The 47,048-nt window shown below is 71.9% G+C and carries 46 protein-coding genes and 1 pseudogene; 28 read left to right on the plus strand and 19 right to left on the minus strand.

The features are described from left to right. Window positions 1–70: 70 nt before the first annotated feature. Together DEH69_RS32855 and DEH69_RS32860 are read left to right on the plus strand one after the other, a co-directional pair. Window positions 71–130 (plus strand): annotated as a pseudogene (locus DEH69_RS32855) (hypothetical protein); the annotation flags it as partial. A 26-nt stretch (window positions 131–156) separates the two neighbouring features. After that, complete coding sequence (locus DEH69_RS32860; protein ID WP_181727494.1) at window positions 157–747, plus strand: IS5 family transposase; 591 nt, start codon at window positions 157–159, stop codon at window positions 745–747. Between the two features lie 15 nt (window positions 748–762). On the opposite strand, the gene DEH69_RS18865 is transcribed toward DEH69_RS32860, so the two are convergent. The 10 genes from DEH69_RS18865 to DEH69_RS31615 all read right to left on the minus strand — a co-directional run bounded on the left by DEH69_RS18865 (window position 763) and on the right by DEH69_RS31615 (window position 10,414). After that, window positions 763–1,236, minus strand: a complete 474-nt coding sequence (locus DEH69_RS18865; RefSeq protein ID WP_113688165.1) for a transposase — start codon at window positions 1,234–1,236, stop codon at window positions 763–765. After that, complete coding sequence (locus DEH69_RS18870) at window positions 1,146–1,685, minus strand: winged helix-turn-helix domain-containing protein (RefSeq protein WP_113688166.1); 540 nt, start codon at window positions 1,683–1,685, stop codon at window positions 1,146–1,148. The genes DEH69_RS18865 and DEH69_RS18870 overlap by 91 nt, the downstream gene beginning before the upstream one ends. 52 nt (window positions 1,686–1,737) lie before the next feature. Further along, window positions 1,738–2,022: a hypothetical protein gene (locus tag DEH69_RS18875; protein WP_220131296.1), complete on the minus strand. Its 285-nt coding sequence runs from the start codon at window positions 2,020–2,022 to the stop codon at window positions 1,738–1,740. A 62-nt stretch (window positions 2,023–2,084) separates the two neighbouring features. Further along, complete coding sequence (locus tag DEH69_RS31080) at window positions 2,085–3,101, minus strand: hypothetical protein (protein ID WP_147255689.1); 1,017 nt, start codon at window positions 3,099–3,101, stop codon at window positions 2,085–2,087. A 405-nt stretch (window positions 3,102–3,506) separates the two neighbouring features. Beyond that, the gene (locus DEH69_RS18885) at window positions 3,507–5,369 is read right to left on the minus strand and encodes a serine/threonine-protein kinase (protein ID WP_113688168.1); all 1,863 of its coding nucleotides are present in this window, start codon (window positions 5,367–5,369) and stop codon (window positions 3,507–3,509) included. 955 nt (window positions 5,370–6,324) lie between these two features. Continuing rightward, window positions 6,325–6,978 carry an NADPH-dependent F420 reductase gene (locus DEH69_RS18890; protein WP_113688169.1) on the minus strand — a complete coding sequence of 218 codons (654 nt, stop codon included), beginning with the start codon at window positions 6,976–6,978 and terminating at the stop codon, window positions 6,325–6,327. Between the two features lie 55 nt (window positions 6,979–7,033). Then, on the minus strand, window positions 7,034–8,044 hold the full coding sequence (locus DEH69_RS18895) for a beta-ketoacyl-ACP synthase III (protein ID WP_113688170.1): 1,011 nt from the start codon (window positions 8,042–8,044) through the stop codon (window positions 7,034–7,036). Between the two features lie 436 nt (window positions 8,045–8,480). Continuing rightward, entirely contained in the window at window positions 8,481–9,299 is an 819-nt protein-coding gene (locus DEH69_RS18900) for a helix-turn-helix transcriptional regulator (RefSeq protein ID WP_113688171.1), read from the minus strand. A gap of 130 nt (window positions 9,300–9,429) precedes the next feature. Next, on the minus strand, window positions 9,430–10,203 hold the full coding sequence (locus DEH69_RS18905) for a thioesterase II family protein (RefSeq protein ID WP_258534765.1): 774 nt from the start codon (window positions 10,201–10,203) through the stop codon (window positions 9,430–9,432). Window positions 10,204–10,276: 73 nt separating this feature from the next. Beyond that, the gene (locus DEH69_RS31615) at window positions 10,277–10,414 is read right to left on the minus strand and encodes a hypothetical protein (protein WP_181727495.1); all 138 of its coding nucleotides are present in this window, start codon (window positions 10,412–10,414) and stop codon (window positions 10,277–10,279) included. 126 nt (window positions 10,415–10,540) lie between these two features. On the opposite strand from DEH69_RS31615, the gene DEH69_RS18910 reads away from it, so the two are divergent. The 18 genes from DEH69_RS18910 (at window position 10,541) to DEH69_RS19000 (ending at window position 27,446) form a co-directional block, all read left to right on the plus strand. After that, window positions 10,541–11,404 (plus strand): helix-turn-helix transcriptional regulator, encoded by an 864-nt coding sequence (locus tag DEH69_RS18910; RefSeq protein ID WP_113688173.1) that lies wholly within the window; start codon window positions 10,541–10,543, stop codon window positions 11,402–11,404. A gap of 270 nt (window positions 11,405–11,674) precedes the next feature. Next, window positions 11,675–11,917 carry an acyl carrier protein gene (locus tag DEH69_RS18915; RefSeq protein WP_113688174.1) on the plus strand — a complete coding sequence of 81 codons (243 nt, stop codon included), beginning with the start codon at window positions 11,675–11,677 and terminating at the stop codon, window positions 11,915–11,917. Window positions 11,918–12,030: 113 nt separating this feature from the next. Next, entirely contained in the window at window positions 12,031–12,651 is a 621-nt protein-coding gene (locus DEH69_RS18920) for a hypothetical protein (RefSeq protein WP_113688175.1), read from the plus strand. Next, window positions 12,644–13,546: a hypothetical protein gene (locus tag DEH69_RS18925; protein ID WP_113688176.1), complete on the plus strand. Its 903-nt coding sequence runs from the start codon at window positions 12,644–12,646 to the stop codon at window positions 13,544–13,546. Before DEH69_RS18920 ends, DEH69_RS18925 begins: the two co-directional genes overlap by 8 nt. A gap of 121 nt (window positions 13,547–13,667) precedes the next feature. After that, on the plus strand, window positions 13,668–13,886 hold the full coding sequence (locus DEH69_RS18930; protein ID WP_113688177.1) for a tautomerase family protein: 219 nt from the start codon (window positions 13,668–13,670) through the stop codon (window positions 13,884–13,886). A 39-nt stretch (window positions 13,887–13,925) separates the two neighbouring features. Then, complete coding sequence (locus DEH69_RS18935) at window positions 13,926–14,741, plus strand: AfsA-related hotdog domain-containing protein (RefSeq protein ID WP_113688178.1); 816 nt, start codon at window positions 13,926–13,928, stop codon at window positions 14,739–14,741. A gap of 78 nt (window positions 14,742–14,819) precedes the next feature. Further along, window positions 14,820–15,497 (plus strand): HAD family phosphatase, encoded by a 678-nt coding sequence (locus DEH69_RS18940; protein WP_113688179.1) that lies wholly within the window; start codon window positions 14,820–14,822, stop codon window positions 15,495–15,497. Then, window positions 15,494–16,123, plus strand: a complete 630-nt coding sequence (locus DEH69_RS18945; protein WP_113688180.1) for an AAA family ATPase — start codon at window positions 15,494–15,496, stop codon at window positions 16,121–16,123. Before DEH69_RS18940 ends, DEH69_RS18945 begins: the two co-directional genes overlap by 4 nt. A gap of 116 nt (window positions 16,124–16,239) precedes the next feature. After that, on the plus strand, window positions 16,240–17,865 hold the full coding sequence (locus DEH69_RS18950) for a GH3 auxin-responsive promoter family protein (RefSeq protein WP_113688200.1): 1,626 nt from the start codon (window positions 16,240–16,242) through the stop codon (window positions 17,863–17,865). 61 nt (window positions 17,866–17,926) lie between these two features. Next, window positions 17,927–18,781 (plus strand): SAM-dependent methyltransferase, encoded by an 855-nt coding sequence (locus DEH69_RS18955; RefSeq protein WP_113688181.1) that lies wholly within the window; start codon window positions 17,927–17,929, stop codon window positions 18,779–18,781. A gap of 2 nt (window positions 18,782–18,783) precedes the next feature. Continuing rightward, window positions 18,784–20,241 (plus strand): NAD(P)/FAD-dependent oxidoreductase, encoded by a 1,458-nt coding sequence (locus DEH69_RS18960; RefSeq protein WP_113688182.1) that lies wholly within the window; start codon window positions 18,784–18,786, stop codon window positions 20,239–20,241. A gap of 2 nt (window positions 20,242–20,243) precedes the next feature. Continuing rightward, window positions 20,244–21,404 carry a hypothetical protein gene (locus tag DEH69_RS18965; RefSeq protein ID WP_113688183.1) on the plus strand — a complete coding sequence of 387 codons (1,161 nt, stop codon included), beginning with the start codon at window positions 20,244–20,246 and terminating at the stop codon, window positions 21,402–21,404. Next, entirely contained in the window at window positions 21,401–22,168 is a 768-nt protein-coding gene (locus DEH69_RS18970) for a DUF6182 family protein (RefSeq protein ID WP_113688184.1), read from the plus strand. Before DEH69_RS18965 ends, DEH69_RS18970 begins: the two co-directional genes overlap by 4 nt. A gap of 3 nt (window positions 22,169–22,171) precedes the next feature. Further along, the gene (locus DEH69_RS18975) at window positions 22,172–22,834 is read left to right on the plus strand and encodes a LysR substrate-binding domain-containing protein (RefSeq protein WP_258534766.1); all 663 of its coding nucleotides are present in this window, start codon (window positions 22,172–22,174) and stop codon (window positions 22,832–22,834) included. Beyond that, the gene (locus tag DEH69_RS18980; RefSeq protein ID WP_113688185.1) at window positions 22,831–23,628 is read left to right on the plus strand and encodes an alpha/beta fold hydrolase; all 798 of its coding nucleotides are present in this window, start codon (window positions 22,831–22,833) and stop codon (window positions 23,626–23,628) included. The genes DEH69_RS18975 and DEH69_RS18980 overlap by 4 nt, the downstream gene beginning before the upstream one ends. Further along, entirely contained in the window at window positions 23,625–25,361 is a 1,737-nt protein-coding gene (locus DEH69_RS32865; RefSeq protein WP_258534767.1) for a carboxymuconolactone decarboxylase family protein, read from the plus strand. Before DEH69_RS18980 ends, DEH69_RS32865 begins: the two co-directional genes overlap by 4 nt. An 89-nt stretch (window positions 25,362–25,450) precedes the next feature. Next, complete coding sequence (locus tag DEH69_RS18995; protein WP_258534768.1) at window positions 25,451–26,650, plus strand: cytochrome P450; 1,200 nt, start codon at window positions 25,451–25,453, stop codon at window positions 26,648–26,650. A 190-nt stretch (window positions 26,651–26,840) separates the two neighbouring features. Continuing rightward, window positions 26,841–27,446 (plus strand): response regulator, encoded by a 606-nt coding sequence (locus DEH69_RS19000; RefSeq protein WP_113688187.1) that lies wholly within the window; start codon window positions 26,841–26,843, stop codon window positions 27,444–27,446. Here the strand turns inward: DEH69_RS19000 and DEH69_RS19005 are convergent. After that, the gene (locus tag DEH69_RS19005; RefSeq protein WP_147255691.1) at window positions 27,367–28,548 is read right to left on the minus strand and encodes a histidine kinase; all 1,182 of its coding nucleotides are present in this window, start codon (window positions 28,546–28,548) and stop codon (window positions 27,367–27,369) included. The two genes, DEH69_RS19000 and DEH69_RS19005, sit on opposite strands and share 80 nt — an antisense overlap. A gap of 452 nt (window positions 28,549–29,000) precedes the next feature. Here DEH69_RS19005 and DEH69_RS19010 point away from each other — a divergent pair, with 452 nt between their 5' ends. Beyond that, the gene (locus DEH69_RS19010; RefSeq protein ID WP_309302870.1) at window positions 29,001–29,807 is read left to right on the plus strand and encodes an AfsR/SARP family transcriptional regulator; all 807 of its coding nucleotides are present in this window, start codon (window positions 29,001–29,003) and stop codon (window positions 29,805–29,807) included. Between the two features lie 106 nt (window positions 29,808–29,913). On the opposite strand, the gene DEH69_RS19015 is transcribed toward DEH69_RS19010, so the two are convergent. From DEH69_RS19015 to DEH69_RS19030, 4 genes are all read right to left on the minus strand, one after another. Then, window positions 29,914–30,417 carry a flavin reductase family protein gene (locus DEH69_RS19015; protein ID WP_113688204.1) on the minus strand — a complete coding sequence of 168 codons (504 nt, stop codon included), beginning with the start codon at window positions 30,415–30,417 and terminating at the stop codon, window positions 29,914–29,916. A 181-nt stretch (window positions 30,418–30,598) separates the two neighbouring features. After that, window positions 30,599–31,756 (minus strand): acyl-CoA dehydrogenase family protein, encoded by a 1,158-nt coding sequence (locus tag DEH69_RS19020; RefSeq protein WP_113688189.1) that lies wholly within the window; start codon window positions 31,754–31,756, stop codon window positions 30,599–30,601. A gap of 188 nt (window positions 31,757–31,944) precedes the next feature. After that, window positions 31,945–32,931: an aldo/keto reductase gene (locus DEH69_RS19025; RefSeq protein WP_113688190.1), complete on the minus strand. Its 987-nt coding sequence runs from the start codon at window positions 32,929–32,931 to the stop codon at window positions 31,945–31,947. Window positions 32,932–33,175: 244 nt separating this feature from the next. Then, a complete protein-coding gene (locus DEH69_RS19030) occupies window positions 33,176–34,426 on the minus strand; it encodes an acyltransferase (RefSeq protein WP_258534769.1) in 1,251 nt (416 codons plus the stop codon). A 345-nt stretch (window positions 34,427–34,771) separates the two neighbouring features. Between DEH69_RS19030 and DEH69_RS31085 the strand changes: the two genes are divergently transcribed. The 5 genes from DEH69_RS31085 (at window position 34,772) to DEH69_RS19050 (ending at window position 39,787) form a co-directional block, all read left to right on the plus strand. After that, window positions 34,772–35,029 carry a hypothetical protein gene (locus DEH69_RS31085; RefSeq protein WP_147255692.1) on the plus strand — a complete coding sequence of 86 codons (258 nt, stop codon included), beginning with the start codon at window positions 34,772–34,774 and terminating at the stop codon, window positions 35,027–35,029. After that, a complete protein-coding gene (locus tag DEH69_RS19035; RefSeq protein WP_113688191.1) occupies window positions 35,029–36,108 on the plus strand; it encodes an NAD(P)-dependent alcohol dehydrogenase in 1,080 nt (359 codons plus the stop codon). The genes DEH69_RS31085 and DEH69_RS19035 overlap by 1 nt, the downstream gene beginning before the upstream one ends. A gap of 44 nt (window positions 36,109–36,152) precedes the next feature. Then, window positions 36,153–37,589 (plus strand): aldehyde dehydrogenase family protein, encoded by a 1,437-nt coding sequence (locus DEH69_RS19040; RefSeq protein ID WP_309302871.1) that lies wholly within the window; start codon window positions 36,153–36,155, stop codon window positions 37,587–37,589. Between the two features lie 200 nt (window positions 37,590–37,789). Further along, window positions 37,790–39,127, plus strand: a complete 1,338-nt coding sequence (locus tag DEH69_RS19045; RefSeq protein WP_113688192.1) for a M14 family metallopeptidase — start codon at window positions 37,790–37,792, stop codon at window positions 39,125–39,127. 108 nt (window positions 39,128–39,235) lie between these two features. Further along, window positions 39,236–39,787, plus strand: a complete 552-nt coding sequence (locus tag DEH69_RS19050) for a helix-turn-helix transcriptional regulator (RefSeq protein ID WP_113688193.1) — start codon at window positions 39,236–39,238, stop codon at window positions 39,785–39,787. Window positions 39,788–39,837: 50 nt separating this feature from the next. Here DEH69_RS19050 and fxlM read toward each other — a convergent pair whose 3' ends face one another. From fxlM to DEH69_RS19070, 4 genes are all read right to left on the minus strand, one after another. Further along, complete coding sequence (fxlM, locus tag DEH69_RS19055) at window positions 39,838–41,088, minus strand: methyltransferase, FxLD system (protein WP_113688194.1); 1,251 nt, start codon at window positions 41,086–41,088, stop codon at window positions 39,838–39,840. A gap of 93 nt (window positions 41,089–41,181) precedes the next feature. Further along, entirely contained in the window at window positions 41,182–42,378 is a 1,197-nt protein-coding gene (locus DEH69_RS19060) for a lanthionine synthetase C family protein (protein ID WP_113688195.1), read from the minus strand. Continuing rightward, a complete protein-coding gene (locus DEH69_RS19065; protein ID WP_113688196.1) occupies window positions 42,375–45,425 on the minus strand; it encodes a lantibiotic dehydratase in 3,051 nt (1,016 codons plus the stop codon). Before DEH69_RS19065 ends, DEH69_RS19060 begins: the two co-directional genes overlap by 4 nt. A gap of 79 nt (window positions 45,426–45,504) precedes the next feature. After that, on the minus strand, window positions 45,505–45,669 hold the full coding sequence (locus tag DEH69_RS19070; RefSeq protein WP_113688207.1) for an FxLD family lanthipeptide: 165 nt from the start codon (window positions 45,667–45,669) through the stop codon (window positions 45,505–45,507). 260 nt (window positions 45,670–45,929) lie between these two features. Between DEH69_RS19070 and DEH69_RS19075 the strand changes: the two genes are divergently transcribed. Together DEH69_RS19075 and DEH69_RS19080 are read left to right on the plus strand one after the other, a co-directional pair. Then, entirely contained in the window at window positions 45,930–46,790 is an 861-nt protein-coding gene (locus DEH69_RS19075; protein WP_113688197.1) for a helix-turn-helix transcriptional regulator, read from the plus strand. A 9-nt stretch (window positions 46,791–46,799) separates the two neighbouring features. After that, window positions 46,800–47,000, plus strand: coding sequence for a DUF397 domain-containing protein (locus DEH69_RS19080; RefSeq protein WP_113688198.1), 201 nt, complete (start codon window positions 46,800–46,802; stop codon window positions 46,998–47,000). Window positions 47,001–47,048: the final 48 nt, after the last annotated feature.

Genomic DNA, 47,048 nt, shown 5'->3' on the forward strand with positions numbered 1-47,048 from the left:
AGCGGGGTCACCTTTCACCCGCCGGAAGTGGGTCACGATTCACACGTCGCCGACACAAGGCATCCTGTTCGTGCTGTACACCGGGATCTCCTGGCAGCAACTGCCCCTGGAACTGGGCTTCGGCTCCGGTCAGACCTGCTGGCGCAGGTTGGGCCGGTGGCACGAGGCCGGCGTTTTCGACCAGCTGCACCGCATACTCCTGGCCGAGTTGAACGCGGCCGGGAAGATCGACTGGACGCGAGCCTGCGTGGATGCCTCCCACGTGAAGGCGAAAAAGGGGGCGAGGCGACCGGCCCGTCGCCAGTCGACCGGGGCAAAACCGGCAGCAAGCACCACCTCATCTGCGACGGGAACGGCACACCGCTGAAGGCGATCACCACCGCCGCCAACGTCAACGACGTCACGCAGACCCTCGCCCTGGTCGACGGCGTCCCGCCCGTCGCCGGTCGAGTCGGACACCCGCGCAAGCGCCCTGACGCCCTCTTGGGCGACAAGGGATACGACAGCGACCCCAACCGCCGTGAACTGCGGAAACGCCGCATCCTGCCCGTCATCTCCCGCAAGGGAAGCCCGAACATCAAGGGCCTGGGCAAGCTCCGCTACGTCGTCGAGCAAACCTTCGCCCTCCTCCACCAGTTCAAACGCCTCACCATCCGCTGGGAACGCCGACTCGACCTACACAACGCCCTCGTCTCACTCGCCAGCGGCCTCATCTGCTGGCGACGCCTGAAACACCACACACCATGATCGTGTTACGAGCTCTTAACCTGTGACCAGATGCCCTCTTGCGGTGAGGTCGGGAGCGTAGGAGGGCAAGTAGAAGACGGTCAGCCAGTCGGCGCTGGCCTCGAAGAACGCCTTGAGCTGCGGCATCTTATGGGCGGCGAGGTTGTCCCACACCAGCACGACCGGTCCGCCGAGCTGGATGCGGGCCCGGACGATCAGGTCGCGGTAGTCGCGCCAGGTGAAGCCCTTCGGCTCGCCCCTGCGGCCCCGGTGGAGGCGGGAGCGGTAGATCAGCCGGGACCGCTGGCCGGTTCTGTAGCAGGACATCCCGGCCATCGAGATCCGGCCGGACCCCCGGCCCCGAACCCTGACCACCGGAGTGTGGCCGCGCCGGCCCCAGGTTCTGGCACGCGGCGGCCTCAGCGACTGGCTGGCTTCGTCCTCGAAAACAACCCAGGCGCCGCGGACCGCCGCTGTCCCTTTACCTCTGGCCAGACCTCCTTGCGCCACACCTCAACAGCCGTCTCGTCCCGCTCGACTGCCCGGCGCGCGGGCTGCTGGCACGACCAGCCGTGCCGCTTCAGCAGCCGCCAGGCGCCCTCCACGGTGTAGCTGACGTGGAACAGCCGTCCGATCAACGTCTTGACCCGGGAGAGGGTCCAGCGCTGGTCCTCCCAGCCATGAGCCAGCGGCCCGCGTTCCAACTCCCGCTCCAGCCGTGCTATCTGCTCCTCACCGAGCCGGGGACGTCCCGGAGAGCCCCTGGAGAGCACCCCCGCGGACCCGTGCTCGCGCCATGCACGGCGCCAGCGCTCCACCGACCGCTCACTCACCCGCAGCGTGACAGCGATCGTGCTGGTCGTCTCCCCGGCCTCGAAACGGGCCACGGCCTCCAGCCGAACCCGTTCCCTCACAGCCCTCCCGGCGTCGGTCAGCCCGCCGCCCTGCGCATACCTCACACTCAAGGATCTACACAGGCCCGTCCCCGCACGTCAGGCGAACGCCCCGACATCACCCAATCAAGTTCAGTAACAGCGGCTCGGTGATGTTCAACGCCAGCGTCATCACGCTGGCCAGGATCAGCAGCCTGCGGGCGGGGCGGATCTCCTCGCGCGAGGCGCCGTTCAGCGCCAGGTACCGGACCCCCAGTAGCAGCCCGAGAACCGACAGGTCCACCGCCGGTGCGACCAGCGGGGCGACGTAGGCCGGCACCCCGAGCCGCAGACCCAGCGCCAACACGTTGCCGAACCCGAACAGGAACGTCAGGCCGATCACCGTCGCCATGATGAGGGTCACCGACCGCATCACCATCGCGTGGCCGGTCGATGAAGGCGGGCCGGTTGAGGTAGTCGTGGGCATCACCGCACCCCCTTCGGGGCAGAAGGTTCAAATCGCCCTTCGATCACGAGGCGGCCGGTGAAAAACTGCTGGTCAGACCTTCTACCTTCTGTTGGTAGTCCTGCCGGGGGCACCACACAGAGGGGAAGCGACACCGCACCGGGCCGCCCCACGCTCATGGCGTCTTGGGCGGTCTGGGCTGTCGCGGCGATGGTGTCGGCGCAGAGAATCACCCGGCAATGTGCTGTAGTGGTGACCTTGTCGTAGCGGATCTGAAGCCGGAATGCCTCGAACACGCGTCTGCGCATGGCGTCCGGGAGGGCCGCGACCTCGCACGCCCCGACGGGCAGGGCGTCGATGAGGGCGGGATCCTGGCGGGGCGGTGCGGCGCGGCGGAGATCGTCGATCTCGCCCTTCTTGCCCCTGATCCGCTGGTCGAGTTCGGCGACCCGCGCTTGGACGCCCTGCACGAAGCGCCGGTCTGGATCCTCGGCCAGCTCTAGGGCGTGGAACTGGCGATCGCGACGCCGAGCCAGCTCGGCGAGCGCCGCACACAGGGCTTTCTCGCGCTCCTCGTGGCGGCGCCTCTCCGCCGCGCCGGACTCGGGCAGTGCCGCAGCGAGGGCCTCGCGCCGGTCCGGCCCGAAGACGCGTTCTGCGAAGAACACGTGAACGGCGTCCAGGAGATGAGCTTCTTTGATCCACAGGCTTTTGGGATGGTTCTCCCCGATATAGCCGGGCTTGGGTGCGCAAGCATAGAAGCTGGTGTCTCGTCCGCTCTTACCGAACATGCGTCGGTTGCAGATAGCGCAGAACAGGAACGAGCGCAGGGGGTACGTGCGGGCTGTCTGCGGGTGCTCGATGTTCGGGCCAGGCTCGCTGCGTGAGCGTTCACGCCGCTCCGCGACGGACTGAACGCCGACAAAGGCGTCAAGGGAGACAAGCGGCGGATGGGTCGGCCGCGGCGACCACACCCATTCCCCGACCGGATTGTTCTTGCCACCCCGCGTCTTCCTGGCACGCCGGTTCCAGACCATATGCCCGGTCCTGCGAGACCTTCTCGACCACCACGACGAGGAGTTCTACGCGGCCCAGCTCAGCACCCGCACCGGCCTAGGCCAAAGCGGCCTCTCCCCACGGCTACGCCGATTCGAGCGAGCAGGCTGGCTCACCAGCCGCCTCGAAGACGACACCAGCGGGCTCAGCCGCGCACCCGAAGGACGAGGCCAAGGCCGACGCCGCCTCTACTACGCCCTGACACCCGACGGACGCCGAGCAGCCACCCACGAACTCCAACACCGCACCAACGGCCGAACAAACGACGAAACGACCCGCGACAAGCCACTGGGGAAACAACCACAGACCCGCAGCTCACAGCGCGACCGAAAATGACAACAACATCCGGCCCCCATGGCCGTCCTGCGAGTGACGACCCGTCGGGGTCAGGAACCGCTGATGAGTTGGGCCGTCGTGACGGCACCGTCCTCAAGCCCCCAGTCGGCCAGGATGTCGCCATACTCGCCACTGTCGATCAGCGCGCCGAGGGCTTCCAGAAGAGCGTCCCGCAAATCGGGGTTGGCGTCGCCCACGAACATGGCCATCGGGAGGTCCTCGGTCAGATCACCGTCGGACAGGTGGATCTCACCTTCGGAGTCCCGCGCACTATTGACGGCCCACGGAAGACCAGTGATCACCGCGTCCACGTCGCCAAGAGGGCCGGTTCGCACCTCAATCGGACGCGAACCGCACACCTCGTAGGACCGCTCCTCGACCGCGGCTGCGTACTCGTCGTCGACGTCGATCTCCATGCCGCAGAGGTCGGCCCACGACTGGATATCCTGGGACGCTTCTCGCCAGGTGTAAACCGCGTACCCGTAGTCGAAGTAGTGGATGAGATCGACATGTGCCCGGTCGCTCCTGTCGAAGTACGCAACGTCCTGCACCGGCATGGCCACGTCAAATCGTTGGGGCCTATCCCCGCGGGGCCGGGACAGGAGACCGGCGACCATCTCGCTTGGGGTGTCGGCGTCGACGATCTCCACCTGCAGGCCGAGTTGCTCGCCCAGCGCGTAGGCCAGATCCGGTTGGAGGCCACCGTCCTCCCCAGGGGTGAGCCCGGGGACGTCGCCGGCTGCGGCTGGGTCCGCGTACATAGCGACCGTGAGAGTCCCTGGCTGGTAGAGGCCGAGTTCGTTCTGGCTGCCTGTGCTGGTGTCCTCACCAGTGTCCCCGTCCGCCTCCGTTCCACCGCCGCGAGAGGTCAGTACATATGTCGTGGCCACGACCAGCACGGTGGCCGCCACCGTGGCTCCAGCGGTCAGCCAGGACCGCTTTCGTCGACGCGACGGCCGCACAGTGGACGGTGTATGAGGTTCCCGTTCCGGCACCCGAATCGTCGCCCTCATGGTCGGGGGGCGCCCGCCGGCCGCGGGAAACCGAGCGGTCGGGACCGTGCTGGCCTCCGCGTTGGCCAACATCACATCGAGCCGTTCGGCCGCGGGCCGCGCGGCCGGGTCAGGTACAAGAAGCGCCTTCAGCACTGGGGTCAAGGTCCCTGCCTGGACAGGCGGCGGCACCGTGCCGTCGATGACGGCCGCCACAGTGGCCAGTGCCGTCGGCCGGCGCATCGGGTTGTGACCCTCGACACAGACGTACAGCATCATGCCCAGCGACCACAGATCCGAGGCTGGACTGTCATCCACACCCCGGATACGTTCAGGCGCGAGATAATCGGGCGTGCCGATGAACTCACCAGTCGCCGTCAACGGCGCGGTTCTAGCAGCGGGATCCACCGCATCGGTGCGCTGGAGAGCGGCGATACCGAAGTCGGTGAGCACCGCCTCGCCGTTCGGCCGCAGCAGCACGTTGGCGGGCTTCACATCGCGGTGCAAGATGCCGGCGTCATGCGCGGCGCGCAACGCGGCCAGCACCTGGCGGCCGATCCGGGCGGCTTCCCGTGGTTCCAGCGAGCCCTCGTTGTCCAGCACTTTCGCCAGGCTCCCACCCGTCACCAGTTCCATGACGAGCCAGGGGTAGAACCCCTCGCCCACGTCAATGATGTGATGGATCGTCACCACGTGCGGGTGATTGAGCCGAGCCAGAGCCCGCGCCTCGCGCAGCACACGCTCGCGCAGTGTCGGGTCCGGAGCCAGTTCCGGAGCGAGTGGGTGGACCTGCTTGACCGCAACCTCCCGTTGCAACGCGAGGTCCCGTGCGCGCCACACCGTGCCCATCCCCCCGCTGCCCAGCCGTTCCACCAGCTCGAAACGCCCATCCAAGACCTGTCCGCTCTCACCATCGACCACGATCGAAGCGTACGCGCCTGTCCACGCCCCTGGCAGCCCGCTGACCTGATCCGTAGTCGGTGGTGGCAGTGAGTGTTTGCCTGGATCATCACTGGACAGACCCCAGCGGAAAGGTCCTGGACAAGGACGCCGACAACCTGGTCCTCCAGTACCGCTGGCACGGCGGCAGCCACGCCCATGCGTGGCTCGTCTCCCCCATCGTCGCAGCACAGCGGAAGAAGGACCGCCCCCCGCGGTCCAGACGCTCAGCGGCTTCGGCGACGACTACGAGGGACGCCCCGGTGACGTCCTGGGCCCCCGGAGGCGGCGGGCTGGCCGTCGAGGCCCGTCCGGGGGCGGCTCGTTCCCGGCGCCCCGGTCGTGTTCTCCGTCCGCCCCGACAACGACCTGTACTTCGCCACCGGAGAGGGCCGCCGCACCCACGGCGAGCTGAGGACGGACACCAGCGGAAAGGCGACCGCGCCCCCGCTCCACGCCGGCGACCCCGTCGGACACCACCAGGTGCGTATCACCGCCCCTCCACTCCCCGGGCGTCGTCGCCACCTACCGGGTGCTGGTCCGCCCTGTGGAAGACCCGCCCGCCAAGGAGCCATCGACGTAGCCTCGATGCTTCGTGAGGGTCTGCCGAGGGAGTCGCGGGCCCGGCCCAGGCGCGGCGGACCACCGAGCCGATCAGCCGGTCGCCCCGCTCCCCCCGGAACAGCGGGGCCGCGTCCCTGGGGCCTTGGCCGGCGAGGCGCTCGCGCGGAATCTTCACCGGCGCCGGGCAGCGGGGAACCACCCTGACCTCCCCCGCCGCGCCCCCCCGCACACCGCACACCGCTTGTCGTGGACGGTGCCGGAGTTCGTCCGGTACCTGCCCGCCTCCGGTGTGGCGGTGTGGACGGGCAGTTCACCCCATCGGGTGGTGTCGGCGGTCGCCGGCGGCGGGACGCCGACCGAGTCGCGGGGTGGGTCAGCGGTCCAGGCCGGCGGCGGTGCGCAGTCCTGCGGCGGTCGAGAAGTAGCCGAAGAGCGCGCCGCCCGGGTCGAGGGCGGCGGACGCGTCGAGGCCGCCGAGCCAGACGGGGGTGAACCCGGCGTCGTGGACCAGGGTTTCGGTGGTCCGGCGCGCGTCGGCGTCGTCGGCGGCCAGGCCCATGCCCCAGAAGTGCGGCTGCTTGGTGCCGCGTGACCACAGCAGTTCGTCGGGGAAGTGGGTGAAGGCGCGGGCGACGGCGCTGCTCGGCAGCCGCTTGGCGGTCCAGCTGCCCTGGGTGACGCCTGGGCCCTGCTGGGAGACGAAGTGGCCGTCGTCCGACAGGCCGATGGGGCTGGTGGCGTCGATCACGGTCTTCCCCGCCAGCCGGTCGGCCAGCCTGTCCAGCACCTCATCAAGGGCCGGGTGCGGGACGGACAGCAGGACGACATCGGCGGCGTCGACGGCCTCGGCGTGGCCGACGGTGGTGACCGGCGCACCGGCCGGGGTGGCGAGGCCGGTCGCCTCGCCCGGGGCGCGGGAGCCGATGGCCACCGTGTGCCCGGCCGCCAGCCAGTGCCGGGCGAGCGGCCGACCGATGTTGCCGGCGCCCAGGACGGCAATGGACAGGGGTGGCAGGGACGCGGTCATCTTGGGCTCCTCGGGTGCGGTGGGAAGGTGCGGTGGTGAACGAGGGGGCGCGGCCTCAGCCGACGGGGATGTCGGGCCAGACCAGCGCGGTCGACCCCCAGGTCACGCCGCCGCCGAAGGCGCTCAGCAGGACCTTCTCGCCCGGGGCGAGAAGTCCCTCGGTTGCGGCGTGGGCGAGCGCCAACGGGATGGAGGCGGCGGAGGTGTTGCCGACCCGGTCGAGGTTGACAACGACCCGGTCCCTGGCCATGCCGAGTTGGTCGGCGACGGCGTGCAGAATGCGGACGTTGGCCTGGTGGCCCACGAACCGGGCGACCGAGTCCGCCGACCAGCCCGCGCGGTCAAGCACCGCCTGCGAGGAGGCGGCCATCCGCGTGACGGCGTGCCGGAACACCGGTCGGCCCTGCATCTGGAAGTAGGAGTCGGCGGGGCGAGGGCCCGGCTTCTCCGCGGCGGTGGGCGGCAGCCGCGAGCCGCCGCCCGGGACGGTGATGAGGTCCTTCAACGAGCCGTCGCTGCCCAGGTCGTGGGCGAGCAGCGCCCCGGGCTCTTCGGGTTCGCCGGCGCGCAGCACGACGGCGCCGGCGCCGTCGCCGAAGATGACGGAGGTGGTACGGTCCTCCGGGTCGAGGATGGTGGAGTAGGTCTCCGCGCCGATGACCAGGACGCGGGTGGCGGTGCGGGCGGCGATGGCGCCTGCCGCGGTGGCCAGCGCGTAGACGAAGCCGCTGCACACGGCGGCCAGGTCGAACGCCGCGACATGGGGCAGGCCGAGCCGCGCGGCGACCTCGGGTGCCGTGGCCGGGCAGGGGTGGTCCGGGGTGGTGGTGGCGAGCACCACCAGGTCGACGGCGTCACTGCCGGCGGCGGTCAGGGCGCGTCGGCCCGCCTCGACGGCGAGGTCGCCGGTCGCGGTCCCGGGGTCAACCCAGTGCCGTTGGGTGATGCCGGTCCTGGTGCGGATCCACTCGTCGGAGGTGTCGAGGGTGAGCGACAGCTGGTCATTGGTCACGACGCGGGGCGGGACGAAGGTGCCGAGCCCGGCGAGGACGGCGGCGCCGCTCATCGGACGGTCCGCCGTGCCGCGGCGGGTGGGGTGGTGACCTTGGACAACGGAAGCCTCCCTGGTTGCCGGTACGTGGCCGGTACGGGGTGCCGCCACAGGGCACGGTGGAGCGGCCATCCCCGTGGGGGGTGGCGGTGGGGCGTGGTCCGGGTGGACGCCGACGGGCGTGGCCGACGGGGGGCACCGGCGCTGCCCATCGCGGACGGCGCGGAGCCGACGACCGTGCCGTCGCCGCGCCGTGGAACGATTATCCGACGGTGACGGGGCGGCAACCAGACGTTGCTGACCCGGTGGGTACCCCCGGTGGTGGCGGGACCACCAGCATCCGAGGGCGCGGGAAGCGGCGTGCGCTGGGCGCGTGGGAAGCGGCGTACGACGACGCCCGCGACCGGCGGGCGGTCGCGGGCGTTCCGGCGCTGCGGGGTTCGACGCGTGCTCAGGCGGCGAGCGGCGCGGCCTCCGGGGGCAGATAGACCAGCAGCCGGTTGCTTGCCGCCTCGTCCAGGTCCATGGTGAACAGGACATAGGACCGGACGCCGCCGTCCGGGTGGGTCACCTCGACCGGCGTCGGCTCGAACTCCGCCACCTCGTGCCGGTTCCACAGGGCGGCGAACCGCTGGTCGCACTGGACCAGTTGGTCCGCTATCCGCTCATAGCGCGGGTCGTCGGCGGCGTAGGAAGCCTGGAGCCTGAAGCGGGCCGTCATCTCCCGGGTGACCCGCGGCAGGTCGCGGTACTTCTCGCCGTGCGTCCCCGTGAACAGGCTGGTCAGGAAGTTGTGGTTGGCGCCGCCAACCAGCCCGAGCACGTCGGCGGCGAGCTGGTTGGCGGCGAGGATCTCCCAGTGCCGGTCGATGACGCACGAGGGGCCAAGCAGCTGGGCGTCGACGACGCGTTGGTACACGTCGGCGGTCGGCGTCTCGGCGCTGGACGCGGGCAACGGCGGGTTGGCCTCGGCGAGCCGGTACAGGTGCACCCGCTCCCGCTCGGTCAGCCGCAGGGCGCGGCTTACCGCGTCAAGCACCCCGTCCGAGACCCTGATGGGGCGGCCCTGTTCCAGCCACGCGTACCAGGACGCGCTCACCCCGGCGAGGACCGCGACCTCCTCCCTGCGGAGGCCGGCCCTGGCGCGCTGCCCTCTCGCCGCCAGCCCGACGTCCGCGGGGGAGAGCCCGGCGCGACGTGTGCGCAAGAAGTGCGTCAGCTCGCTGCGCCGCTTCAGCTTGCGGTCGGTCCTGGAGAGCGTGGCGTCCATGGAGCCGAATCTAGGACCGCCCGTCCCGGGTGTCAGCGGTGAGGATCACACCACTGCCGGTTTGGTTCGCCGAGCCCCGCGATCGGCTCTAGTCTCGTTTCGCGCAGGTGAACTGACGTTCAGTCAGCCTTCACGCGGTGCCGAGCACGCGGCTCAGCTCGGCGAAGAACAGCTCCTTGTCGTCCTGGGGGAAGAAGTGACCGCCGGGGAGGGCCCGCAGGGTGAACCGGGCGCTGGTGTGCGCCCGCCAGGCGGCCGCGTCCTCGGCGGAGACCAGCGGGTCGTGGGTGCCGAAGAGCACGTGGATGGGGCTGGGCAGCGGACGGTGCCCGGCCGGATGGCGGTAGGTGGCACAGACCCGCAGGTCCTCCCTGAGCCGGGTGGTGACGGCCCGTATCCGCCTCGGGTTCTCCCTGAGTAACCGGCCGGCTCCACCCAGACCCAATAGCAGCTCGAGCACCGCGCGATCCGATGGACCTACGTTCGGGGGGAGCGCGGGTGGGAGATGTGGCGCTCGGTGGGCGCCGACCACCAGCCGGTCCGGCACGCGTCGCCCCTCGGCGGCCTGCCGTTGGGCGACGCCGTACGCGACGAGCGCCCCCATGCTGTGACCGTAGAAGGCGTAGCGCTCGGCCAGGAAGGGGGTCAGCTGCCGTGTCACCTCACGCACCAGCGCGTCCATGGTGCTGACGGCGCCGGGGACTTCGGTAACCGAGCGAGGCGGCAGGGTCACCGGCACCACCTCGGCTCCGAGGCCGAGCCGTCGTCCCCAACCGGCGAACGACCAGGGGCTGCCGCCCGCGTGGTGGAAGCAGAACAGGCGCAGCCGGGCGGTTCCCGCCCGCGGGTCGTCCGCCGTTCCCGTCGCCGTCCCCACCGGGACGCTCCGCACCGTGTGCACCATGTCCGCCATTCTGCGGCCGGTATCGAGCGGAAGGGAGTGTGTCCTGAACAGGGTGGTGCCACCACCAGCAGAATCAATCACCGATAATCGGATCGATGGCGGCGAGCCGGGTCGACACGGAAGTGCGGAACGACGAGCACCAGCCGTTCTTCCAGAGCCTTCCCCGTTCGCATGGCCGTCCGATGGCGAAGCCAAAGGCGTTTCCGGCCATCGCGCGACAACTTCTTCAGGTCCTTCGGTGGGTTCGACGTCGAACCCAGCGGAATTTTGCAGAAGCTTGACGCTTCCGGTCCGCGGTCATGTGACCGGTGGCGAGTGGAAGGAGAGAGATCGATTCATGCAGGCAACCTCGTCCCCCCCGGTGTCCGGGCTCCTACGGCGCGCGAAGCTCCGGCATTTCCTGCGGACCCGAAGAGCACGGATAGCGCCCGAGGAGGTCGGGCTGGTCCACGCCGAGCGACGCAGGACGCCGGGCCTGCGGCGCGAGGAGGTCGCCGCCCTGGCCGGGGTGGGGGTGTCCTGGTACACCTGGCTCGAACAGGGGCGTGACATCAACGTCTCCGAGGGCATCGTGAACGCCGTCAGCAACGCGCTCCGGCTTGAGGACACCGAGCGCGCCTACTTCTACCGGCTGACCGGGCACAACCCCGCTCCCCGGCCCGAGCGGCGCGGCCGCGGCGGCGACCAGGCCCGGATGCGCGCGCTGGTCGAGGGCTGGTCGTTCAACCCCACCTACCTCACCGACCGTTACGGCGGCATCCAGCTCGCCAACTCCTCCGCCCACACCGTCTTCCGCATCGCGCCGCGCGGCCACAACTGCCTGGTGAAGTTCTTCACCGACCCCGCCACCCGCGGAAAGTACCCGGACACCGACCAGGTGGGGCGGGGGCTGGTCGCCCAGTTCCGGGCCCAGTCGGCCCGCTTCCCCGAGGACCGCGAGTTCGGCCGGATCGCCGAGCGGCTCGGCGAACGCAGCCCGCGCTTCGCCGAGTTGTGGGACTGCCACCAGGTGGACGAGCCCAGCCAGAACGTGCGCCGGATCGCCCTGCCCGAGGCCGGGGTGGTGGTCTTCGACCGGGTGGTGATGCGGGTGCCGGAGCTGCCGGAGAGCCTGATGGTCCTCTACCTCTCCCCCACGGGAGCGAAGAAGCCCGCCGCGCCGGCCCGGGAGCTGGCCGACGCGCACGCCAAGGCCCGCTGAGCCGTACGCCGGGCGGCGCGCTCCCCCGGGGTGGTGTTCACACCACCATGATGAGGAGACACTTCCTCGGCCTGTGCCGATATCCCAGGATGAACGCGTGGGACGCGGAGGATTCCCGACTGCTACACATGCCACGCCCCGGGAAACCAGCCGTTCACACAGTGTGGTGCGTCCCCGCGGCAGTTCTTCTCGCACGACGGCGTCACGGCGCCGTCCGGGGCCTCGGAACTCATCGGCAGTCGACGGTCCCAGTGAATCGCGGAGGAAGCAATGGGTAATTCGATCGAAAGTCGCATCATCGCGGTCCTGGGGGAACTGGCCGTTCCCACGGCGGACGTCACGCCGGAGACCACTTTCGAGGCCATGGAGATCGACTCGCTGTTGCTGGAGGAACTCGCGCTGCGCCTCCAGAAGTCGTTCGGCATCGCGATCGAAAGTGGTGACCTCGTCCCCGAGCAGACCGTCGCCGAGGCGGCGGCCGTGCTGGAGGGCATGGGCGTTCCCGCCGCCTGAGCCACCACCCCCGCTTCGCTCACCACCCCCACCGCGCCCAGCCCTCACCCCGAAGCACGGCCCACGTGCGGCCGGTCGTGTCGTCAAGGACGTTTCAAGCGAGAGGAAAGCCCGTGTCTTCCCCCCTGCTCGTTCTCAACGAAGTCGCCGTGGCCCCCGGCAAGGCCGACCAGGTACTCGCCGAGTGGAGCGCGCTGAACCAGAAGGAGCCGGTGCCCGGCCGGGCCCTCTACCGGAGCGTCGAGGGCGACAACCTGCTTGAGGTCACCCCGGTCGGCGACCTCGCCGAGCTGGCCGCCCTCACCAAGGGCTGGCAGAAGCTCTGGGAGGGCGTCTCCGCCGATCTCGTCACCGACTTCAGGCGTCAGCTGCTCGAGTTCGTCGAGGCGCCCAAGGACACCGCCGAGCCTGTGCCCACCACCCGCTACCTCCAGCTGCGGCACATCGAGGTCAAGCCGCGCGAGTACGCCGACTACCGCGCGTGGCGCGAGAACACCATCTTCGATGTGGTGCGCGGCGCGGCCGAGGTGACGGCCTTCCTGGCCTACCACTCGCTGGTCAGCTCCGAGCCGGGCGTGATGTTCGTGTCGGGCTTCGATGTCGCGCCGGAGGAGTATCAGGCGGTCTTCACCTCGCCCCGGTACCAGGAGATCGTCCAGCAGGCAGGCGACCGCTTCATCGTCGGTGGCGAGAGCGGCCTGTACACCCGCCTCTACCAGCGGGCCGATGGCTGAGTCCGGCGCCGCGACCGCCCCGGGCGCGCCCGCGACCCCCAGTCGGCGGGAGACCCACCGGCTCAGCCTCACCACGCAGGGACCGCTGTACCCGCCGAGCGAGGTCATGGACGGCAACGGCGACTTCCTGGTGGTCGGCATGATCCCCCGGGCGACGCCCGACGGGCGGACGGTGCCGGAGTGGGGCGCGGCGGTGGTCTCCCCCGACAGCCCGGTGCCCGCGTTCGGCCGCCTCGCCCCCTACACGGTGGTGCGCGAACTCGACACCGACCCCGAGGGGGCGGACCGGGACATCGCGCTGTACACGTTGCCGCTGCCCCTGCCCTGCAACAACTACCCGATGGTGTTCGCGCCGGACCAGCTCCCCGACGCCGACCAGGTCAAGCGGCCCAGCCACGCCTTCCACGAGGTGCCGATCCCTGACCTGCGCCCTGAGGACGGCCCCAAGGTCGTCGAGCCGGTGACGTTCGGGCAGTGGATGCGCGGCAGCGGCACCCTCGACGTGGGCGTGACCGAGGACGGGCACTCAGGGACGTTCGACTTCGTCTTCTCCCGGCTGGTGCCGCACAGCGTCTACACCGTGATGTCGCTGCGCGCCCACGACCTGGACCCGGCGGGGCCGACCCGGCCAGGACCGCTTGGCGTGCCCAACGTGTTCGTCACGGACGCCGAGGGCTCGGGCAGCTACCACGCCACGATGCCGAACCCGTTCCCCGACCCCGAGCTGCCGGGCGCCAACCGGATCATCAACGTGGTCGTGCTGTGGATGAGCTACCAGCGCAGCTACGGCGGCGCCATCGGCGAGTTCGGGCTCGGCGGCGACATCCACGCCCACCTCAAGCTGCGCGGCCCGGCCTTCCAGGAGCTGCGCACCACCCAGGCGCCCCCGGCCTGAACCGGCCGGGCGGCCCCGCCCGCTCACGCGCGCCGCCGCCCGCTCACGTCCCGCACCTCGATCCCCGCACCTCGATCCCCGCACCTCGATCCCCGCACAGCGCGAGCACAGGAGAGGTTCCATGCCCATCATCTCCGTCACCACCTGGGACGGCCAGGACGACGCCCAGAGCCAGGAGCTCCTGGAGGAGCTGACCCGCACCGTACGGCGGGTCACCGGGGCGCCGCTTGACAAGATCACCGTCTATATCCAGGAGGTGCCGCGGAACCGCTGGGCCGAGGGCGGGGCGCTGGGCAGCGACCCGAAGTTCCCCGAACTCAGCCGCCGCCAGTCCGAGTGACGCCCGCCCCCCACCGGAGAACGGGAGAGACCGAACGCCATGCCCCACGAGATAGCGGAGACCACCGGCCCCGGGCGGCAGGCCCTGTTCCTTGTCGGTGACGTGTTCGGCGCCTTCGCCCACCACGACGGCGTGCGGACCGTCTCCGAACTGGTCCGCCTGATCAGCGACGGGGAGTTCCCCGAAGGGCCGGGCGAGGTCGTGGTGACCCCGGGCCAGGGGGTCTCCCGGTTCGACGTGGACTACGTCCGCGACGCCCTGGCCCGGCGCGGCCTGACCGACCGGGTGCTGCTTGACGACACGGCGCTGCGCGCCCTCGCCGGGCGGGAGATCGCGCACAAGCACCGCCCGGAGAACGTGCTGATCTCCCGGCCGCGCCGGGTCGGCGCGGACCGGTTCGAGTCCGACCTGGTGGTGGACGCCCGCAACGAGGTGATGTCCGACCACCTCACCGGCCAGCACATCCAGGGCATGCTGGCGATGGAGGCTGGCCGGCAGATGTTTATCGCGGTAGCCGAGCAGCACTACCTCGCCCCCGAGGCGGTCGGCCGCAGCTACTTCGTCATCGACTCCTTCGCCACCCGGTACGGCAGCTTCCTCTTCCCGCTGCCCGCGGTGGTGCGGTGCCACGTCGTCGCGCACCGCTCCCCGCACCGCACCCGTACCGTGTTCCACTGCGAACTGACCGTGGTGCAAGGCGAGTCGGAGACGGCCGTGATCGATGTGCGGTTCACCGCCTTCGACAACCAGGTGCTGCACACCAAGGAGACCCGCGCGGCGCGGCGGTCCCTGAAGGAGAGCGCGGCGCGGCTGGCCGCCGCCGAGCCGGCGCCCTCCGGGGTCCGCGCCTCGTGACCGCGACGCACCGCTGAGCCCATGGCGGCGGCCCAGGGCCCGACGGGCCGCCCACTGTCGTGCCGAGGAGCGCAGGAGATGCCAGACACGGACCGCCCCTACATCGTCTTCAGCGACGTCGACGAGACGCTGATCACCGTCAAGAGCATGTTCGACTTCCTCCGCTACCAGCTGGTGCGCCGCAAGGGCGAGGCCGGCGAGCGGGAATACGACCGGATCATGGCCGGGATCGCCCGCCTGGCGGCCGACGGCGTGCCCCGCGCGGAGATCAACCGGTTCTACTACCAGCACTACGCGGGCGAGTCGGTGGCCGCCATCGAGCGGCTGGCCGCCGACTGGTTCGCCGAACGCTCCTCAGCCCCCGGGGACTTCTACATCGGCCCGACCCGTCGGGCGCTTCACGCGCACCGGGCCGCCGGGGCCACCCTGGTGCTGGTCTCCGGCTCGTTCCCACCGGTCCTGGCGCCCCTGGCCCTGGAGGTGGGGGCCGACACCGTGCTGTGCACACGCCCCACCGCCGAGCGGGGCCGTTACACCGGCGATGTGGTCACCCCCGTCATCGGCGAGGGAAAACGGGCCGCCGTCGCCGCCGCGTTGGCGGCCCGCCCCGAGGTCGACCCGGCGGACTGCTGGGGCTACGGGGACCACGTCTCCGACCTGCCGATGCTGGAGCTGGTGGGCCGCCCGGTGGTGGTGGGGGGTGACAACGAGCTGCGGGCACGCCTGCGGCGCTCCGCGAGCCGGGCCGCGCGATGACCGGGCCCGCCTTCTGGGTGCTGCTCGGGCCCGACGGGGCGGGCAAGTCGTCCGTGATGGAGCGGCTGGCCCGGACGCTGCCCGGCTGGCGGCTGGTCTCCACCGACCGGGCGTTCGTCGCCCCCGAGCACGCGCTGATCACCCGGCTCCGCCGCGACCTGCACGACCACCTGCTGCCCGGCCTCGGCGACGCCTACTCCGCCGACCTGCTGGCCGCCGTGCTCCAGACCGCCGTGGTGCACATCAGGGACCAGCTGCGGGACGGCGACCCGCGGCAGCCGGTGCTGGTGGACTCCTACTACTACAAGATCCTGGCGAAGTGCCGGCTGGCCGGCGTCAGGGACGAGCGCCTGTACTCCTGGTGGCGTTCCTTCCCCCGGCCCCGCAGGGTGCTCTTCCTCGACGTCTCCCCGGAGACCGCCTGGCGGCGGAGCGGCGAAGGGACGCGGCTCAACGCCCTGGAACACGACGGGGTGCCGGGCGACCGGGGGAGCTTCGAGCGGTACCAGAAGAGCCTGCGCACGATGCTGCTTGAGGAAGTGCGGGAGGTGCCGGTGACGCTGCTGCGCGAGCAGCCTGACGTCGACCGGGCCACCGCGGCCGTCCTGGAGGTACTGAGCTGGTGAACGACTCCACCGCGCCCGCCCCTTCGGGCGCTCCCGATCCCGCCTCCGATCCCGCCTCCGATCCCGTCCGCTCCGTCTGGCACAGCCCCGGCCACCTCGACCGCTACCGGGCGCGGGTGTTCGCCGCCCGGGACCGGCTGCGCGCCGAGCACGCCGACCCGCGCGGCGAACAACAGCGGGTGCTGGCCGACCTGCTGGCGTTCAACGCGGACACCGAGTTCGGCCGCGAGCACGGGTTCGGGACCATCCGCACGCTCGACGCGTTCCGGTCGGCCGTCCCGATCCGGGACTACGCGGGCCACGCCCCCTGGATCGAGAGGACGGCGGCCGGCGAGCGGAACCTGCTGACCGCCGACACCCCGGCCCTCTACTTCACCAGCAGCGGCAGCACCGGGGCGCACAAGAAGGTGCCGGTCACCCCGCGGTTTGTGCGCACCACCTTCATGCCGTTCTACCTGGCGGCCTGGGCCCCGCTCGCCGAGCACTTCCCCGACGTGCTGGCGCGGCCCGACGCCGTGCTCAACCTCAAGCACGACCCGCTGACCGCGCCGCCCACCGTCGGCGACGGCCGGCCCCACGTGGGCGCGAGCCAGGTGGACTTCGGCGCGATGTTCGGCGAGCCGCTGTCCGCCGAGCCGGGCACCGGCGCGCCCTGGGCGGCCCTGCCGGTGCCAACCGAGCCAGGCGACCACCTCGAACGTGCCTACCTGCGGCTGCGGCTTGCGGTGCAGAGCGACGTGCGGGCGCTGGTCGGCATCAACCCGGCGATGATCGCCGCCGTCCCGCACCAGCTGAACCTCTGGTGGGAACGGATCGTGAAGGAGGTGCGCGACGGCACCCTCGGTGGCCTGCCGCACCGCGCCCCCGACCCCGGCAGGGCCGCCGAACTTGAACGGCTCGCGGGCTACTTCGGGACGGTGCGGCCTGCGCACGTGTGGCCCAGGGTGCGCGCGCTGTTCTGCTGGACGACGGGCGTGGCGTCGCTGTACCTGCCGGCGCTGCGCGCGGAGTTCGGCCCCGATGTGGCGCTGCTGCCCGCGCCAGTGGCCGCCTCCGAAGGGCCGGTCGGGGTGGCGCTCGACCGGCACGCCTCGGCGGGCAGCCTGGTCGCCTCGGCCGCGGTCTACGAGTTCGTGCCCGCCGAGGCGGACCTGGCCCCCGACGCGGCCACCCTGCTGCCGCACGAGATCGAGGCCGGCCGGGAGTACCACGTGCTCTTCAGCCATGTCGGCGGGCTCTACCGGTACCCGGTCGGGGACGTGGTGCGGGTGGTGGACCGGGTCGGCGGGGTGCCGCGCGTGGCGTACGCGGGCCGCGGCGTTCGCTCGGACGCGGCAGGCGAACGGCTCCGCGACGCGCAGGTGGTCCGCGCCCTGCGGGCGGCCCTTGACGCCGGAGGGCTGGCGCTGCACAACGTGGCCTGCCGGGTCGAGCCGGGCGCGGACGGCGTCCCCGCCTACGTCTTCGCGCTCGCCCCGCGCACCACCTGGCGGCCTGACGAGATCACCCGGTTCGCCGCGGCCCTTGACCGCGCTCTGGCCGCCGAGTCGGCGGGGTACGCCACGGCCAGGGCCGACCGCCGACTTGGTCGGCCGACCGTCCGGCCCCTGCCGGGCGACGCGTTCCTCCGCGACTGGCACGCGGCGGTCGGCGCGGGCGTCCGCCCGACCCAGGTCAAGGACCGCCTCTTCCGGCAGGACGACGCCCTCTGGACGCGCCTCATCGGCGCCCCCCGGCACTGAACCGCCCTCAAGCGCCGGGAGTCGCACCCCGGCACGCGCCCCAACCGACGAGGAGCCATCCATGCCCGCGCTCGAACCCGTCGAACGGACCGCCCTGCTCACCGCCGCGCTGCGGGCCGCAGAGACGCGCCGCGACGACCGCCTGTACGAGGACCCCTACGCGGCCGGGCTGGTCGGGGATGTCGGCCCCGAACTGCTGGCCGAGATCCGCGCCGCGACGTTCCCGCACGACCGGCCGCGCACCCTGCCGAGCACCCCGGACTACAACGCGATCCGCACCCGCTTCTTCGACGACCTGCTCCAGGCCGCCGCGCGCGAGCCGGGCGCCACCCAGATCGTGCTGGCCCCTGCGGGCATGGACTCCCGCGCCTACCGGCTGCCATGGCCAGGGCACATCCGTTACTTCGAGGTGGACCGGCCCGCGGTGCTCGACTTCAAGGCCGAGCGGATGCGCGGGGTGAGGCCGCTGGCCGACCACCGCGCGGTGGCCGCCGACCTGACCGGCCCCGGCTGGGAGGACCGCCTGGTCGCGGCGGGCTACGACCCGTCCGTCCCCTCGACGTGGCTGCTCGAAGGGCTGCTGTACTACATCCCGGAGGCCGAAGGGCGCCGGATGCTGGAGCGGGTCGCCGGCATCACCGCGCCCGGCAGCCGGATCGCCGCAGACATCGTCAACGGCGCCGCTCTGACGCTGCCCCACATGCGGGGTCTCCTCGAGGTGTTCGCCGGCTGGGGCTGCCCCTGGGTGTTCGGCACGGACGAGCCCGAGGCCCTTTTCGACGGCTACGGCTTCGACGTGCGCGCCGTCCAGCCCGGCGAGCCGGGTGCCGACTTCGGCCGCTGGCCCGACCCGGTGCCGCCGCGCGCGGAACGGAACGTCCGGCGGGTGTTCTTCGTCGACGGCCGGCGCCGCTGACCATGGCGACCACCGTGATAGCAGGCGGCGGCGTCGCCGGCCTCGCCCTCGCGCTTGCGCTCGGCGGGCGCGGCCACCGGGTGCGGGTGCTGGAGCGGGGCGACCCCCCACCGGACGGGCCGGTCGTCAAGAGCGCGCGGCTGTGGCGGCGCCCCCTGGTCCCGCAGGCCGCCCACGACCACATCCTGAACGGGCTCGGCGTGCGCGCGCTGCGCCGCCATGCGCCGGCCGTGCTCGACGCGGCGCTGGCCGAGGGCGCCCGGCTTCTCGACCTCAACTCCCTTGCGCCGCCAGGCCCGGACGGCGCGGCGGCGCCCCGGGACGACGAGCTGACCACGCTGGTCGTCCGGCGCACCGTGCTTGACGTGCTGCTGTACCGGGCGGCGGCGGCGCTGCCGCGGGTGACGATCCACCACAACGTCGTGGCGCGCGGCCTGTCGCTCGCGCCGTCCGGCCGGTCAGGCCAGCGGGTGGCGGGCGTGGTCACGGACGGCGGCGGGGGATTGCCCGCCGATGTGGTGGTGGACGCCTCGGGGCGCGCGTCCCGCTCGCGCGGCTGGCTGGCCGCGGCCGGCGTCGCCGTACCGGCTGACCTGTCCTCGCCGAGCCGGCTGCGCGCGTTCGGCCGCTTCTACCGGCTGCGCGACCCGGACGGGCCGCCGCCTGGGCCGCTCAACCGGGGCAACGCGGCAGGCGGCATCTGGGACCACTACTCGGCGGTGCTGCACCCCGCGGACAACGACGTCTTCGCCATCACCTTCGGGGCGCTGCCTGAGGACCGCGCGGCCGACGGGCTGCGCACCGCCGACGGGTTCACCGCCGCCTGCCGGCTGTCGCCGCTGCTCGGCGCGTGGGTCACGGCCGAGGCCGCCCAGCCGCTCGGCCCCGTGCGGGTGATCGGGATGCCTCCGAACCTGCTGCGGGGCACCGCGACCGACCCGCGGCCCCGGGTCACCGGGCTCCTCCAGGTCGGCGACGCGGCCTGCGTCACCGACCCGATGTTCGGGCGCGGCCTGTCCACCGCTCTGGAACACGCCTTCGAGCTGGCCGAGTTGTGGGCGGACGGCGCGCCGTCGGCCGCCGCCGCCGCCGAGCTGGCTGAGGGGCTGCTCGGCCCCTGGTACGCGCTGGGCGCCCATGACTCGTGGGCGCGGATCGCCCGCTGGCGTGCCGCCTGCGGGCTGCCGCCGCTCCCCGCGGCTGACCGGCCAAGGGCGCCGGTACCAGCCGACCGGGTCGCCGCCGCGCTCGCCGCCGCGGCCACCGACCCTGTGGTGTGGCGGGGCGTCAGCCGGGTGCAGAACACCCTCGCCACCCCGGCCGAGGTCTATGGCGACCCGGAGTTCCTGGCCCGGCTGCCAGCCGCCCCAGCCGGTGGCGCCGCGGCTGGGCCGCCCGGGCTCCGCCCGCCGACGCACGCCGAACTCCGCGATGCCATCGCCGCACAGGAAGAAGGCTGAGGATGCCGCCTCGCACCAACGTCCTGCTGGCCCCGGTCACCGTCACCCCCACCAAGCCGCTGACCCCGAGCCACCTCAAGGGCCTGCTGTGGACGGACGTGATGTACCGGGCCACCGCGCCGCTCGCCGAGGTGTCCTACCGCTACAGCCACACCACCTACCACGTCACCGAGCAGACGGTCGGGTTCTGGGAGTATCTCGACCGTGTCCATGGCGAGTTGGACTACGCGGCCCTCACCGAGGAGGACATCGGCGACCTCTATGTCAGCTACCGCTCAGGGGACCGCGCGCAGAGCGCCGAGGCGCTGCGGCCCTACCGGGACGCCGTGGAGCACGACGGCTGGGTGCACCCGGCCAGCGAGCGGATGCTGCGGCTGTGGGCCGGGCACTACGCGCGGCTCGGCATGCACGACCCGGGTCTGGTCGCGCACCAGCCACCGGGGCTCGGCCTTGATGAGATGATCGACCGGCTCGCCGCCGTCGGGCTCGTCCTCGACCAGCGGCCAGGCGGAGGCCCCGTCTATCTGGACCTCACCCGGCACGGGATGCCGCTGCGCCGGATCGTCTCGGCGGACGGCCGCCCCAACTACCTGGCCTGCGCGCTGCGGGAGCTGCTGCCCATCGTGCCCGACCACGACGAGGTGGTCCTGCTCCACGACCGGGAACTCGACCCGGACTACCAGCTGCTCGACCGGGTGCTGACCACGGTGGGGCCGACCGTGCGCCGGGTCTGTCTCGGGCGGGTGCCCATCGACGGCAAGATCACCTCGGCCCGGCACGGCGGCTGGCGCGGCCACACCGCGGGCGCGCTGCTGCGCGCGGCGGGCGAGGCGATGGCCGGGGCCGGCCCCGCCCCTGGCACCCAGGACGACGGGACGGCCGCGCTCCGGCTCGGGATGCGGCTCTACTTCATCGCCACCCTCGGCCCCGGCCATCGGCAGTCGTTCCGGCACGACCTGCTGCGGCAGTGCCTGACCACCGCGGCCCGGCTGCTGAACCGCGCCGGGGAGGCGGCGGCGGGCGGCGGCGACGAGCTGCTGGGCGCGCTCGGTCGGCATCGGCGTGACCACACCTATGTGGACCCCTACCGGCTGACGTGCTCGCTGCTTGGCAGCCGACGGCCGGCCCCCGACCCAGGGCTGCTCTCGGCGGTGTACCTGTGACCAGCGTCGTCGACCCGGCGGCGCCATCCGCCGACTTCGCGTCCCTCTCCCAGGAGACGCTGCTCAGTTCGGCCCTGGCGCGGGTGCGCGCCGCCCGCCCCGACCTGGCGGAGCGGCTCGACCCGGCTAGCGCGCGGTCCCCGCACGCGGTGCGCGCGGCCCTGGCCGCCACCGCGGGCGCCGACCCCGACGAGGTGCTGGCCGTGGTCGTCATCGGCCGGCTCGACCTGGCCGCCTGGGCGCGCGACACCTGCGCCTTCGCGCTCACCCTCGACGCGGCGGCGCGGGCGGCCTGGCGGCGCTCGTTCACCCGCACCGTGTTCCTCGCCGGCAGTCCGCCGAACCTCCGCGAGCGGTTCGCCTTCGCCCAGGTCGCCGCCGACGCGGCGGTGGCCTGGGCCGGACCGGCGCCCCGCGCGGCGACGGCCACGCTGCGGCGGCTGTTGAAGAACTTCGAGGCGCCGCACGAGCTGCCGACCCGGCCCTCCGTCACGGTGACGGTGCCAGGCCGGCCGCCGGGCCGCCCGGCCCACCGGGTGGTGCGGGTCGCGACCGCCAGGGTGACCGTCGCCGAGGCGCTGGTGCACGTCAACCACCTGCTGACCGAGGCGGTCATCGACGGGCTTGTCGGCCCGGGGGACCGGCTGTCGCTGCGGTTTGTGCCGCGGCTGACCGGCGCCAGGTTCCTGGCGTTGCGCGTCGACACGGACGTACACCACCCGGACCGGCTCCAGGCGTACGCCGGACTCACCGAGGAGGTCTGAGAGTTGTCCCCATCCACACCCGCCCAGGAGATCCCCGCCCAGGAGCCCTCCGCCACGCCACGCCCCGTCCGGCTCGGGGTGCACGGCCCCAGCCACCTGGCGCGGCGGATCGTCGCCGCAGCCGGCCACCCGCGCCAGGCCGTGGAGCTGGTCCCCTACGAGGTCGGCGAGCCGTTCGCCGCGCTGCGCGCGGGCCGCACCGACCTGCTGCTGGTCAAGTACCCGCAGAACGAGCCGGACCTCGCGGTCAGCGCGCCGGTCTGCCACGACGGGCGGGCGGTGCTGGTCGGCGCCCACCACCCGCTGGCCGACCGGGAGTCCGTGTCGGTCGAGGAGCTGGCCGCGTTCGACGCCTTCGCCTGCCCTGGCGACTTCCCGCCGCACGTCTGGGACCTGGTGACGCCGCCCCGGACGCCCCGGGGCCGCGCCATCCGCCGGGTCCACCGGATGACGACGTTCCCCGCGCTGGTCGGCCTGCTGCGCGCCACGCACGCGATCCATGTGTCGTTCCGCTCGCTCGCGGGGACCCTGCCGGCCGGGGTGCGGGCCGTGCCGGTGACCGACCTGCCGTCGGCTCCGGTCGCCCTTGCCTGGCTGCGGTCGGTCGAACCCCCCGCGCACGTACGGCGGTTGGTGGCCGACGCGGAACGGTCGGCGCGGCGGTGAGCGCCGGGAAGCGGGCCGCCGACCGGCCCACCGTGGTGCTGTTGCACGCCCTGCCGTTCGACGCCTCCTCGTGGGACGAGGTGGCCCGGGGCCTGCGCGGCCAGGGGCACCCCGTCCTCGCCTACGACCAGCGCGGGTTCGGCGCCGCGCCGCCCACCGACGGGCTGCCGCCCTCGCTCGACGCGGCGGCCGACGAGCTGGCCGCCGAGCTGGAGCGGAGGGGCCTTGGCTCCGTGGTGCTGGCCGGCTGTTCGATGGGCGGCTACCTGGCCATGGCGTTCCTGCGCCGGCACCCTGGCCGGGTCGAGGCCCTGGCGCTGCTGGCGGCGCGGGCCACCGCCGACGACCCGCCGACCGCCGCGCGCCGCCGCCGTTTCGCCGAGCTGGTCCTCGACGACCGGGCGCGGGACCAGCTGGTCGCCGAGACCACGCCGGCCCTGCTCGGCGCCACCACGCGGGCCCGTACGCCCCATCTGACGGAGCGCGTCACGGAGTTGGCGCTGGCGGCCCGGCCGGCCTCGGTCGCCTGGGCGCAACGCGCCATCGCGGAGCGGGTCGACGCCCTCGACACGCTGCGCGCCACCGACGTGCCTGCGGTGGTGGTGGTCGGGGACGAGGACGAGCTGGTCTCCGTGGACGAGGCCGGCCAGGCAGTCGCCGCCCTGCCCCAGGGGCGGCTGGTGATCCTGCCAGGAGTCGGCCACCTCGCGCCGCTCGAAGCGCCGGAGGCGACCGTCGGCATCCTCAGCCAGCTGCTCACCCGGCGGGCGGCGATCGCGGGGGCCGCCCCATGACCACGGCGCACCAGGCGGGCTGGGGCTACGCCACCTCCACCGGCCTCGCGTTCACCCACGAGGAGATCGTGGACCCGCACTTCGAAGCCTGCGCCCCGCACTACCGCGCGGCGCTCGACAGCGTGGGCATCGGGCCCGGCTGGCGGGTGCTGGACGCCGGGTGCGGCGGCGGCGCGTTCCTGCCCTGGCTGGCCGAGCTGGTCGGCCCCGCGGGGCAGGTCGCGGCGGTCGACCTGGCGGCGGAGAACGCGCGGCTCGCGGCCGAGCGGGCCCGGGCCCACCCGGCCCGGGACCGGATCTCCGTCCGGTGCGGCAGTCTGCTTGAACTCCCTTACGCGGACGACGAGTTCGACGCGGTGTGGTGTGCCAACGCGACGCAGTACCTGGACGACGCCGAGCTGGCCGTCGCGCTGGCCGAGCTGCGCCGGGTCACCCGGCCCGGCGGGCTAGTCGCCGTCAAGGACGTGGACGGCACGCTCAGCCTGGTCCGCCCGGCCGACCCGTTCCTGATCACCGACTTCTTCCGCGCCTCGGCCGCCGCGCCCGGCTACGCCCGGCAGTTGCTGCGCGGCGGCGACCTGTACCGGTGGCTGCGCGGCGCCGGGCTGACCGAGGTGCGGCAGCACACCCAGCTGATGGAGTTTCACGCGCCGCTGTCGCCGGCCGAGCTACGGTTCTACGCGCACGCGTGCGCACGCTTCGGGGAGCAGGCCGGGCGCGCCGGCCTCCCCGGCGACTGGGCGCCCTTCCTCGACCCTGACGCGCCGTCCAACCCGCTGCGCGCCCCGGACGGATACATCAGGGAGGGCAACGTCGTGGCCGTCGGCACCGTGCCAAGCCCTGTCCCCGCACCACACCCGAACCACACCCGAACCACACCCGAACGACCAGCAGGAGAACCGAAGCACATGAGCCACCCAGAGAACACCGCCCGCGGCACCGAGGCGACGGAGAGCGAGCGCTACCGGCGCGGCAGGGCCAAGCTGCTTGAGGTGACGGGCGAGCGCGGCGCCGCCGCGATGGCGGGGCTGGACGACATCGCGCCCGACCTGGCCAGGTACGTCATTGAGTTCGCCTTTGGCGATGTCTACGCCAGGCCCGGACTCACCCTGGCGCAGCGGGAGCTGGCGACGGTCGCGGCGCTGAGCGCGCAGGGGGACACCGCCGGGCAGCTGACGGTCCACCTCAACGCCGCGCTGAGCCTCGGCCTCAGCCCGGAGGAGCTGGTCGAGACGCTGATCCAGCTCGTCCCTTTCGCCGGGTTCCCCCGGGCGCTGAACGCGGTCCGTGTCGTCAGGGAGGTCATCGCCGAGCGTGGGCTCACCGTCGCCCCCGAGGTGCACGCCGACGACCGGGACCGCTACCAGCGGGGCGCCGAGAAGCTGGTGGAGATCGATGGGAAGCACGGCCTTGACGTGGTGGAATCCCTCCGGGACCTCGCCCCCGACCTGGGCCGGTACATCGTCGAGTTCACCTTCGGCGACGTCTACCAGCGCGCCTCGCTCACGCCCGGGCGGCGCCAGCTGGTCACCGTCGCCGCGCTGACCGCGCTCGGGGACACCGCGCCGCAGCAGCGGGTGCACATCGGCGCCGCGCTGAACGTCGGGCTGAGCCCGGCGCAGGTGGTGGAGACCCTCATCCAGGTGGTGCCCTACGCCGGATTCCCCCGGGTGCTGAACGCAATCCGGGTGGCCAGGGACGTGTTCGAGGAACGCGGCACCTCGGCGCGGTAGCGCCGGGCACCGGGAGCCGGAGCCGGGATTTCCGCCGCGGCAACGCCTGTCACCACTCGATGAACCACCGGTCAACGAAAGGGAAGTCAGTGCGGACGACAGAAGTCGCGGCGGATTTCGGCGCGCTCGGCGAGGAATTCACCCGGAACCCCTATCCGGTGTACGCCGGACTCCGCGCCCGGGGGCCGGTACACCGGGTGCGGGTGCCCGAGGGCGCGGAGGGCTGGCTGGTGGTGGGGTACGAGGCGTGCCGGGCCGCGCTGACCGACCCTGCCCTCTCCAAGTCGTGGCGGGACGCCTCCCCTGCGCTGCCCCTGACCCGGCTCTCGGCGGGCGAGAACCTGCTGAGCTCGAACCCGCCCGACCACACCCGGCTGCGCCGGCTGGTGGCGCGGGAGTTCACCACCCGCAGGATCGAGGGGCTGGCGCCCCGGGTGGCGGCGCTGACCGGCGAGCTGCTTGACGCCATGCTGGCCCGCGCCGAGGGGCGGGCCGACCTGGTGGACGCGCTGGCGTTCCCGCTGGCGATGGGCATCATCTGCGAGCTGCTCGGGGTGCCGTCGCTTGACCGGGCCGCCTTCAGGGGGTGGGCCGAGGACGCGCTGAGCAGCCCGGATCAGGAGACCAGGACGGCGGCCACCGGGTCGATGACCCGGTATCTGGTCGCCATGGTGGCGGAGAAGCGCGGGCTGCCTGGCGATGACCTGATGAGCGCGCTCATCCGCACCACCGACGAGGCGGGCGACCGGCTCTCCCCTGACGAACTCATCGGCATGGCGTGGCTGTTGCTCGTCACCGGGTTCGAGACCACGGTGAACCTGATCGCCTCGGGGGTGCTGACGCTGCTGCGCCACCCGGAGCAGCTGGCCGCGCTGCGCGCCGAGCCCGGGCTGGTCGACAACGCCGTCGAGGAGGTGCTGCGCTACGAGGGGCCGGTGGAGACCACCACATACCGCTTCACCACGACGCCCGTGGAGATCGGCGGGGTGACCGTGCCGGGGGGCGGTGAGCTGGTGCTGATCGCGCTGGCGGACGCGGACCGGGACCCGGCGCGCTTCGCCGAGCCGCAGCGGTTCGACATCCGCCGGCCGACCGGCGGGCACCTCGCCTTCGGACACGGCGTCCACTACTGCCTGGGCGCGCCGCTGGCCCGGCTCCAGGCCCGTATCGTGCTCAACGCCCTGCTGGCGCGCTGCCCGGGTCTCGCCCTGGCTGTCGACCCGACGGAACTGAGCTGGCGCCACGGCCTGTTGATCCGGGGTCCGCGGCGGCTGCCCATCGGCTGGTGACCGGCGCGGCACTTCCTTGGCTATCCCGCCGCGCTCGGAAACACACGAACGAACAGAACGCGTTCGCACCGCTGACCGATCATTAATCTAGACCTAGATCCAACTCTCACACAACTGTACGATCTTACGTATCATTGTCAACCGTATCCCGGGGTTCTCACCGCGTCTCGGGGAGTGGGGGAACGACTCAGTGATACGAATCATGTTGGCCGAGGACATGCACATGGTTCGGGGGGCACTGGTCGCCCTGCTGGAGGGGGAGCCGGGACTGTCGGTGGTGGCGGAGGTCGACCGGGGCGACGCGATCGTATCCACGGCGCTTGAGAGCCGCCCTGACGTGGCGGTCATCGACATCGACCTGCCCGGCATCGACGGCATCACGGCCGCGGGCGCGCTGCACCAGCGGCTGCCGGAGTGCCGCACGCTGGTGCTGACCGCGCTGGGCCGACCTGGCACCCTGCAACGCGCGTTAGCCGCCCGGGTCAGCGGCTTCCTGCTGAAGGACGCGCAACCCCACGAACTGGCCGAGGCCATCAGGAAGATCGCCCAGGGGGGCCGGGTGATCGCCCCGGAGCTGGCCCTGGCGTGCTGGGAGAGCGACGTCAGCCCTCTGACCCTCCGCGAGACCGACGTGCTGCGGCAGACGGCGAGCGGCGCCGAGCCAGCCGAGATCGCGCACCGGATGAACCTCTCCGTTGGCACCGTCCGCAACTACCTCACCGCCGCGGTCGCCAAGCTGCACGCCAGAAACCGGCTGGACGCCATCCGGATCGCCGAGCGCGCCGGCTGGCTGTAGCCGAGCCTTCGGCGGCGTCCGCCGGCATCGCGGGGAAGGCGGCCCGCAGCCGGAACCAGCCCTTGCGGTGGGACCAGGTCAACACCCCGCCGACCGCGGCGACCCGCGCGGCCAGCCCCTCGAGCCCACTGCCGGTCTCCTCGCCCCGCGGCGGCTCGTAGCCGTCGTTGGACAGCAGCAGCACCGGGCGGCGGTTCACCAGCCCCACCGTGATCCGGCAGGACCTGGCCTGGCTGTGCCGCAGGATGTTGGTGGTGCCCTCCCGCAGCACCGCGGTCATCGCCGCCTCGACCCGCCCTTCGCCCAGCACCGGCAGGTCGTCGACGACATCGGTGACCACCCCCGCGGTCCGCAGCACCCGCTGCACGGAGGCGAGTTCGACGGGGAGCGAGAGGTGCGGCGGCACCGTGGAGAGGGAGCGCACCTCGGCGAGGGCGCGCCGGGAGAGCGAGATCAGCTCCGTGACCTCGTCGCGGCTCGGGGCGCGCTGTCCGGCCAGCCGGCGGTCGATCAGCTCGGCCTGCACCACGATGGCGGAGAGGCTGTAGCCGATCAGGTCGTGCAGGTCGCGCTGGAGCCGCTGCCGTTCCGCGGCGGCCCTGCGCCGCTCCTCGCCGGCCAGCGCGCGGGCCGCGGCCAGCGCCGCCCGGTAGCGGTGCACGCCGTGGCCGAGGGCCGCGGCGGCGGCCAACGAGACGCCGAGATAGCCGAGTTCGCCGAGGGCCAGGAACGGCACCGACACCGTGACCAGCAGCAGCGCGCAGGCGAGGCGCCAGCGGCCGCGCCGCACCGCCACCACCGGGACGCAGCCGAGCCAGTCGAGCAGGGCGATCAGCAGCGCCCGCGGCCAGCCCTCGCCGTCGGCCAGGAAGAGGACGGCCCCCAGCCCGCCCACCGCCCCCGGCACGGTGGCGATCAGCGCCTTCGCCAGGAGGGGGCGCTCCTGGAGCAGACGGACCAGCGGGCTGTCCAGGGCGGAGGTGTCGGCCGGCGCCACTGGCTCCCCCGGGGCGGGGCGGGGGCGCCGCGGCCCCGGGGCCGGGGTGAGCGAGGGCGGGGCGGCGTCGGGCCGCCCGTAGGGGGCCCTGGGCAGCTCGTGCACACGGGCTTTAACGAGATCTTCTTCGCCTCTTAACGGACCGCCCAAACCTGAAAACGCCATGAAGTTCCCCCCGAGCGGTCATACCAGAATTCAGTCGAACAGCGAACGACAGAACGCCTTGACGGGTCGAGCAAGCGGATCGGCCTACCGGCCAGTATGGCGATCCCGCGCACCGTCGTGTCCCGAGCCCCATTGCGCGAGCACGTGTCCGGTTGTGACGTTACCAGGCGCGACCTGCGCAAAGATGAAGTTGCGGTGGCCACTTGTGGCCGCCGTCCGGCACCCGAGCGGACCGCCCTTGGCCCGGCGAGCGGGAACGCGCCGGCCGGGGCGGCGGCCCGGGATATGAGATCTTCACATCCGTTCGTGCGGGCGTCACTGGTTGCGCCCGCCAACGGGCTGAGATGCTTGATTCCATGGAATTTGGAGTTCTCGGACCACTCAAAGCTCACATGAACGCCATATCCATCGTCCCGACCGCCGGAAAACCCCGACAAATCCTCTCACTTCTCGCCGTCAGGGCAGGCGGTGTCGTCCACGTCGAAACGCTGATGGCCGAGGTGTGGGGCAACGCAATTCCGAGAAGTGCGAGCACCACCTTACAGACGTACATCCTTCAACTCAGGAAAAAGCTCACCGAAGCGGGCGTTAGACAAACCGGCCGCAGCGCCAAGGAGGTGCTGTCGACCAGCTACGGCGGCTACCGGCTCGCCCCGGACGAATTCTCCCTCGACCTGCTGGAGTTCCAGCGGCTGGTGCGGCTCGGCGGCACGGCACTGACCGGCAACGACCCCGGCGGCGCGGCCACCCACCTGCGGCGCGCCCTGGCCCTGTGGCGCGGCCCGGCCCTGGCCGACGTGCCGGTGGGCGAGGTGCTCGGCACGGAGGTCATCGGGATGCAGGAGGCCCGTTCCCTGGCGCTGGAGCTGCGGCTCGAGGCCGACCTGCGGCTCGGCAGGCACGCGGAGATCATCGGCGAGCTGCGGATGCTGGTGAACCGTGAGCCGCTCAACGAGACCCTCGCCGCCCAGCTGATGACCGCGCTCTACCGGGCCGGCCACACCTGGCGGGCGCTCGGCGTCTTCCAGTCCCTCAGACAGTCCCTCATCGAGGAGCTGGGCGTCGAGCCGACGCCCCGGGTGCAGCGGCTGCACCAGGCCATCCTGGCCAACGACACCGAGCTCGATGTCTGGCCTGGCGCCTCCCCCACCGCTCCTTCCACCCCGCTGCGGCACTTCCCGCGCTCGCTGTCGGCCTGACGGGCGCGCGCCCAGCCGCCAGGCACCCGTTCCGCACCGCCACCCCGGGGCGCCACCGTCGCCGCCCCGCCGAGCGGCCCGACCCGCCGCCCGGCGCCCGGACGTCTCACCGCGGCTGGGCCGCAAGCCGGGAGCCCGGCTCCCACACCCCGAACACGCCCCGCTGGTACAGGGCCGCGGTGCGCGGGAAGAGCTCGCTCTCCTCCACCCGCCCGATCACCAGCAGGTGGTCCCCCATGTCCACGGACCGCACCAGCCGACACCCGGCGTAGGCCACGGCCGCATCAGGCAGCACCGGCACGCCGCCAAGGCCGCCGCGCCAGACCACCTCGTCGAACTTGCGCGCCGCCTTCCCCGCGAAGAGCCGGGCCGCCTCCCGCCCCTCGTGGGCGACGAAGTTGAGCGCGAACACCCCCGAGGCGAGCAGCCCGGGCAGCGTCCTCGACCTCTTGTCCACGCACACCAGCAGCTGGGGCGGCTCGGCTGAGACCGCGGAGAAGGCGTTGCAGGTGAACCCGCGCGGGCCGCCGTCCTCGCCGAGCGCGGTGACGATCGCGACGGGTGTGGGCAACGTGCCGAAGAGCTTCCGGAAGGTATCCGCGTCCAGCATGACGTCCACTCCGTAGTTCAGTCACGGGCCTCTCCCGCTGCCTGCCCCGCAGTTTCGGGCCACCGGCTCGAAGGCGCGTGGAGGGCGACTCGAACGCTCCCCCGCCCCGAACATGCCGCGGCGCCCAGGCCGTTCGGACACCGGCAGCGGCCTCCGCGAGCCGCCTGGGCGCCGGGCCGGGTCAGCGGTCGAACCGCTGGGACGCGAAGAGCGTCGCCGCCGGGTCGAAGGCGAGCGCGATATGGGTGGCGATGGAGTTCACGTCGGACCACAGCCGTTGCAGCGGGTTGCCCGTGGTGTGCCCCGAGGTGCCCGCCGTGGCGAACATCCGGTTGACGGCGTTGGTCACCAGCTCGGTCGCCAGCGCGTAGTCTCGCATGTTCTGCGCCACCTCCCCCTCGGTGACCCGGGACCCGCCGTCGGCCAGCCGCGCCGCCCGCTCCAACAGCAGTGCGGCGGCGTCGAGTTCGCCGGCGGCCCGGGTCAGCACCGCGTCATAGGTGCCGCGCGACGGGCCAGGCACGCCGGGCCGGCCACCGCCGCGGGCCAGCCGCTGCGCCGTCGTCTCGGTCCACAGCCGCAGCGCGGCGCGGCCGGCGCCCACCGCGGCGGGCGCGCAGGACAGCCCGTTGACCGCCTGGATCGGCACGGAGTGGCAGTCTGCCGCCGAGTCAAGCGGCCTGCCATCGAACAGCCGCTGCCGGTCCACGCTCCGCGCCTCGGGCACGAACTGGCCGTCGACGACGAGAGTGTTGCTGCCGGTGGCCCGCATGCCGGAGCCGTGCCAGGTGTCCTGGACGGTGAAGTCGGCGCGTGGCAGGGCGAACAGCTTGGCGGGCGGGGGGCCCTGGCGCTCCGCCTCGTCGCCGGGCAGCACGGCGCAGACCACAGCCCAGTCGCAGTAGTCGACGCCGCTGATGTACGCCCAGGAGCCGGTGACCCGCCAGCCGCCTGGCGCGGGCGTTGCCCTGCCGACCGGGGACAGCGAGCCCACCACGAAGGTGTCGCCCCCCTTGGCCCACACCTCATCGCGCCCCTCGCTCGGCAGGAACGCGGCCATCCGTGCCAGGCTGGAGGCCACGGAGGCGCACCAGGCCGTGGCCGGACAGCCCTCGGCCACGGTGGCGACGGCCGCGTTGAACTCCTCGAAGGTGCCCTCATTGCCGCCCTGCGCGGCGGGCACGAAGTGGCGCGCGAACCCCGTCTCCAGCATCAGCCCGACCACGTCGGGGGTCAGCCGCCGCCGCTCCTCCGCCGCCTGGGCGCGGCTGTGGGCCAGTTCGGCCAGCTTGGCCGACCGAGCGACAAGTCCGGTTCCCTGCGGAGCGTTTCGGTCCATTCCCGCCTCCTTGCGAACACCACTGGTTCAGAGCTTCTGACCATGGCGCGCACCGCTGGACCAGGGCTCGGGTCGCGCTTGAGCCCGGAGCGCGAAGCGCCCCGCCCCCGGGTCCCTGCCCTCGTGGGAAAACGAGGAGTGCGGAGGGACGGTGGGTGCGGGGCCTTCGAGGCGGTCCGACCTGTGGGTCAGCCGTTGAGGAAGGTGGTGCCGACCGGGTCGTAGCGGTCACCAGCGACGGCCTCGGCCGGCGCGGCGGCCTCGATCGCGGCCAGCTCATCGCCGGACAGCTCCAGAGTGGCGGCCGCGAGGTTCTCCTCAAGGTACCGCTGGCGGCGGGTGCCGGGGATCGGCACCACGTCATCGCCGCGGCGCTGGAGCCAGGCCAGGGCCAGCTGTCCCGCGGTCACGCCGCGCGCCGCGGCCAGCTCGTCCAGCCGGGCGACGATCGCCAGGTTCTTCTCCAGGTTGCCTTCGGCGAACCGCGGCTGGTAGCGGCGCACGTCGTTGGCGGCCAGCTCGCCAAGCGAGCGGTACTGGCCGGTCAGGAACCCGCGCCCCAGCGGCGCGTACGGGACCACGCCGACGCCGAGCTCGCGGCAGACCGGCACGATCTCCCGCTCCAGGTCCCGGCTCCACAGCGACCACTCGCTCTGGAGCGCGGCGATCGGGTGCACCGCGTGCGCCCGCCTGATGGTCTCAGGACTGGCCTCGGAGAGCCCGAGGTGGCGGACCTTGCCGGCCTGGACCAGCTCGGCCATGGCGCCGACGGTCTCCTCGATCGGCACCTCCCGGTCGACCCGGTGCTGGTAGTACAGGTCGATGTGGTCCACGCCGAGCCGGCGCAGCGAGGCGTCGCAGGCCCGCCGCACGTAGGCGGCGTCGCCGCGCACCTGGATGGGCTCGCCGAGGCGGTTGGCGAAGCCGAACTTGGTGGCGAGCACCACCTCGTCACGGCGGTCGGCGATCGCCCGGCCGACCAGCTCCTCGTTGTGTCCCGAGCCGTAGTAGTCGGAGGTGTCGAGGAAGGTCACCCCGAGGTCGAGGGCCCGGTGCAGGGTGGCGATCGACTGGGCGTCGTCCGTGGCGCCGTAGGCATGGCTCATGCCCATGCACCCGAGACCCTGCGCGGAGACCGCCAGTTTGCCGAGATGCCGGGTGGGGACGGGGGTCATGGGGAAAGCCTCCTGGGCTCGGGGGTTCTCTTGGGCAGACGCTAGAAGCTGGAGTGCGCTCCATGTCAACCCGGCGTGGCCGCGTCCCCCACACCCGGTGACGTCCGGGCAGGGCAGGACGGCCCCCGGCACTGGCGTTCCCGCTCCCCGCATCGCGTCCGCGACGGGGGAGACGGTCACGTCGGCTCCGGAGGCCAGACCCCGCAGGCCGCGTCAACACCGGCCGGGCGACGGGGAGTTCAGCTCACTCGCCGCCCGCCCGCTGGGTGGCAAGCGGACGGGTTCCGGCCACCACGGGGGCGGCCGCAGGACGCTTCTTCCTCGGGTTCGACCAGCGCTGGGTCAGGGGGCGCTCGATCAGCGCGTACAGCGCCCAGGAGGCCAGGATCGAGGCGCCGAGGAAGAGCGCCATCAGGCCGACCGCGCCGGGGATCGAGTACGCGTTGCTGCCCAGCATCTTCCAGACGCCGACCATCACCGTGTAGTGCACCAGGTAGAAGGCGAAGGAGATGTCGCCGAGCCAGACCATCACCTTGTTGCGGAAGAGGGTGAACCGCCCTTCGTTGTCGGCGATCGCGCCCGCGGCGATCAGCATGGCGGCCGGCACGATGCAGATGGCCTTCGATGAGTAGATGTACGGCGTGTAGTAGCCGACCACATAGCTCGCCACGAGCAGTGCGCCGGACCAGATCATGCCGATGTTCCGCCAGGTGCCGGCCATCACCGCGCGGGCCACCAGGATGCCGAGCGCGAAGTCAAGGATGCGCGGGATCGGCAGGATGTAGGAGTAGAAGTACTGGTTGACCGAGGTCTCAGGCTCCATGTCCATGAAGAGGGTGCCCTCGGGGACCAGCAGCACGGAGAGGAACGGCGTGGCGAAGATGCCGACGATCACGCCGACGATCCACAGGTTGATCCGCTGGACCGGGATCTTCTTCACCCAGTGCAGCAGCACGGGGAACGACAGGTAGAAGACCAGCTCAACGGCGAGCGACCAGCCGGCCGGGTTCACGCCGAAGTTGACGGCGAAGTCCGGGTACCAGACCTGGATCATCAACAGGTTGAGCAGCCCGATCTCCAGGTCGGTGAGCGGCGCCGCGAACACCACCATGGCCAGGCCCCACACCAGCACGTAGTTGGGGACGATCTTGACCAGCCTGCGCCGCCAGAAGCGCGGCGCGGTGTCGCTGTCCCGTGCCGACCAGGTGAGCACAAAGCCGCTGAGCACGAAGAAGAAGGTGACGCCGAGCGCGCCTAGGTGGCTGACGGCGTTGTTGTAGGTGGTCACGGCGGACTCGCTGGTCAGCCAGGGGACGCCCAGGTAGCCCAGGAGCGACGCGTGGTAGATGAAGACCACGAACGCCGCGGGGAAACGCAGCCCGGTGAGCGTGTTGAGGCGGTTGGACCGGGCACGCCCCGGCGCCGCCGCGGCGGCGGGCGGTGGCGCGCCGTCCGCCGATTCCTGCCCGGGCACGGGCACTCTGTCCGTCGACACGTTCTGCTCCTTGGGGGGTGAGGGGATCTGCGAGCCGGTGGTGGCGCCGAACGCCGCGGTGCCGCACCGCCCGCGTCGGCGGACCGGCGCCGGGAACTTCCTCCGCCGCCGCGAAGTTGGACCGACCGAGCGGTTCCGGGGCGCTGGACTCCGGGCGCGTTCCTCGAATTCCTCGCCGAACGCGCCACCACATGCGTTACCGAATGCGTTACCGAGATTCGTCACCGAGTGCGTTCCTGCTCCGGCCGCTTCCAAAGGCGGGCCCCACCCGGGGAAAAGCGCCGGAACGCAGTGAAAGCTACTAGACCCGGCGCGGAACAACCGGGGCGGATTTATAGGGGTGTTGTGAGCACCACCCTGCGCCGCGCCGCCCCCGCGAAACCCCCGGCACACCGGGTCGAGCCGGGCGTCCGCCGCTCGTTGACTGGTGTTCGCACCACCATGTCCGGCAGGCACTTCCCGCCGCGCGCGACGGCCGACGACAATGGCTCGGTGGAATATCCGGAACGCACCGCGCACCACGCCGCATTCGCTTACCCCGCGTCGGAAAGGAAGCGGCGTTCGGGCCAGGACGAACGCGGCGCCGCTTCCGGGGCGGCCTGATGCGGGCGGTCGGCGCCATACTGCGGGATCCGGCGAAGCCGTTCACCATCGAGGAGTTCGAGCTGGCCGACCCAGGACCCGGCGAGGTCCTGGTCCGGGTGGTGGGCGTCGGGCTGTGCCACACCGACCTGCTGCTGCGCGACCGGCCCGCGCTGCCGCTGCCGATGGTCTTCGGCCACGAGGGCTCGGGCGTCGTCGAGGCGGTCGGCCCAGGGGTGCGCCGGATCGCCCCCGGCGACCACGTGGTGCTCAGCTACGACTCCTGCGGCTGGTGCGGGCAGTGCCAGGCCGGATCGTCCGCGTACTGCGACGAGTTCACCGCTCGCAACCTCACCGGAACCCGGCCTGACGGCACGACCGGCGCGCGGGACCTGGCCGGCGGCCCGCTCGCCGCCCGCTGGTTCGGCCAGTCCTCGTTCGCCACCCACGCCCTCGCCACCGAGCGCAACGTGGTCCCTGTCGACCCGGCGCTGCCGCTGGCCCTGCTCGGGCCGCTGGCCTGCGGCATCCAGACGGGGGTCGGCTCGGTACTCAACTCGCTGCGGGTGCCGCCCGGCGCGGGCATCGCCGTCTTCGGCGTCGGGACGGTCGGCCTGGCGGCCGTGATGGCGGCGCGGATCGCGGGCGCCGACGAGATCGTCGCCGTCGACCTGCACCCGCGCCGCCTGGCACTCGCCCTGGAGCTTGGCGCCACCCGCGCGGTGGACGGCGCGGAGCCCGAACTGGCGGCGGCCGTCGGCCAGGTGGATCACACCCTCGACACCACCGGCGTCCCTGAGGTGATGCACACCGCGATCGCCGTGCTGCGCCCCCGGGGGAGCTGCGGCCTCGTCGGCGGCGGCAGCGGCCAGCTCACCGTGCGGCCACAGCTGTTGGCGGGCCGGATGCTGCGCTACCTGATCGAGGGCGAGGCCGTGCCGCACCAGTTCATCCCCCGGCTGATCGGGCTCTGGAAGCAGGGCAGGCTGCCCTTCGACCGCCTGGTGCGCAGCTACCCGCTGACCGCGGTCAACGAGGCGGAACGCGACGCCGCCGACGGGACGGCCATCAAGCCGGTCCTGCTGCCTGGCAGCCCCTGACCCACCCACCGCGCACCCGGGCGGAGCGCCAGGAGAGGACAACCATGACCGGGACCGCCAGCGGGCTTGACGCCCGCACCATGACCGTCGACGGGGTGGCGCTGCCGGCCACCGGCACCCTGGACGTGATCGACCCGGCGACCGGCCGGGTCTTCGCCCAGGCGCCCGACTGCGCGGCGCCCCAGCTGGACCGGGCGATGGCGGCGGCGGCCGCCGCGTTCCCCGCCTGGCGCCACGACGAGGCGGCGCGCCGCGCGCTGCTGCGCCGGTCCGCCGACGCCGTGGACGCCGCCGCCGGCCAACTGGCGCCGCTGCTCACGGCGGAGCAGGGCAAGCCGCTCGACCAGGCCCGCCGTGAGGTTGCCTCCACCGGGCGCTGGCTGCGCTACTTCGCCGAGCTTGAGCGGGCGCCAGAGCCCGCCCCTGAGGCCACTCCAGGCGCCGCCGTCGAGGTGCTTCGCCGCCCGCTTGGCGTGGTGGCCGCCATCACCCCATGGAACTACCCGCTGCTGCTGGCCGCCTGGAAGATCGCCCCGGCGCTGCGCGCGGGGAACACGGTGGTGCTCAAGCCGTCCCCGTACACCCCGTTGACCAGCCTGCTGCTCGGCGAGGTCCTGCGCCCTGTGCTGCCGCCAGGCGTGCTCAACGTGGTCAGCGGCGGCGACCGGCTGGGCGCCTTGATGACGGCCCACCCGACGCCCAGGAAGATCAGCTTCACCGGCTCGGTGGCCACCGGCCGCCAGGTCGCCGCCACCGCCGCCCTTGACCTCAAGCGGCTGACGCTGGAACTCGGCGGCAACGACCCGGCGTTGGTGCTGGACGACGCCGACCCGACGGCGATCGCCGACGCGCTCTTCGGGGCCGCCTTCGTCAACAACGGGCAGGCATGCATGGCCGCCAAGCGGGTCTACGCCCCGAGCCGACTGGCCGGTCCCCTGGTCGAGGCGCTCGCGGCGCGCGCCAGGGCGGTGCGGGTCGACGCCGGCACCGTGCCCGGCGCCCAGCTCGGCCCGGTCAGCAACCGCCCCCAGTACGAACGGGTCGGCGGGCTGGTCGATGACGCGCTGCGGCACGGCGCGGTGGCCGCGGTCGGCGGGCGACAGATCGACCGGCCCGGCTACTTCTTCGAGCCGACCGTGCTCGCCGGCGCCGCGGACGGCACCCGCGTCGTGGACGAGGAGCAGTTCGGCCCGGTGCTGCCCGTCGTCGCCTACCGGGACCTCGACGCGGTGGTGCGCCGGGTGAACGCGGCGCCCTACGGGCTGACCGCCTCGGTCTGGTCGGCCGACCCCGGGCGGGCCGCCGGGGTGGCGGCCAGGCTGGAGGCCGGGCAGGTCTCGGTCAACGCGCACGGCAACGGTGTCCTGCCGCACCTGCCGTTCGGCGGCCACCGGGCGAGCGGCCTGGGTGTCGAGAACGGCCCCTGGGGCCTGGCCGCCTACACCGACCTCCAGGTCAGGCTCCGCCCGGCCACCGGCTGACGCCGGGGGCCGCCCCTGGCCGTGTGCACATCGACACCGCGGCGCAGGTCACGTACGGGCAGACGTCGCCGGACGCCGCGCTGTTCTGGTGAGGCGGTGCGGGCCGCCGCACGCCGCGCGGGCCTGGTGGGCCACAGGCCGTATTGACCTGACCATGCCATTATCGCGATCATGGCGCCACCCCCACCCAGGAGATGCGCATGCGCAGATTTCCGCGCGGCAGGCGGACCGCCATCGCCGCCACCGTTCTCACCCTCGCCCTGGCCGTCACGACCGGAGCGCAGGCCACCGCGGCCCCCGAAGGCTCGGCCTCGGAAGGCTCGGCCCCCGACGGCCGGGCCCGGGCGGCGGACGCCGTCAGGCAGTACGAGGTCGGCGACGTGGCTACGGCCCACGCCCGCACGGCCCTGGCCCGCACCGGCACCGCGATCGACGAGGTCCGTTCGTCGTCCGTGGTGATCACCGCGGACGAGGCCCACGCCCAGCGCCTGGCCGACCTCGGCTACGAGCTGACCGCCCTCACCGCGCCGACCGGGCGCGGCGGCCCCATCACCGCCGCCGCGCCCGGGGACTACCACACCTATGGCGAGGCGCTCGCCGCCGTCGCCGAGGCCGAGGCGGCCTACCCCGACCTGGTCAGCAGCCAGGTCATCGGCCAGTCCCACGAGGGCCGCGACATCGTCGCGGTCAAGGTCAGCGCGAACGTGGCCGCCGACGAGGACGAGCCCGAGGTGCTGTTCACCCACAACCAGCACGCCCGCGAGCACCTGACCGTCGAGATGGCGCTCTACACCCTGGGCGAGCTGACCTCCCAGTACGGCACCGACCCCGAGATCACCGCCCTCCTCGACAGCCGCGAGGTGTGGCTGATCCCCTCCGTCAACCCGGACGGCAAGGTCTACGACCAGGAGTCGGGATCGTTCCGCAGCTGGCGCAAGAACCGGCAGCCCAACGCGGGCTCCTCCTCCATAGGCACCGACCTGAACCGCAACTGGGCCTATGAATGGGGCTGTTGCGGTGGCTCCTCGGGCTCGCCCGGCAGCGAGACCTATCGGGGCTCCGCCCCCGAGTCGGGCCCCGAGACGACCGTGGTCGCCGACTTCGTGCGCGGCCGCGTGGTCGGCGGCGAGCAGCAGATCACCGCGCACATCGACTTCCACACCTATGGCGAACTGGTGCTGTGGCCCTACGGCTTCACCTACGCGGACACCGCGCCCGGGCTCACCGCGGACGACGCGGCGGCGTTCGAGGCGCTGGGCACCGCGATGGCCGACAGCAACGGCTACACCCCGCAGCAGTCAAGCGACCTCTACATCACGGACGGCACGATCAACGACTGGTTCTGGGCGGACCAGGGGATCTTCTCGTTCACGTTCGAGATGTACCCGACGTCGAGCGGCGGCGGTGGGTTCTACCCGCCGGGGGACGTGATCGACCGGGAGACCAGCCGCAACAGGGAGGCCGTGCTGACGCTGCTGTCCTACGCGGACTGCGCCTACCGGGCCGCGGGTCTCGAGGGAGAGTACTGCGCCGCCTGAGCCGCCCCGCGCCGCACACCGTGACCGGCCGTGGCGCGGCCGGTCACGGTGGGGCGGGCGGTGGCGGTGACACGGGCGTGGTCGGCGTGGCGGCGCTAGGCTGGCGGAATGAGTGAGTCCGCCGCGCCGTCCCGGGATGTTCTGGCCGGGCAGGTCGCCGAGTTGGCCCGGCGGGTCTCCGAGCTCGAGTCCAGGCTCGGCGGCGGCGCGCGGCCCCCGGGGGGCGAGGCCGAGCCGCCCGACACCTACCCCGACACGTACTGGGCGCTGCCGCACCTCAGGGAGCGCCTGGAGGAGGCGGAGCACGGCGGGGTCCTGTTCGCCGGGTCCGTGGTCGTGCCCAGCGGCCAGCGGGTGGAGTGGGAGCGTTCCGCCGCGACCGACGCCGTGCTGGGCACGGACTGGTCGGAGCTCGCCGAGACGCTGGGCGCGCTGGGGCAGCCGGTGCGGCTGCGGCTCGTCCAGGCCCTGCTCGAGGGGCGCAGCGCGGTCGCCGAGCTCACGGAGCTCGACGGTCTCGGCACGACGGGCCAGATCTACCACCATCTGCGGCAGTTGGTGGCCGCCGGCTGGCTGGAGACGACCACGCGCGGCCGTTACCAGGTGCCGCCCACGCGGCTCGTCCCCCTCCTGATCATGATCACGGCCGCCCGCCGTTAGGGCGCCCGTCGTTAGGCCGCCCTGTGTCCGTCAACAGGGAGAACGGAGACTCATGACGCGGGCCGGTCCCGGGTGCTCGCCGGGTAGGAAATCACCAAGCGCGCTTCGGGCTTGTCGATGACGTAGCCGCTCACGAGTCGGTCGCCGGGGGTGTTCGACGGGTAGACGGTGATGAGCGGTTGCACGGTCCTGTCGTTGTCCCACAGATTGATCTGTCGGCACAGCCGGGACGCCAGGTCGGCACCGGCCGGGCCGTAACCAGCCGCCCCCAACGCGAATCGGGGGGTGCCGCCCTCCTCGCCGGGGAGGCGTTCGAAGACGAAGTACGCCAGCGAGTCATCCTCCACCAGCGCGGGAGTGCGGCTGAGGATGGCGGGCTTGCGCAGACCGGCGTCCACCGCGGCCTGCTGTGCCTCGAAGCGGCAGGTTCCCCGCTCTGCCGCGGTCATGCGGAGCCACACGCCGTCGAAGGGGTCCTCGGGGCCGACGGTGGCGTTCGACCAGACGGTCACCGGGGCGTGGTCGAGCACGCCCCTCAGCGCTTCGGGGTCGATGGGCTGGTCCGCGTCCCAGTGGAGGGTGACGTGCCCGTCGTCGTCGATGTGCCCCTGGCGTTCGCCGTCCTGCCCGATCATGGGGAGGAAGCCGCAGAGCTCGACGGAGTCCGACACCATGCAGTCGTCCTCACGGGTGAAGGCGACGCTTCGGGTCTGTCCGCGCCAGCGCAGCGGCAGTACCAGGCGCCCGCCGGGGGCGAGCTGCTCCCACCAGGCAGCAGGGACATCCCAGACACCCACGGTGGCGATCACTCGGTTGTAGGGGGCGTCTTCGGCGGCGCCGAGAGCGCCGTCCCGGGTGACAACGTTGATGTGGTCGTATCCGGTTGCGTCAAGCGCCTCGCGTGCGTGCCGCGTCACGTCCGGGTCGATGTCGACCGTGGTGACGCGGCCTGACGGGCCGACGAGATGCGCCAGGAGGGCAGCGTTGTAGCCGGTGCCGGCGCCGATCTCCAGGACGCGGTCCCCGACTCGAACGTCGAGCTGTTCGAGCATCGTGGCGACAACGGAGGGCACCGAGGCGCAGCTCAGGGGCAGAGGACCGTCGTTGTTCGGCTTGATGGTGATGGCCTCGTTGGTGTACGCCCGCTCGACGCTGACGGCGGGAACGTGCTCGTGGCGGCGCACCGTCCGCATCGCCTCCTCGACGCGGGCGGAGCGGATTCCCCCTGCCTCCACGATGCGATCGACCATGCGGTTTCGCAGCGCGTCGGGCGAGGCGCTGACGGGAGAAGCGGTGTTCATCGTTGTCCTTTCCGGGGGCGCGCGGCCTGGCTGAACCAGGCGGCGGGCATGAGCGTAGTGAGTTGATCGTGACGCTGTGGGTGCGTGGAGTTGTCATCCCGCCAGCAGGAGGCAGGCATCCCAGCCCGAGCCGGGCGAGGTGTCGCCCCGGCTTGTGTGGTGGGCCAGGAACACGCCAGCCGTACCGTCCATCAGCCCGTCATGCGGGGGTGGCCCGTGACGACGCAGGTGTTCCTCCGTTCGGGCGTGGAGACGTGGCAGGTGCTCGACCAGCGGACTGTCTCCTCCCGCTTCGGTGGTCGTCCGCCAGGTCGTGTGGAGGACTCCGGCCCAGCCGTGGCACAGTGACGCGTCGGTGAGCTGGGCCAGTTGACGTTCGTCGTCGAGACAGCCGAGGAGCGCCTCCTCGGCGAGTTGCTTGCGCTGAGGGTCGCCGAGGGCAAGGGCGGCAATCTGCTGGGAACGGGCCAGGCCGGGGGTTCCGTAACACCAACTGGGCCGTCCCGGGCCAGGCCGTCTCGTCGCGCGCTCGTGATGTTCCTGGCGGGAAATCGTCTCCGGCCACCAGGCCCGCGCTCCGGCGCCTGATCGCCATAGGTCCAGCCAGCCGAGGATGCGGCCGATGGCATCGGCCTGTCCCGGAACGGCGTTGTCGTGTCTCATCGCCGCTCCCAGGAGTGCCAGCGGCCCCGCGATCCCGTGGGCCATCCCGAGATTGGCATGGCCGCCTGGCCAGTCGGTCGACGGCTGGTCGCCTGGGCCGTTGTCGGACCACCAGCCGGGGAGTTCCACGCCATCGGTCTTCAACGGTTCGGTCAAACGGACCAGGTAGCGCAGCACACCGAGGAGCGGTTCGCTTCCAGCGTGCCGACGCAGCAGGTAGGCCCCCAGCCCGGTCAGACCGCTGATGAGGTCGAACTCCCGTAAGGCGGGCCGCTGACCGCGGTCGATCCGTTCATGTGCCTCTTCGAGGAGACGCAGGGTCATCGTGGTGATGTGGGCGTCGAGAGTCGCCAGGGCCTTCGCGTACAACGGTGGTCCGGCGGCCTGGAGGGCAAAGGCGACGGCCGGGGCGCCCTGGTACAGGCCGCACGCCTTCGGGTCCGCGATCAGTGGAGCGCGAGTCATCGCGGTCGCCCACAGGTGTGCGGTGTGCCAGTCCCCGATGCCCATGCGGGCCTGTTCCATGTGCAGCAGGCCAATCCCCGCGGCCCCGCGGTAGAGGGACTGCCTCCACCACGCTTCGGCGTCCGGCCGCGGTATGGCTGGTCCGGAGTGGCGCTGCCTCATCGGTCGTCGTCTCCTCGTCGGGCCCGCCACGCGACCGCCACCTGGCGTGCGAGAGCGCGACACGCCTTCTCGTCCTCACGGTCCATGCCGACGGCCCGGTTGTGATGCATGTGGAGAAGGGACTCGAGAACCGCGTCCACGTCGGCGTCCTCGGGGAGTGACTCCCGATAGGAGGCCAAAGCGGCGGCCCGCCTCTGCCACGCCTGCCCGAGCTCCGCCGCCCCTCGAAGGAGAGGGTCAGGCAGCTCCTTCAGGGACAGGTCGAGAGCCTGGTCCTTGACCGCCCGGTCGACAACCGCCGCCGCTGGAACGGGCCGGGTGGCCAGCCAGCCCATTCCGTCGTGAGAGCCGAGGAAGCCCCGGGTGATGGCCGTCATCCCCATGGCCACCAAGGCCGTTGCGGGAACGGCACGGGCGGACGGGTGGCGTAGGGCGGCAGCGACGGTGCGGGAGTCGGCGACGAACGCCGCCTCGGCTGCTTCCATCGCCGCGCCGTCGCCGTAGCGGCCGATCTCGGGGCCGTAGCTGTCGAGGACCAGCTCGCCGGCCACCTTGGCGTCCCGCAGTCCATTGGCCCACTCCGCGACTGCGGCCACCTGAGCATCCGAGTCCTCTGCCTCCGAGGCACGGATACGCAGTCGAAGGTGGTCCGTCTCAAAAGGGCTGCGATAGCGCACGAACCAGTAGGCGGGATCGCCGGGGAGGGCCGCGAGGAGCCGGGGCAGGTGCTCGGCGATGATCTCGTCGAAGCACTCCGGGTGCGTATGGACCTTCGCGTTCAACCATCGGGCGCCGAGGAACCCGGGCGGGCGCCTGTGGGCGTTGGTCAGCCGAGGCAAGAGGCCGCCAAGGGGAGAAGGTGCGGGCTGACGCGTCGTGACGAGAGGAAGGGCGATCTCGTGAACGTGGCCGTTCAGCCATCCCCATTCATCGGCGCTGGCGCTTGTCTCAGTGAGCACAGCCCGCGCCTTCCGCCTGAGGTGAGCTCGCAGAATGGCGGCGTGAGTGGGCTCGTCGAGGGTGAGGCGGAGGGCCCGGTCGTCGTCATGCAGCTCGACCGTGCCGGGACAACGCCAACGCTGTCGCCACTCATCGAGGGCCTGTCGCCACGTGTCCTCGTCGGCGGTTTCGTCGGGCAGATCAGCGCCGGTGAGCTGCCACCGGCACGGAGACAGGACAGTTCGTCGATAGCGCACGCGGGGCAGACAGGGCAGGCGGCTGGCATGCGGTCCCCAGTCGAACCCTGTCCACGCCGCGGTGAAAGCTCTGGGCAGATGGGCCAGGAAGCGGGCCAGCGGCGGAGGCTGCTTCTCCAGCGCCATCGCATGGAAGACCTGCGGCTCGACCACCCTCCGCCGGGAGACGCTGACCAAGTAGAGGCTGTTCCGAGTTGCGGTGACGGCGAGATCGTCAAGAGGGACCGCATTCACGCGGTCCGCGTGACGGTGCTCGCCCAGCGAGATGACGTCGTGGAGATAGACCGGAATGCGGCAGACGTTTTCGGTGTGCGGATAGATGGGCGGGAACGATAACTGCACCGGAAGGGCTCCGGCAGTCAGGGTGGGCACGCTTCGGTATACCTCCCCCAGACCTGAGCCGACCGCGGCTGGAGTGAAGCGTGACGTGAGCGTTCCGGCAGAGCGGGCAGGGGTAACCGTAAGCGTGTATGCGCCGCGCTGAAGTGCCTCAGTGCTCGCAGCATGAACGCGGGCCGATATTTCCACGTGCGGTGGCAGGCACCACTCGTCAATTTTCTCAACGTCGGCCAACCTGGCGAGCAGTTCATCGGTGAGCACGATCTCGTGTTCTCCGTTCACCGCAGCTCTCCACGCCAGCGCCAGCAGGCGTTCATCCCGCTCGTTCGGCCACGGCTGAGGTGAAACCAACAGGCTGCCGGGATATTCGGCCGGGAAGCCGAGGCCGGAGGCCGGGTCGACGACGTCTGTGAGGGGCACCAAAGTGCCGGTGCCGTACCGCTCCCAGAAGGCCACATGGAAGTCCTTCCACACGGCCTGGCCCGTCGGCTGACGCGAGAGCAGAAGCAGGGCAGTCGCGGCGCGCTCCAACTCCAGGGCAACGCCCCTCGGGAGGTGCACCTCGCAGTCGAGCAGCAGATCGACCGCGAGGAGGGTACGCCCGGCCGTTGAGAGGCCACGCATGCGGCGCGTGATGGTCCCGCGCAGGCGTGCTTGTTCGCCTGGGAGGGCTTCGTGGTTGTGCTGATGGACGTCGGCCTGAATGGCTTCGAGGTTTTCAAGCAGTCGCCCGGCGCCTGGGACGGTGTTCGCCCCTGCCTCGCGGAGTCGTTCGACGAGATGGCCGAGCGGGTCGGTCTCGGTCAACGGGGCGCGCAGGCCGGAGATGAGGAAACCTCGTTGAACGAGCTCGGTGAGCATGGAGACCGCCCTGGCCCGGTCGGTCCCCGGGAAGGCCGCGGCGACCCTGTCGGCGAGAGAGCCAAAACGCACGCGCGTCGCGGCTATCTGCCGCACCGTACGCACGGCGTCGGTGTACCGAATGCTCGCACGCCGAGGTCCGCCATGAGGGACTTGCAGTCTCGCGCCGCGCCGGACGGCGAGATTGTTGAACACCACGTCCAGGCGCTCCAGCAGAAGGAGTTGCGATTCCAACGTGGCGGCGACACTGGCCAACCATTCCGTGTCGACGCGAGCAACGGACCGGTGCTCGCGTCCCCAACGCACTCGGGCAGTCGGCGCCAGCTCGACCGGAGATACGCCGGCGAACAAGCCGAACGGGGTCGGGCGGCCGGTGGCGCGCAGCAGGTAACGAACCGTGGCCAGCGTGGCACGACGGAGCTGTTTGGCCGAGGTGTTCGCGCCCGAGAGGGCGGCTTCGACTCGATCGGCGAGGGTGACACTTGCTTGTCGAATGGCTTCTGGGAGGCCAGGCCGTGACCACGTCTGCTCCAGCCACTCACGGCACGAGTCCTCGCTACCCACATCAGGCCAGGAGGCGGCTGTCTGGTTCAGAGGCGAGGCCGCGGCGCGCAGAAGCGCTACCCCGGTGTGTCGATACAGCGGTTTCACGTCGGTTCCGTCTTCCGCCGTTGGGAAGGGGGGGTGGGGCCGGGGTGAATCAATCACCCCGGCCCCGTGGAGCGCTGTGTCACACGGCGCTGGCGCAAGCCGAGGCGCAGGTGGACTCACACCCGTCGCCCGTGCCGCAGGCGTCGGGCATCGTGTCGGCGCCAACCTCGGTGACGATGGTCACGTCGAGGTCGAACGGATCGATGTCGGACTCCGGCCGATCGATCGTTGCGGTGCTCAGCATTGTCGACGCCATCTTGTCCTCTTTCTCCCATAGCACCTGTTGAAGCAGAGACAGGCCGCCACTTACCCCCAGTAGTCGACGTCCTGCGGCTCTGTGACTACGGTGAACCCAACTGCCGTGAAGTCGCAAGACGTTGAGTTGCACATGTGCGAATCCTGCTCGTGTCAGCAGGCCCCAAACCTCCGTGCACTGATGCTGGATGAACAGGTGGGGGATGATGAGCAGCACACCATGCGCACGCCAGCAGCCGAGGAGAGACCATGGCCAAGCCACTGGCGACGATGCGACGCAAGCGCCTCGGCCTGGAGCTGAAGCGCATGCGCGAGGCGCGGGCCCTGGATCGGGAGGCCGTCGCGAGCATCCTCCAGACGGACTTGTCTCGCATCTCACGCATCGAGACCGGGAAGGCGACCCTGAGCAGGCTTGAGCTGAGCACCTGGCTCGACGCCTGCGAGGTCAACGATGACCGGCTCCGCTCCGGGCTCCTTCAGCTCAACGCGCAGGGGAGGAAGAAGGGCTGGTGGCAGAAGAGGGGAGACTTCATCCCGCCCACCCTCCAGGAGGCCATTGACCTGGAGCAGACGGCGAGCGTCATCTTCGAGCATCGACAGGCGTTCGTCCCCGGCCTTCTCCAGACGGCCGAGTATGCGGAAGCCATGATCCGCAGCTTTCCACTGGTCGGCGGCGGCACCGTCGAGGAGGGCGTTCAGGTGCGCATGACCCGCCAGGAGGTCCTCGACGGACCGAGCGCGCCGCAGGCGTTCTGGATCCTGGACGAGGCGGCGTTGCACCGCGAGGTGGGCGGCCCGAAGGTGATGGCAGGTCAGCTCAGGAAGCTACTCGACGCCGGCAACCCACCCCACTTGAACATCCAGGTTCTCCCTTTCAGGCGGGGCGCATACCACTGCATCTCCAGCTCTTTCCATCTTTTCACTTACAAAGAGCCATCCGAAATGGACCTGGTGCTCGTGGAATATGAGCGAGGGAGGCTCTTCCTGGAGGAGGACTATGATGTGGAACCATTCCGGCGTTCATCCGACCGCCTGAGAGATCAGGCGCTTTCGACGGAAGACTCCAAGGAGTTGATCTCCTCCATCATGCAATCCTTTGAGCGAAACTGAGAGCAGCACATGCGATACGGCCTCCCGGAAGACCGCTGGACGAAGTCGTCTTACAGCACCGCAGGCGGTAACGATTGCCTGGAAACACAGACCATTGACGGGCATCTGGCTGTCCGTGACAGCAAGACACCAGAACGGGGTGCGCATATATTCACCCCAGAGACTTGGGGCTCCTTTCTGAAATTCGTGAAATCCCAAGGCATTTACTGAGGTTGAACTCGTGGTGTCGTGAGGGCTGACGGTTCGTCGCTGGTGCGG

The sequence above is a fragment of the Streptomyces sp. PT12 genome, assembly GCF_003311645.1.
Classification (GTDB): domain Bacteria; phylum Actinomycetota; class Actinomycetes; order Streptomycetales; family Streptomycetaceae; genus Streptomyces.

Coding starts and splice junctions, on each gene's coding strand:
- DEH69_RS18935 (WP_113688178.1), top strand. CDS start 13,926: ATGCCCCACGAGATAGCGGAGACCACCGGCCCCGGGCGGCAGGCCCTG.
- DEH69_RS19020 (WP_113688189.1), bottom strand. CDS start 31,756: ATGGACCGAAACGCTCCGCAGGGAACCGGACTTGTCGCTCGGTCGGCC.
- DEH69_RS18955 (WP_113688181.1), top strand. CDS start 17,927: ATGCCCGCGCTCGAACCCGTCGAACGGACCGCCCTGCTCACCGCCGCG.
- DEH69_RS19040 (WP_309302871.1), top strand. CDS start 36,153: ATGACCGGGACCGCCAGCGGGCTTGACGCCCGCACCATGACCGTCGAC.
- DEH69_RS19060 (WP_113688195.1), bottom strand. CDS start 42,378: ATGAGGCAGCGCCACTCCGGACCAGCCATACCGCGGCCGGACGCCGAA.
- DEH69_RS18925 (WP_113688176.1), top strand. CDS start 12,644: ATGGCTGAGTCCGGCGCCGCGACCGCCCCGGGCGCGCCCGCGACCCCC.
- DEH69_RS19010 (WP_309302870.1), top strand. CDS start 29,001: ATGAACGCCATATCCATCGTCCCGACCGCCGGAAAACCCCGACAAATC.
- DEH69_RS18890 (WP_113688169.1), bottom strand. CDS start 6,978: ATGACCGCGTCCCTGCCACCCCTGTCCATTGCCGTCCTGGGCGCCGGC.
- fxlM (WP_113688194.1), bottom strand. CDS start 41,088: ATGAACACCGCTTCTCCCGTCAGCGCCTCGCCCGACGCGCTGCGAAAC.
- DEH69_RS18905 (WP_258534765.1), bottom strand. CDS start 10,203: ATGGTGCACACGGTGCGGAGCGTCCCGGTGGGGACGGCGACGGGAACG.
- DEH69_RS31080 (WP_147255689.1), bottom strand. CDS start 3,101: ATGGTCTGGAACCGGCGTGCCAGGAAGACGCGGGGTGGCAAGAACAAT.
- DEH69_RS19075 (WP_113688197.1), top strand. CDS start 45,930: ATGGCCAAGCCACTGGCGACGATGCGACGCAAGCGCCTCGGCCTGGAG.
- DEH69_RS19035 (WP_113688191.1), top strand. CDS start 35,029: ATGCGGGCGGTCGGCGCCATACTGCGGGATCCGGCGAAGCCGTTCACC.
- DEH69_RS18900 (WP_113688171.1), bottom strand. CDS start 9,299: ATGGACGCCACGCTCTCCAGGACCGACCGCAAGCTGAAGCGGCGCAGC.
- DEH69_RS19070 (WP_113688207.1), bottom strand. CDS start 45,669: ATGCTGAGCACCGCAACGATCGATCGGCCGGAGTCCGACATCGATCCG.
- DEH69_RS18930 (WP_113688177.1), top strand. CDS start 13,668: ATGCCCATCATCTCCGTCACCACCTGGGACGGCCAGGACGACGCCCAG.
- DEH69_RS31615 (WP_181727495.1), bottom strand. CDS start 10,414: ATGGCCGGAAACGCCTTTGGCTTCGCCATCGGACGGCCATGCGAACGG.
- DEH69_RS18895 (WP_113688170.1), bottom strand. CDS start 8,044: ATGAGCGGCGCCGCCGTCCTCGCCGGGCTCGGCACCTTCGTCCCGCCC.
- DEH69_RS19015 (WP_113688204.1), bottom strand. CDS start 30,417: ATGCTGGACGCGGATACCTTCCGGAAGCTCTTCGGCACGTTGCCCACA.
- DEH69_RS19080 (WP_113688198.1), top strand. CDS start 46,800: ATGCGATACGGCCTCCCGGAAGACCGCTGGACGAAGTCGTCTTACAGC.
- DEH69_RS32865 (WP_258534767.1), top strand. CDS start 23,625: ATGACCACGGCGCACCAGGCGGGCTGGGGCTACGCCACCTCCACCGGC.
- DEH69_RS18940 (WP_113688179.1), top strand. CDS start 14,820: ATGCCAGACACGGACCGCCCCTACATCGTCTTCAGCGACGTCGACGAG.
- DEH69_RS18910 (WP_113688173.1), top strand. CDS start 10,541: ATGCAGGCAACCTCGTCCCCCCCGGTGTCCGGGCTCCTACGGCGCGCG.
- DEH69_RS19050 (WP_113688193.1), top strand. CDS start 39,236: ATGAGTGAGTCCGCCGCGCCGTCCCGGGATGTTCTGGCCGGGCAGGTC.
- DEH69_RS18965 (WP_113688183.1), top strand. CDS start 20,244: ATGCCGCCTCGCACCAACGTCCTGCTGGCCCCGGTCACCGTCACCCCC.
- DEH69_RS18915 (WP_113688174.1), top strand. CDS start 11,675: ATGGGTAATTCGATCGAAAGTCGCATCATCGCGGTCCTGGGGGAACTG.
- DEH69_RS19025 (WP_113688190.1), bottom strand. CDS start 32,931: ATGACCCCCGTCCCCACCCGGCATCTCGGCAAACTGGCGGTCTCCGCG.
- DEH69_RS18960 (WP_113688182.1), top strand. CDS start 18,784: ATGGCGACCACCGTGATAGCAGGCGGCGGCGTCGCCGGCCTCGCCCTC.
- DEH69_RS18945 (WP_113688180.1), top strand. CDS start 15,494: ATGACCGGGCCCGCCTTCTGGGTGCTGCTCGGGCCCGACGGGGCGGGC.
- DEH69_RS19045 (WP_113688192.1), top strand. CDS start 37,790: ATGCGCAGATTTCCGCGCGGCAGGCGGACCGCCATCGCCGCCACCGTT.